Here is a 55,550-nt window from a genome sequence, read left to right on the forward strand (position 1 = left end):
ATATAGTAAGCGATAGCGCGCTAGATTATATAAAAAATAAACTGTGAAGTAGAGTCGTACGTTCTCTACTTACACAGTTTATTTTACACTCCCGTTTATTACCACTTTAACTCACATGTTTCTCTATCTTGTGAGTTTACTACCTCTTTAACTCACATCTTTCCTAATCCCAAGACTCTAACCTACACCACACCCACACTACTACTTCTCACTTTTTACCATTTCTGCATATTCGGTATCGGTTATGGCATAAATGACATCGTCTACTACTTTTTCTTTATGAATTCTATTTTTAGGCATGATCCCTATTTTTTTCATGCCGAGTCTTTTCATCACTTCGCCTGATTTAGGATTAATTATACTGTGCATTGCTTTTACTTGATTAAGTCCTAATGTTTCAAATGATAGTGATAGCAATGCTAATCCCGCTTCTGTCATATAGCCATTACCTGTATATTTTAAATTAAGGGCATAACCGAGTTCTCCTCGTTTATGTTCTTGCTCAACTCTTAAATCAATTGTACCTATTAATTTATCTTCGGATTTTAATTCGATACCGTACTTTCCTAATGGTGCTGTCATATAATGTTTTGCAATTACACTTTTAGTTTCTTCTTTAGTTAAGTGTGTTGGAAATACATGTGTTGTATTTTCAACATCAGATGCATATTCGAATAATGATTCAACATCATTTAAATTAATAGGTCTTAAAATAAGTCTTTCTGTTTCCAATATTTGATTTTCTGCTAATTCGACTAATACATCCATACTTAACACCTACTTATGATTGATATTCGTTCAACGCTAATGCTAGACAACCGATTATACCTTGGTCATCATTTAAACTTGGTGTAACAATATATTCTTCTACTGGTGGAACTGCAATATAGTTGTTATTTAATCGTTCAAATTGCTCATGCACTTTTTTTAATAAATGTGTTTGATGCATCACACCACCGCCAAAAATGATTTTTTCAGGCGACAACATTAATGCTGTATTTAGTGCTGCTTGCGCAATATAATAAGCAACGAAATCCCAGTCTTGAGCATTTTCATGAATTTCTTTGGCAGAAATACCTGCTCTTTTTTCGATTGCTGGTCCTGAAGCTAAACCTTCTAAGCAATTACCGTGGTACGGACAATTACCTTCAAAGTCTTGATCATCTTTATGAATTTTAATAGACATATGTCCCATTTCAGGATGACTTAACCCTTGTACAATTTTCCCTTTAACGATTGCACCGCCACCGATACCAGTACCTACTGTATAGTAAACCGCTGAGTCAATATTTTTGGCGATTCCTTTTTTATACTCACCGTATAAAGAGGCATTTACATCTGTCGTAAATGCTACAGGTACATCGAAATGTTCTTGAACTGCTCCTTTAAAATCAAAATTTTGCCACGCAATTTTTGGTGTCGAAGTGATATATCCATATGTATCAGAATCTTTATTGATATCTATCGGTCCAAATGATCCTATACCTATACTACTAATTTGATATTTTTTAAAAAATTCTATAACTTTAGGTAATGTTTCTGATGGCTCAGTTGTTGGTATAGAGATGCGTTCTATTACATTTAAATCTTCATCTCCAACTGCACATACAAATTTCGTTCCACCCGCTTCAATCGCTCCTAGAAGTTTCACTTATATCACACTCTTTCCCTTTTTATTTATTTTTCATAAGTCATATTCTGAATCATAACGCATACGTTCATTAGAACCATCTCTTCTTCTTGAAGACGATTAACATAATAATTGCTATAACGGCCATAATGACGAGAACAATATAATAGCCATCATGCCATTCGAGTTCTGGCATATTTGTAAAGTTCATTCCGTAAATACCTGCAATTAAAGTTAAAGGCATAAACACAACAGAATAAATGGTTAATATTTTCATTATATTGTTCATCTTGAATGAGTTCAAAGAAATATAATTATCTCGTATATCACTCGTCATTTCTCGTGATGAATCTACCATTTCCATTTGTTTCATAAGGTGGTCATTAATATGCGTAATATATAAAAATTGTTGTTCATTAAGATGCAACACTTTACCTTCACGCATTCTATATACTAAATCCTTCATAGGTTGAACAGTTCTTTTAATAATCAGCAATTCTTGTCTTAAATCAAATGTGTCATCGATTAACGTCTTAGTTGTAATATCTAAATTATGACGATCTTCGAAATTAAACACCTTATCTTCAATGTCGTAAATAAACGGAAAATAGTTATCTACTATATCATCTAGAATATGTAATAGTATATCTTTAGGTTCATTTATTTCGATTGTTTCATTAAATAACTTTCTCTTGATTGTATCGATTTCTTCATAACGTTCTCTATGGAATGTCACAATAAAATCATCACCGATAAAGATATCCACTTCTTCAGATTCTAAAGTCTTTAGATCCAATGCATGGAATACAATAAATTGATAATCATCATATTGTTTAAACTTCGGTCTTTGTTGAACTTGCGTTGCGTCTTCTACTGATAAAGGATGAAAATTAAAATAATCAACTAATATTTCAGATTCTTCTTTAGTTGGTTCATTTAAATCAACCCATATCCATTTTTTCTCTTCTGAAATATCTTTAGGTGAATTGGTTTCCTTTAGTTCGCCATTTAAATTGACATAATAAGTTTTAATCATTTTTTTCACACCATTTTTCGCTTTACTTTATTTCATATTATACAACTAAAAAAGCAGTGAGCAAATATACTCACTACTAAAAATAAATTATGAAAATACTACTGTCTTATTACCATTTACGATGACTTTATGTTCACAATGCCATTGCACCGCTCTCGCTAATACTTGAGATTCAACATGTCTACCTGTATGTTTCATATCTTGTGCAGTATATCTATGATTAACTCTTACAACATCCTGCTCAATAATTGGTCCTGCATCTAAATCTTCAGTCACATAATGACTCGTCGCCCCTATTAATTTAACACCTCTTGTATAGGCTTGTTTATAAGGGTTCGCACCAATAAATGATGGTAAGAATGAATGGTGAATGTTAATAATTTTCAAGTGATGTCTATCAACAAATGTCGGTGATAATATTTGCATGTATTTCGCAAGTACTAGTAAATCAACATTGTAGCTTTCACAAATGCTTGTAATTTCATCTTCACTTTCACGCTTTGTTTCTTTTGTTACGCTGACATGATAAAAAGGAATGCCCATATCCTCCACAAATTTGCGATTATTCTCGTGATTGCTGATGACACAACTGATTTCGATTGGAAATTCTTGTCGATTCGCACGTAACATAATTTCACTTAACGCATGGTCTTCTTTAGAAACAAGTAATGCTGTTTTCACTTTTTCTTCAGCATCAAAGATTTGAAAATTAATCTTTCTATTTGTCAGTTCATTCTCTAAAAGCGATTTAACTTCATCGTTTTTATCAAATTCTATACGTAAATATAAATGATTTTCTTCTTCTTGAATGTCTGTATAATGATCTAAATGAAATATATTTGAATTTGTATCTTTTATAATAGTGGATATTAATGATGTAATGCCAATTTCATCTTTACAATCAGCCAATAATATATAATGCTTACTCATGTGCCTCATCCTTTGATTAATTTTGGAAATATTCTTACAATATCAACTATTATAAAATTTAATTTAAAAGAAAACAATAAATTACATCATCAGATTCTAATGTAAACGTATTCATTTATTGTTTTTCCCAATACATGAATTGGTCTAGTTGTAATGATGCTAACGTTTCACGAATTAATCTTTTGCGGTCATAGTAATTAAGACCATGAGATTTAAGTTTTGTAATCTTTCCTTCTTGAACATATTCACCTTTATACAATTTTTTATCCTTTGATACTTTAATGGTCGACTTAGCACCTTCTTTAGGAGAAATAAATAAAGGATCAAATATTTTATAAACTAAGTTCCCAAATGTTTGATTATATTTTGTTTTTCCTAAATTAGTTGAAACAGCACCGGGATGCACTGCCGTAACATGTAAGCCATCTTTCGAAAATTTCTCATGTAATTCTTGCATAAAATATAAAGTCGCAAGCTTAGATCTTCCATAAGACTTAATCGGATTAAATCTTAAAGGATACTTAAAGTTTCGTCTTCCAAGATGTGCAAATAAATATGCACCAGATGATACGATAATAATTTGTTTGTCATGGCTATTCATAATTGAACCAAATAATATATGCGTTAACATAAAATGTCCTAAATAGTTCGTACCAAACATTAATTCGTAACCATCTACAGTTTTTTGTCTTGTTAAAGACATGACGCCTGCATTATTGATGAGACAGTCGACATAAGGATATCGTTCTAAAACAAGTGTCGCAGCTTTCATAACATTTGCTAAATCTGATAAATTACACTTAATAACATCTACTGTTATATGTTGATGTTCCGCTTCTAAAAGCTTTTTTAAGTCATTGCCTTTATCAACATTTCTACATAATAAAATAATAATGTCATAATCGTGTGCTAATTCAATAACTGTTGATTTCCCTATTCCTGAAGTTGGTCCAGTGATTGCTAGAATTCTATTCGACATTGTTTATCTCCTTATTTTTATTGCTTTTTCACATAATTTTGATGTACATAAATCAGTTCTTTAGCCATCTCTTTAATGACTTCAGTAGAAATAAGTTGATCTTCAGCATGAGACAATAACAAATTTAAAGGAACCGGATCACCTGAAGCTTCTGCTTGGATCAGATCCTTATGCACTTTATGTCCTTCAACTAAAAATTGATTGCCTTCAGAAACTAAGTTCTCAGCTGTTTCAAAATTGCCTTCTTTTGCTTCTTGAATTGCTTGCATATAATTACTTTTTGCCATTCCTACATTTGTAATAATTTGAAAGGCAATTTGTTCATATTTTTCCATTTCCTCACCTTATTTCATTAAGCTTTCGGCATGTTTCAATACACCTTCTCCATCCATCATGCCATATTGTTGCATATCAATTACATCTACTGGTACTTTTCCATTTGCTACTTTTTCTACTTGTGCTTTTTGAAATCTTACTTGTGGTCCTAATAGAATAACATCTACTTCATCAACTTTTGTTTCTGCTTCTGATAAGGCTAACGCCTCAACTTCGTATTCTTTACCTTCTTTATTTGCAGTATCTTGCATTTTTTTAACTAACATACTTGTAGACATACCCGCTGAGCAAACTAATAATATTTTTTTCATGTTAATCTTTCTCCTTTATATTAAATTTAAAATGTGCCCAAGGTTTTAAATAGTTGAGCAGTGGTAAATCATGTGGCTCAATTCTGCCAATCACATTGACTTTTCCAGTATTGAGCATCGGCTTTAATGCAATTTGTAATTCACCTTTATATTGACCATATTCTTCATTGTCTATTAATATGTCACCACGTTTAATGGCAACTGTATGATGTGCTGGAAATGATTCATTTTTATACTTTACACGACTTTGTGTTGAACGAATCATATACTCACTGACATCACCTCTATAAAAATGTGGCTCTTCGATTGCAATTTTCTTCTCTAAATCAGAAATTTCATCAAATAACTTTGCATCAAATGTAATAGGTTCATTTATCAAACGACTCAAAATCTCTAATTCCGCTTCTGAAGGGTAACAATTACTGATGATGACATCATCTATCAACCCAGTAGCCCATAAATGTTGAGCTTGGGTCGTTACTGGTAAACCTCTATGATCTTCTAAAGTTGGCAAACCTTCAGTAACTGGCCACGGTCCAAATTCAGCTACTTTACTTGAAACAAATGCTGCTGTTCTTAACCCGTATTTTTTGAATTTTTTACTACCTTCTAAAAAGAATGATTCGGATATTCCTGCATATCGATGAGGATAAAAATTATGGCATCCTACTAAACAAGCGCGATTCGGCTCAAAATCCATCACATTATCAATATAGTGATTCATCACACTCATATTCAGCTCAACCTTAATGCCATAAGGATTATAGGTCATATCACTTGTTTCTTTCGCACCTACCCCTTCATCAAGTCTTATACCATCTACACCTAAATCATTGAAAAAAGATAAATCATTTGGTTCGATACCGAGTACTTTGAATGTGCGAGGTGCCACATCTATAAAAATTTCAAAGTTTAAATTTTTAGCATAACGAATTGTTTTTTCAATGACTGGTAACAATGTCGCTTTATTTTCATCGGTAAGTTGCAATAAATTTGTAAATATTCTCGTAAAACCGTATTGATGGGCTTTTTCGATATATTGAATATCTTCATTTTCATTTGATTTTCCTGGATATAAAGAAATTCCTAACCGTTTCATCAAACTTCACTTCCATTCGCAATATATTTCTTTTTTTATAATTTTGAATATTTTATCTATTTAGTTTATACTATAACAAAATTGAAGCGCTTACAAACGAAGGGGGATTTTTTATGAATAACTTTGCGACATGGATAGAAGGCAAACTTTCAGGTCCAATGACAAAGCTTTCTAACCAGCGTCATTTACTCGCCATTCGTGACGGGGTTATTTCAGCACTTCCATTTATTATATTCGGCTCATTCTTCCTAATATTTGCGACACCACCGTTACCAGAGTCGTGGGCAATTACTCAGTGGGCAACAGAACACGCTGAGCAAATTTTAATTCCATATAGAATGACGATGTTTATCATGAGTTTGTATATTGTGTTTGGTATAGGTTACAATCTCGCCAAATCCTATGACTTAGATCCATTGTCAGCAGCACAACTTTCCACCGCTGCATTCTTATTAACAATCGCACCAACTATGGATAAAAAATTAGGTTTCGTGTTACCAATGACCAATTTAGGTGGTCATGGACTATTTGTTGCAATGTTTGTTGCGATATTCTCAGTAGAAATATATCGATTATGTAAAAATAAAAATATTACGATCAAGATGCCACCTCAAGTACCGCCATCAGTAAGTCGCTCATTTGAATCTTTAATCCCAGTAGTATTTGTACTCGGTGCGATGAGTATCATTACAGTAGTATTCCAACTTGATTTACATACACTCGTTGATAAAATCGTAGGTCCGCTTGTCTTTGCAGGTGATACATTACCTGGTGTACTAGTACCTGTATTCTTAACAACGTTCTTCTGGGCATTTGGTATTCATGGTATGTCAATTGTTGGGACAATCGAACGTCCACTATGGGAAGTATATTTAGCTAAAAATGCAGAAGCACATGCTGCCGGTGAACCATTACCGCATATAGCACCAGAAACATTTTTCCAATGGTTTGTTTGGATAGGTGGCGCAGGTGCTACATTAGGACTTGTCATTTGTATATTATTATTTGCAAAATCTCAGTTCTTAAAGAAATTCGGTAAAGCTGTATCAATACCATCATTATTTAATATTAATGAACCAGTAATATTTGGATTGCCAATCGTATTAAATCCAATCATGGTTATACCATTTATTATCATTCCATTAGTATTAACCGTCATAACCTACTTAGCAACATTATTTGGACTCGTAAATGCCACAAGCGTAATGGCACCATGGACATTACCAGCTCCAATAGGTGCATACTTAGCAACAGGAGGCGATTGGCGAGCAATCGTACTCGTACTATTTAATATCGCCGTATCAGTCGTCATCTATTTCCCATTCTTCAAAATGTACGACCGTAAAATGGTCTTAGAAGAAAGCGGCGAATCAAAAGAACAAATCGAACAAGATATGAAAGAAGGCAAATAGTAAGAAAATTTGTTTATTATCTATATCAAGACGACACTTTTCATCAAACTTACGTTGCCAATTGGCAATGATAATAGGATTAATAATCCTAAAGTGATTCGCAGTATCTTGATAAGACAGCATATTATCTTGTCTAAATTTTAAAACAGATAATTTAAATTCGCTAGTATAAACAGTGTTTCTACTTTTTAATTCTAAACCTTCTTCTCCGAACTCTTTATATTGATTGACCCATATCCGAAGGACAGACCAACTTGAAACCCCATATTTTAAAGCAATTGTTCTATAACTTTGATGTCCTTCTAAATATTCCTTTACAAGTTTTAGTTTGAATTTGAATTCATATTTTTTCCTCATAAAAATGCACCCCAATAATTTGATTTGTTTAGGTCAAATATTTGGGTTCACATCACTCGTGAGTTTACTACCTCTTTAACTCACATGTTTGGCGATCTTATGAGTTTATTACTTCTTTAACTCACATCTTTCCGAATCCACATCCATACTCAATACACCTTCTCTCCCCATACTCCATATTCAACAACACTCCACACCTAAATCAAACTTCCACTCCCCATATTCCTCATTCCAAAAAAAAGCCTGGTACAGCTATTGAACTGTACCAGGCCGGTCCTTCTACATTAAATAATAATATCAATAAAGAACCATATGATCATGACTACCATAATCAATGCTTTTGCTATTGAGCTTGTTAAGAATCCAAGTAATGATCCTACGCTTGCATTTGTTGCGGCTGCGATATCACCTTTTTGAATGATTTCTGTTACAAATACTAATACAAATGGAACGATTATAATTCCAAATGGAGGAAATACGAAACAACCGATGATGACACCGACTGCTGCCATTGTTTCTCCTAATTTAGAACCTCCAAATTTCTTAACGAAATAACTATTCATAATGATATCTGACAAGATCATAAATATTGTAAATACAATCATTACTACCCAAAATACCCAAGACAATTTGCTTGAATCAATTGCAAAGTGATAAATGAAATACCCTACCCATATAAATAATACGGATGGAATAATAGGTTTCACTAATCCTATAAATGCAATTACAAACATTAAGATAATTAATATCCAACTTATTGCTGTCATTTTTATATCTCCTAACTTACTTTAGTTTCGTTATGTGTCGTATGTTCTACTGTGAATATAAGTAATACAAATGCTACTGCTATTGATAAACTTGAAACAAAGAATACATTCCCTAGTCCAACGAGATCACTCATAATACCACCTAATAAATTTCCACCTAACTGACCGATTACCATAGCATTGGCAAACAATGTTGATGCGTAACCTGGAAATTCTGGTAAAATATCTTGGAAATAACTAATACCTAAGCCTAGTAAAATAGCTAAGAAGAATGCTAATGCTAGTTGTCCTATCAACATTGCTACGAAACTATCAAACACTCCGATGCTAAAGTAATATCCGAATCCAAAAATTGACCCTACCATTAATAATGTTTTTGTTTTGAACTTACTTGCAATAATACCAAGTATAATCATAAACGGAACTTCTAATCCCGCACATAAACTTGCTAAATAGCCGACATGTGATTCATTATCTTTAAGATATTCTGTTACATATAACGGCATATTCAACGTATACATCCACTGACCAACATGTAACAAAATGAATGCTAAGAATGGTATTAATAATGTCGGTTCTTTCATTAAGTTTGGTGCTTTCTTTTCTGTAAAATTACCGATAGCATTTTTAATAACTTTTTTCGGCTCTTTATAAAATATAATTAATAATACTAAAACTGTTAAAAATAGTGCCACTGTTCCACCAAACAATCCATCATATCCAAAGGCACTTAACAATACTGTCCCAATTAAAGGACCAAATAAAAATCCTAATGAAAATGTAGAACGTAGAACTGTATTAGCAAATATACTTCTATCTTTATAAGCTGATTCATTAATTGATTCACGTGCTGAGGCATACATTTGAGGCATTGCTGGTGCAGCTAAACCTTGGAACATTGCGTAAAGTGCGATAAACACCCAAATTGTATGTATGTAGAAATAAATGGAGAAACATAGTGCACCCATAATAAGTGCGGTAATGATAAGATATTTACGATTAATTTTGCCACTATCTGAAAATCTAGCAACAATAGAGTTTACTGTAAATGATGCCCCTGCTGCAAGCGCCATTAACAAACCATATTGCCCTTTCGTCATGCCTAAATGCTGTGTCGCATACAACACTAGGAATGGAACAGTAATCGCAACTGCCATACCAAGTAAACCCATATTTGCGGTAAAGAGTTTATAATTTTTTATTTGAAATAATTTCAAAAACATGAATTCACAACTTCCTATATTTTATTATATGCTTGTACTTTAAAGCTTATCCTCTGCTACGTCAATGCTTTATTGCTATAATTCACATTAACCGGTAAAATCATTATTAAATATTGTAAAAAGGAGTCATTCTCGTGGATTACAAAGTAGATTATATATCAGTCGGAAAAATTGCTAATATCACATTTAGCGATCAAAAATCAAAAAAGACTGCCATTTTCAAAGAACCTTTTAAAGATAAGATGTACTTAACACATACAGGCTTTGTTGAAGACGAACAGCAATACAAAGGACATGGTGGACCTGAAAAAGCACTCTGTTTTTACAGCAAAGATAATTATGCATATTGGGATGACATTATTGATTTGTTACCAAAGTATGCAATTTTCGGAGAGAATATAACCGTTTCAGGTTTAACAGAAGAAGATTTAAACATTGGTGACACGTACGAACTTGGTGAAGCGATCATTCAAGTTTCATGTCCAAGACAACCTTGTGCTACAATTGCACAACGTTATGGCATTAAAGATTTAGTTAAACACATGGCTGATAGTTATCGAACAGGCTGTTACTTCAGAGTATTAAAAGAAGGATACGTTTCACAGAATGACAATATGAGATTAATTAAGCAAACTGAGCCTAAACTATCGATTTATGAATTGAATGAAACACGATTTAAAGATAGTAAAAATCTACAACGTATCGACAATATTTTAAATCACGAAGCGATTAATGATGAAACTCGAGAAATATTTACGAAGTTAAGAAAGCGTCTGTCATAGAAATCAATATAACAAAAGCAGAAAAGAAATCCGTAAAGATTTCTTTTCTGCTTATTTTTTTCCTATTTCAAGCTGATTAATATAATTCTTTAAGACTTCTATGAATGATTTCACTTGTGGTAATTGTAATACGTTATGTTCATAACATATATATGTAGACCTTGTCAGCGGTTTACGCATGACATTCAATTTCTTGATTTCAAATTTATCTGTATCGATATCACCTATAACGAGTTCAGGTAAGACTGTTACACCTACACCATTTAATAGTAATGCTTTACATGTAGCAATTTGATCGACTTTAATCAGTGCATGATATTCTTGTTGTAAATAATCTGAATACCACTCTTCTATTTGTTTTAAGTAAATTGGTTCTGCTTGAAACTCGATCATTGGTAAAAGGTGTAGATCTTGTTTTCTATTTTTAGGATATATAAAGTAATGCTGCTCATTAAGTAGAAGATCATTTTGAACATTCATGACTTCGTTTCCTCTTACGACCATGATATGAAAGTCATTCTGATATTGTTTAATGTGTTCACTTGAACCGATTTGTAATTGTATATCCACATTAGGATATAAGTGCGTGTATTCCCCTAATACTTGCGGGAGAATAGTCTGTCCGATTAATGAAGATACACCTATTGAAATGCTACCATTTACTTCGCCTATTTTAGAACTGATTTTATCTAATAATAAACGTTCTTCTTTTAACATTTTTCGAGCGTGCTCAATTACAAGTGAACCTTCATTTGTTGTTATCAATTGCTTCTTTGTTCTTATAAAAATATCTATACCGAAAAAGTTTTCAATTGTTTTTAACCTTTGACTCACTGCCGGCTGAGATATATAGAGAATGTCTGCTGCTTTCCTTAATGTCTTTACGTCTTCTAATGTTACCAGTAACTTATAATCGTCTACTTTCAATTGACACACACTCCTTACTTTCATTATATTATAACACGATTTGCCTACACGACCATGCCTACAACTTTAGACCGAAATATAAATTTTTTTATTTCATAAATTGAAAGTCGATTCATAATTCGTTATAGTTGAGCATGTACATTAAATAGGAAGGATCATATCATGCTTATTATCGAAATTATTAAATATGTTTTTCTTGGGCTACTTCAAGGTGTAACTGAACCGATTCCGGTTTCTTCAAGTGGACATCTCGTTATGGCACAAGAATTTTTAGGATTACATACGGACGGTTTAACTTTTGAAATTGTTGTGAATACCGCTTCATTAATTGCCGTCCTTATCTTATTTAGAAAAGATATTATCACGCTTATTGTTGATACACTTAAATATATTAAAGGTGACCGTACCGAATCTATTAAGAAAAATTTCCAACTTGCGATGTACTTAGTCATTGCAACGATTCCTGCAGGTGTTCTAGGTATTATCTTTAAAGATATTATTGGGGATACTAAAAGTGTGATTATGGTAGGTATCATGCTTATCGTCACTGGTATCGCATTGTGGTTTATTAAGAATAAACGGGGACAAAAGCTTGAAAAAGATTTGTCTCTTAAAGATGCTATTATCGTAGGTCTATTTCAAGCAGTTGCTTTAATACCTGGACTAAGTAGAAGTGGTGCAACGATTGTTGGTGCATTAGGTGTAGGTATGAACCAAAAAACAGCATTTAAATTCTCATTCTTACTATATATTCCAGTAAGTCTAGGTACAGCTTTACTTGGTATTAAAGATATTGTTGAAACACCACCCGATACATCATTGATGATTTCATATGTATTTGCATTTATTGCATCTCTTGTAGCAAGTTATTTCTCACTTAAATGGTTACAAGGCATTATGGAACGTGGTCAATTAGGTATCTTTAGTAAATATTGTTTCATCGTAGGTCCATTAGCAATCATACTTGCGCTAATCTTCCTATAATAAAAAAACGGGGAATTCCAACTTTAAAGGGATTCCTCGTTTTTATATAGAAATATGCCATAACATTGTAGTTAAATCACTTCGCATTCATAATTTCGTGAAAACAATATCTGATTTTCTTTTCAATTCCTTTGAAATCCGTCTCTAATTTAAACATAATTTCATGAGCTGTAACATATGCCTTATGGAATTGGGCTTTGGATATTTTCTTCTCTTTGAGCATTCTTTCTAAATCATCTTCATCAACAAGTTCATATTCACCCGACTTCGGTATCACTAATACATCAAGACATAAATCTAATGTTCTAGCATTGCCAAGTTGTGTGATATTCCTCAAATTCACATCAAAATAGTATTGTACTGGTTTATTCTGTTTATCGTACATTACAGTGATACTATATGGCTTCTTTTCAGGTAAGATTTGCATCCACTTATATCCATTATCCGCAACTGTAATTTCCCTGCCGACCACATTTACTTGTAAAGGCTCTTTTACTTGTACCATTGTTACTAATCCAACTAGCCCTTTAAAATGATTGGTGTCCAATACAACTTCTTTATATTCGCGATTAAGGAGACGTCGCCAATGACGTTTGTCAATATACTTAACTTTCATAAGTTACCAACTCCTTTTTTACATTATATAAAAAACCATGTCTAATTCAAAGCATTCAATATAGAATTTCATAAATTAAATTACTATTCTAAAAAAACACTACAAGAAACTTCACTGTTTCTTGTAGTGTTTAAACAATTAAACATTAATATATAATTTAAAAATACAAAATGAATTTATATTTTTATATCTAGGAGTTCTTACTATTCTTTTGATAAATAATGAGATTTACCTTTTAAGAATAAACTTAAAATTAAAGCAATCACACTGAATAATGTTGCTATCCAGAATGCATCGTTAATACCTTGTACTGTTGCAAGTTTATTGAAGTAAGTAAATAGTGCAGTTGTACCTGCTTCTTGACCGCCAACAGAATCTGATAAAGCTTTAATTTGTTCTTGGATCATAGGATTTGTTGAATCCATATTATCTGACATATTTGCTAAATGTGATGTCGTATTTTGAGTCATTACTGTAACAAGAATGGCAGTACCGATTGACCCTGCTAATTGTCTTACCGTATTACTAATTGCATTACCATGCGGAATTAATCGTTGTGGTAATGAATTCATACCTGCTGTCATAATTGGCATCATGATGAAACTCATACCAAATGAACGGACAATATAAATAACAAGTATTGTTGTATATGGTGTATCCATATTTAACTGTGTCAATTCCCAAGTAGCGAATGTCATAATTGTTAAACCAATTAAAGCGAGTGGTTTAATACCAAATGAGTCTAACATTTTACCAGCTATAGGACCCATGAAGCCCATTATAAGTGAACCTGGTAATAGTAATAACCCTGAATCTAGTGGTGTAAAACCACGTAAGTTCTGTAGGTAGATTGGTAATAAGATCATACCACCGAATAAACTCATTGTTACGATAACGTTAATGATCGTAGTTAATGTAAAGCCTGAATATTTTAATGCTGACATATCAAGCATTGGATTTTTCATTCTCACTTCACGAATAACGAATAATGCTGTGAAGATAATACCGATAATCAATGATAATGAAACTGTTAATGAAGTCCATCCATCGTTACCCGCTTCACTAAATCCATAAAGTAATAATCCAAATCCTAAAGTACTAAAGATAATACCTTGAACGTCTGGTTTTGGATTAGAAGTTTTTTGATAAATTCTAAACCAGAAGAAACTAATAAATATTGCAACTAAACCAATTGCAAACATACCATAGAACATGACATTCCAATGATAGTTTTGTACGATCCAACCTGATAATGTTGGTCCGATTGCTGGTGCTAAAATAAATGCAATACCTAAAGTACCCATTGCCGCACCACGTTTTTCTGGTGGGAATATTGTCATAAATACGTTTGAACCTAATGGCATTAACACACCTGCACCAACTGCTTGGATAACACGACCTGTCATCATCATTGGGAAGTTAAATGATAAAGCACATATAATTGATCCAATTGTAAACAACGTCATTGCAATAAGAAATAGTCTTCTGTATGAATATTTACTTATTAGAAATGCACTGATTGGTATTAAGATACCATTCACTAACATAAATCCTGTCATTAACCATTGTCCTGTAGACGCTGAAATACTGAACTCATTGTTAATAACCGGTAAAGCAACATTTAATAATGTTTGGTTTAAAATAGCAATAAACATACCAAACATCATCGCAACTAAAATTTTGTTTCTTGAAATACCTTTGCCATATACGAAATTGACATGATGTTTCTTAATTTGTTCATTAATTGGTTCGTCTTCATTTAATTCCATACCACGATCAGATAATTCAGTATGCTCATGTGATTCACCTGATTCTTCATCATGATCTTCAGAAGACGTATTAATAGAAGTTGTTTCGTTCACCTCTGAGTTAGATGACTTATGTTCAGCTTCCATTTTTTCAATATTTGAACGTTCTGGTTGATGATTGATATTATCATCTTTTGATTTCAATTGTGTTTCTTTGTTTTCTGTTGTTTCATCAGTTACTTGCTTAGAAACTGATTTACTTTTTTTGCGTTTTAAAACAAATGCATTAATTCCAATCCATAATAGGATTGCTACAATTATATAAGCCACCGTAAAGGTTGATGTCATAATACACCCTCCTTAATTCTTGTGGATTCGAACTTCAACATTCATTCCTGGAACAACATTTGTTGATGGCTTAGAATCAAATGTGATTTTCACTGGAACAACTTGTGTCACCTTTGTATAGTTTCCATTACTATTTGATGAAGGCATCAATGAGAAACTTGATGCAGTTGCTAATCCAACTTGAGACACTTTACCTTTAACACTAGCTTCTTGTCCGTCGATATACACGTCAACAGCTTGTCCTTTTTCAACATCTTCTACATCTGTATCGTCAATGTTTGCAGTTACATATAAATCATCAAAGTTATATGCATATGCGATTGGTGATCCAGCTTGAACTAAACTGTTTTCTGTTGCAGAAGTTTTTACGATTGTACTTTTAGATGGTGCTTTAATGTCCATTTCTTGAGACTGTCCATCTTCACCTTTACCAGCTACTTCTCCGATTTTGTCGCCTTTGTCATAAGTTTTACCTTCTTTAGCGTCGAAGCTTGTTAAGTTACCTGATACTGGGCTAGCAATTTTGATTTGCTCACCGTCAACTTTTGCATTTTCTGTTTTTACATAATCTGTTGCTTCACTATAATAATGGAATCCTACTAGACCAATAGCCACTAAAATTACTATAGTGATAACATTTACAAGCACTATTTTTTTCATTACTTTATTTCCTCCAAATTTCAATGATTTATTCATTATACGGCTCTGTAATCATGATTTAAACCAACAAATTAAATAAGTTTGTCGGGTTAAAATAGCGGAAAAAATCAGATAATTATTCATAATATCTACATATTTAAATGGTATATGAATGTATCTTTGAACGGCTTTTTGTTAAAATATTAGGGATGTATTTATTCGAGGTGACCTATGAAAAAACATGCGAGACAACTAATCATAAGTAATATGGTTTACTTATTAGAACATTATCATTTTGATGAAATCACAATAAAAATGTTATGTGCAGAATGTGGCATCAATCGTTCAACATTTTACGCACATTTTAAAGATAAATATGAAACGTATGAAGAAATCAAACAGTTTCATATGACGAACTATGAAACATTAATGGATAATATAGAACAATCTATTCTTGAAAACCCCGATAAAAGAAGAAAGTATGTTAAACAGTACTTTACGAATGTCTTTTATTACATATCAAGACATCAAAGATTTTTCACAAGCGTCTTTGTCGTCCACCCAGAAAAAGAACTCATCATCAGCTTTATCAAACTCATTAAACTAAGATTTGAAAAATTGATTACACGAATAGGTACACTTCAAGACGTCAATTTCTTCCTTGACTATACAGTCGGTGGACAAATCGCTACCATTTATAGTTGGCTAAAAAACGGATGTGTAGAAAAACCAGAAAAAATGGCAGATATTATGTATCGGAATATTATTAAGATTAATAGATAAGGGTACGATATCTCAGTCTTCGTGCGTTACTCCCTGCACTTCCTACTTATCAAAAAAGACATTCACCTTCACGGTGAATGTCTTTTTTATATACTGTTAAAAGCTTGATAAACCTGTACTTTCTTGAATTCTATATAATACTTTTTTCCATAGTGCTTCGTCTTTGAATTCATCATATTGTGCAGTCATGTCATGTTCACTATTATTCCAAGATTGTTTAAAGTTATTGGATAATTTTTTAAAGGCTGCATCACTTTGTTTTCCTTTAATGATAATATCTGATTCTAAATTAAAGTCTCCGATGTTTCTTCTTGTTAAATTGGATGAACCTAATATCATCGTGGCACGATTGTTTTCATTTTGCTCAAACAACATATATTTAGAATGATATTGTTCTCCATTTGAACGAGCCCATCTTACTTTAATGCTTCCTTTTGAGCGATTGATTAATTCACTTGCAACTGGTTTATTTGGTACGCCTGGCTTTTCTTTACCAAATGCTTCTTTATTAATATCAAGTATAAGTTTGATATCCACATTTCTTTTAGAAGCTTTAATCAATTCATCAATCACATCTCTGTCTGAAAGATAAAACATACCTATTGAAATATGGTCTTTAGATTGTGCTTTTTTAATATTTTGAATGACTTGATCTTTAATTTTACCTTCAGTCGCTAGTTGCACACTATACTTGGCGTTATCATTCCAGCTATTGTTTTTAATTTTGAAATCACTTGGTGAGTATCGACCGCCACTCATATTCGCAACTGCAATTTCTGATTTAATAATTGCATTTTGGATTGGACCTGACACTCTGACACCAACATTTTGATGATAACCACTTGGATCATGTGGATTACTAGATAAGATCATGCCATGTTTTTCTGTAACTAAAGTCTTTCTATGATTTGCTTTCATATTTAAAATATTTAAATAGCCTCTAACCGTAACATCTGGTGCTTCAGGACTTAATGGATTACTTAACTTACCATTTTCACTATTACCAAACCATTGGAAAAATGTTCGATACATGCCTGAATAAATCGGATTAGAATCTCTTAATTCATTAAGATTTGTATAGTAAACATCTATATTATTGGCTTTTAGATCCTTAATATGATCTGGCGTGTATGAATCGTAGAATGAATTAAGTGGGTCAGTAATCACAATAATTCTCATATCTGGGTTTTCTTTTTTCTTATCAATTAATGATTGTGTAAGACGTTGAGATATTTTTGGATAAGTCTTGTCTCCCGTTTGATAATGATTAAATAAGAACATATCCATAATAATAAAATCATCCGCTTCTTTAATCGTCTCATTTACTTTATCAAATATTTCTTGATTGTACTGCATCTTATTCCCGTTTTTATAAGTGACATCTGTTAATAGTTCCACATGGTCTGTCATCGTTTCTGAACTCACTTTTGAAACGCCATGTGGTAAAGGTTTAAACACATGATAAATACTCATAGCTATCACAATTCCAATAATCAATAAAAGGAATCCATAAATATATTTCTTTTTATTTTTACGCTTTGATTTATCATTTTTCTTTTTTCTTTTTACAGACTGACTTTTCTTTTTGATATTTTTCTTTTTATTAGCCAAGTGTTTAATCTCCTCCTTTTTATTTATTATATCAAAACTAAATTGACATCGATGTATTACTTTGGTATTTTTAATTAATATTGAATTTTTCAGAATTTTTAGAGTATATAAACAGGAGTGAAGTAAATTGACAGAACAATTAAGACCTTTCCGTGCCGACCATGTAGGTAGTTTACTAAGAACCGAGCCTTTAAAGAAAGCTCGTCAACAATTTTCACAAGGTACGATTACACAAGAAGATTTAAAGAAAGTTGAAGATCAAGAAATCGATAAGATTATTGAAAAACAATTAGAAGTCGGACTGAAAAGTATTACAGATGGTGAATTCAGACGTTCTTATTGGCACTTTGATTTCTTAGAAAACTTAACAGGCGTAGAAGATTATGAACCAGAAATTGGTTTAACATTTAATGGCGTAGAAACTAAAAAACATGACGTAAGAGTTGTAGGAAAAGTTCAATACAACCCAGACCATCCTCACTTCGCACATTTTGATTATTTACATAAGCAAGTAAACGGAAGAGCTGTAAGTAAAGTATCTATACCAAGTCCAAACCAGTTATTCCATCCAAACATATTAAACCATGAAATCTATCCAGATATTTATGAATATGCGAAAGATGTTTCAGAAGCTTATCGTCAATCTATTCTTAAATTCTATGAATTAGGTTGTCGCTATTTACAAATTGATGATGTATATTGGGCTGGATTAGCAGCAACAAAACAATTAATTAAAAATAGAGAGCGTTCTGAAGAAGAAAAAGCAGAAGCTATCAAACTAGCAGCAAAAGTTGTCAACGATGCATTAGCTGATTTACCAGAAGACTTATTGATTACAACTCATATTTGTCGTGGTAACTATCAATCATCATGGGCAATTACGGGTGGTTATGAACCAATTGCGAAAGAACTATTTACTGAAAAGCTACAAGGCTTCTTCTTAGAATACGATGACAATCGTTCAGGAGACTTTGAACCATTAAGACACTTTGATAGAAACGATGCATATATTGTATTAGGTTTATTCACATCAAAAACTGGTGAACTTGAAGACAAACAAAATATTCTTGATCGTTTAGACGAAGCAACAAAATACGTTTCAAAAGATCAATTATGCTTAAGTCCTCAATGTGGTTTCGCTTCAACAGAAGAAGGTAACATCTTATCTGAAAATGAGCAATGGCGTAAATTATCTTATGTCATCGAAACTGCTAAAGAAGTATACGGAGAACTATAATTACGCAAAAAATCCCAATCCGACACATTCGGATTGGGATTTCTTTATATTAAACTTTAAATTGTTTCGAAAGCATATTTTTCAATTACTTCTTGATGTTGTGGATACTGTTCAATTAATTGAGCCTGCGTAAACAGTTCAAATTTTTCAAACTGGAATCCTGGTGCACACATACATCCTACAAGTGCATAGTCATTGTCACCTTCAACAGTTGAAGCAAATATCACGCCTTTTGGTACGAGGGCTTGTAATACATCTCCCTCTTCAACATTTGGACCGACTTTAACTTTTTCATAATGTCCATCCGGATAAATCATATGCACAGTCAATGTTTGCCCTGCATGATAATACCATACCTCATCAGATTCTATTCTATGAAAATGCGAAATATTATTTTTTTCTAATAGAAAATAAATACTTGTATATAACGCGTTGCCATCATTTAAAGCATGTTCTGATTTAATCGTTTCATGATAGAAACCACCTTCAGGATGTGGTATTAAATTGAGTGCACTTATCCATTTCTCTTTATTCATCTAAACACTCCATTACAAGTCAACATTGTGGAATACTTGTTGTACGTCTTCTAAATCCTCAATTGCATCGACTAATTTTTCAAACGTTTGTAAATCTTCTTCTGATAATGTTACTTCTGATTGAGCTAACATTGAAAGTTCAGCTACATCAAAATCTTCTACGCCATTTGCTTTAAGCACATTTTGAACTTGTGCAAATTGATCTGGTTCTGCGTATACAATTGTTAACTCTTCTTCTTCGATAACATCTCTTACATCTAAATCTTCTTCTAATAATAGTTCGAAAACTTCATCAGCAGATTTTCCTTTAAATGCGAATACAGCTGTATGGTTGAACATGTAAGCAACTGAGCCTGATACACCCATATTACCGCCATTTTTACCGAATGCTGCACGTACATCACTTGCTGTACGGTTTACGTTATTTGTTAATGCATCAACAATTAGCATTGAACCACTTGGACCGAAACCTTCATATCTTAATTCATCAAAGTTTTCTTCTGATCCGCCTTTAGCTTTTTCAATTGCTCTATCTATAATATGTTTAGGAACAGAATAAGTTTTAGCTTTTTCTAATACAAATTTAAGATTTTGGTTTGATTCTGGATCAGGTTCACCTGATTTAGCAGCTACATATATTTCTCTACCAAATTTAGCATAGATTCTACTTGTATTTTTGTCTTTTTGGGCTTTTTTATCCTTAATATTATTCCATTTACGTCCCATATTTCCATCTCTCTTTCAAGTGAGTTATTTAACATACTTATTATACAATAATGATTACATCTGGCAAAGTTTACAAATCAAAAAATGTCTGAGACACGATGATTGCCTCAGACTTGTTATGTTTAATCTTTTAAAATACTTGCGAGTCTTAAAATGTGCATAATGATGTTGAGTAAATTAATAAACAAATTAAAGCCCATCTCTCTTGGAGAGAAGTTCCCTAGTTTCATACGGTTAAAATCATACACAGTATAAAGTAGAAACAGTCCAATACCTATTACAGATAACACTGTATGGAAAATAGGATTATGGATGAATATACCTAATAAACTTGCGAAGATTAACGCGATTAATGTTACAAATAAATATTTTCCTAAACCTGAAGCATCATCAATCATAAAGTAACCGAGTATACCAAAAGCAGCAAATGCACCAATTGCTAAGGCAATATTGCCATAAAACGCTTGTGTACCTAATGTGCCTAAATAATACATAAAGGCCGTATATGAAATCACGCCGATAAAGAATGCATATATATTTGAAATTAAACCGCCAAATTTTCTAGACGATTTTACAAATAATGAAATCATAATGAGTACAAACAATCCAATTGTAATTGGTAAATGTAATGCAGGTGGTACGAATTGACCTACATATGTCCCAACTCCAAAGATTACCCAATAATATAAGAAGTATAGCCATGTTTTTCTAATGGCTGAACCATGAGTATCTGTATGTTGATAAGATGCATATTGGTTATCATAATTCATCTTTAATCATTCCTTTTTATAACGTAATACCAACATTTTACATACTATTTCTCTATATATCAAACGTCATGTCTTCTATAATTTGTAACATTCATCATACATACATAAATTACCATATTCCATATAGATTCGCTCACAACGGTTTTGGCGCACTTCAAACAATGTAAAAAAGCAAATATTAATTATTGTGTTTTTATTACAAAGTGATTACATCAGGTACATACAATATTATTTTTGTTACCATTACGTGTATAGAAGAAAGTTCATTTTAGTATTCTGTTTTTATATATTATATATACCTAAGGAGGATAAGCCTTTGAAAAAATTTGCATTCGCAGTAACAGCTGTTTCTGGTGTTGCAGCTATAGCAGCTCATAACGACGCCGAAGCTTCAACTCAACATACTGTAAAAAATGGTGAATCTTTATGGATGATTGCAGACCAATATGGTGTATCTGTTAATCAACTGAAATCAAGTAACAATATTTCAGGAAATATGATTTTCCCAGGGCAAGTCATTACTGTAAACGGAAGTAGTTCAACGGGAGGAAGCGGTTCTCAAGAAACAGAAACTTCAGGCTCTACATACACAGTTAAAAGTGGTGACTCATTAGCAGTAATCGCACAACAAAACGGTGTTACAGTTGACCAACTAATGAAATCAAATAATTTACAAGGTTATATTATCTATCCTGGTCAAACTTTAAAAATTGCTGGTGGAAGCGGTAGTGATACTACAACTACTCCTTCAAATAACACACAACCTACTCAAACAGGTGGCAATAAATCATTCAATGACCAAAACTTATATGACTGGGGTCAATGTACATATTACGTATTTGATCGCAGAACACAAGCTGGTAGTTCAATCAGCACATACTGGGGAGATGCTAAATATTGGGCAGGCGCAGCACAAGCTGACGGTTTCCGAGTAGACGGCACACCTGAAGTAGGTTCAATTATGCAAACTACAGCTGGACAATATGGTCACGTATCATATGTAGAATCTATTAACGCAGACGGAAGTCTATTAATTTCAGAAATGAACTATAATACGCCTCCAGGTGTTAAAGATTACAGAACAGTCCCAGCATCTCAAGTATATAACTATTCATATATTCATTAATAAAAAAACCAGTTCAGAAGACGAACTGGTTTTTTCTATGCAGAAAATTAGATTGTAGTAGTTTTTATTATCTGGGCTAACTATCATTATTCTGAATTGTGGTAGTTAGAATCGGCTAACTTCCATTATTTCGAATTCTGGTAATTAGATGAGCTCTCTCTTACGGACATTTCTCGGAATTATGTCCCTAACTCAGAACATCTCCCCACAAAAAATTCACCTATCACTAAATTTCTCCTCCCCTTCTCAATTTTCCCATACAAAAAACATCCAACCTTAAAGAGTTGGATGTTTAAATGATTGCTTATACGAATAACATACAAATGTGGTAAACGATGAAAGCTAAAAGAATTGATACTGGTAAAGTTATAATCCAAGTAATAATCATTCTTTGTGCTGTTGTCCATTTAACACCTTTAACACGTTGTGATGAACCTACACCTAAAATAGATGAAGATACTACGTGTGTTGTTGATACTGGTAAGTGAATGAATGTAGCACCGAAAATAACGAATGCTGATGATAAGTCAGCTGCTACACCGTTAGCTGGACGGATTTTCATAATGTTTCCACCAACTGTTTTGATAATTTTCCATCCACCTACTGCAGTTCCAAGACCCATTGCAGTAGCACAACTTATTTTAACCCATAATTCAATATCTGTTGTAGATTGCATATTAGCTGAAATAAGCGCCATTGTAATGATACCCATTGCTTTTTGAGCATCGTTTGTACCGTGTGAGAATGCTTGTAATGCTGCTGTACCAATTTGGATAAATCTAAAGTTTCTATTTGTTCTTGTTAAATTATTATTTTTAAATACGACTTTGAAAATAGAATATACAATGAAACCAACGATAAACGCTAAAATTGGAGATGCAATTAAAGCTAATATAATTTTTGAAAATCCTTGGTAATGTAATATTCCAAATCCTGCAGAAGCAATAGCTGCACCTGCAATTGACCCTATTAATGCATGTGAAGATGAACTTGGAATCCCGAAATACCAAGTAATAAGGTTCCACGCTATAGCAGAAATCAATGCTGCTAAAATAACGACTGAACCATTTTCTAATTTAAACGGATCGACAATATCTTTAGCAATTGTTTGTGCTACACCTGTTGCCATTAATGCCCCAACAAAGTTCATAACCGCTGCTAAAATAATCGCATGTCGTGGTTTAAGTGCTTTTGTAGATACTGCTGTAGCGATTGCATTGGCTGTATCATGGAAACCATTAATAAAGTCAAAAAGTAACGCACACACAACAATAGCTACGGTAATAATGAGTAAACTATCCATTTTTTAAAACTCCTTAGCTATTTTTCATAATAATTTGTTCTAATTTGTTTGCTACTAATTGACATTTATCTGCTACATCTTCAAGAGATTCATAAATATCTTTAATTTTTATTAATGTTACTGGATCTGTTTCACTGTTGAAAATATATTTAATTGATTGTCTTAAAATACCATCACAATTCGTTTCATATTCTTTAATGTTGATAGAATGTACACGAATGTGTGAGAATTTCTTCTCAGCTACTAACGTTACAGCAATCTCAATTTCTTTAATTGCTGCTTGTATATTTTTCACGAATTCTGCCATGTATTCATCTGAATAACTGATAGAGTACATTTCAAACATTGCTGAAGTTTCTTCCATTTCATCTAATACATCATCTAATGCATCACATAATTCTAAAATGTCTTCTCTTTCAATTGGTGTAATGAAAGTTTGATTTAAATCAGTAATCATTTGGTGCATAAGATCATCACCATTAGACTCATAGGCTTTAATTTTATCTGAATAAGCTTTTAAGTCGAAATCTGAATTAAAATCCATTTCTCCAAATTCAACTGATGCACGACTTAAATTCTCAGCTATAGCTTCTAACTGAATACCAAACTTATCCTTCTTCTTATTAAACATTAGTAATCCTCCCAAAATTTACATCATAATTTATGTAATTACTCTTTCATTGTACTCTTTCAAAATGAATTCGACCACAGTTTATTAATTTATTTTTGAAATTTTAACTTGTCTGTAAACTTTACGTAAACACAAAGTTCACATTGGTATTTTATAACACAAAAAAAGGCTAATGACAAGCACTAGCCCTTTTTTAAATTTTTTTATTTTTAAAGTACTCTTTGAATCACGCGTTTAGAGTGGATATATGCTAAGAAAGCAAACAGAATATAGATTAATGAATAAAGTGACATTACGATCAGCACTGGTGTATAGAATGATTGTCCCATAAAGAACCAAGCTGATTTAGCCGCGAAATATCCGTGACATAATCCAATGATTAGTGGTAACGCAAAGTTAAATCCAATTTTCAGTGCAATACCTTTAGACATATCTTTAGATGTATAACCTAACTTTCTTAAAATAATGTAGTTTGACGTTTCATCTTCAGTTTCATCAATTTGTTTAATGTAAATGATACATCCTGTAGATAGTAAGAATGCGATACCTAAGAACCCAAGAATAAATAGCATAACTCCGAGGCTACTTTTAGAGTCATTATAAATTTCATGATATGACATAGATGACTCGGTTTTACTTTGTACTTTACTAAAGATTTTTTCTGCTTTCTTAACATCTTTATCATTTGTTAAGTTCACACCAAATTGCTGATTCATGTCATCATTTCTAGCTTCATGTTTTTTCATTTGGTCGAATGTATGATCTGACACAACATAAACAGGTGCATTATAAGAAACCATTGAAGATAAATAATTTTCTTTACTAATAGATTTCACTTTAAGATGATGTGTTTGATTACCCATTTTGTAGGACATTTTTTCTTGATCATTAACTGTAGTCACTTTATCAAGAAGATCATTAAACCCTACAACTGCAACTTCATCGTCTTTCAATTTCAGATCTTTAAATTCAGATGCTTTAGCAACTGTTGATGGTGAATTTGGTTCTGCTCCAGTTGTCTCATTAGCACCTTTAAGCACTTTTCTATCATCAATAATATAACGTGTCACATCATAATTACGTTCTTTATATTGAATATGCTCAGCATCTAATGCTTTTTTAAATTGTTGATTTGCATCTTTATTTACAAAAATATAATCATCTGGTGATGTACTTCTTGCTGTTTCTTCGGCATTGTAGTACTGAACGTAACTCAATGCTAGTAGGCCGACTGACATAGCTGACACTATTGCGATAATTGTTAGTGATAAAGCATTTGTTTTCATTTTGTGCATAATAGACGAAGTTGAAACAACATCTGTCACGCTCAGCATACCTTTTTTATATTTACGAATGGTATTAAATATTAATGAGATTGAACATCTGAAGAGCAAGTATGCACCCACTATTGTTAAGAATAAAATGGTAAGCATTCTTATATATAATGTTGCCATTCCTGCATCGCTAAGATTATCGAACATGACACTTGATAAATAATAACCACTTATAATCATGACGATGCCAATTGCACCAAAAATCAATTCATATAGTTTAATTTTCTTAATTTTAGTATCTGTTGCATTGTATTCATGCATAAGTGCTAAAATTGTCTTTCTTTTTATAAATATTGCATTTTGAAAAGCGATAATGATATAAATCGCAATCATGAGTATAATTGTTTGAACGAAAGCTTCAATGCTAAAATTCAAATGTGCTTCTTGTTGGACGCCGATGATTTTATATAAAATCATCAATAATATTTTAGAAGAGAAAAATCCTAAAATAGATCCAATCACAGCTGTTAATGTGAATAATACAAAGTTTTCTAAAGCAAATATTTTAAAGACTTCACGCTTTGTCATACCAATTAATTGGTACAATCCCATTTCTCTCGATCTTCTCTTAATAAAGAGTTTGTTGGCATAAAGAAGAAATATAACGATGATAATCGTCAATATTGTTACGCCTACTTTAATAGCTGCGCCAACTCTAATACCTGATTGAACACTATTTAAATCTTCAGAGAACCTTAACGTGACAAATCCGAAAAAGAGCATGACACTCATCGTTATTGAAAAGACATACATACTATAATGTCGAATGTTACGTCTTAAATTCTTAATAACAATTTGATTAAAGCTCATTTACAACACCACCTAACACACTTTGTGTTTTGATGATTTCTTTGTAAAATGTCTCTCTATCATCGTCTCCTTTATAAAGTTCAGAGTAGATCTTTCCATCTTTCAAGAAGATGACTCTGTTTGAATAACTTGCTGCTGATGAATCGTGTGTAACCATAACGATTGTTGATTGTGTCATTTGATTCATTTGATTTAATTTATTCAGTAAATCTGAAGCAGATTTAGAATCTAATGCACCAGTTGGTTCATCAGCAAATATAATGGATGGTTGTGCTATAAATGCTCTTGCAGCTGATGTTCTTTGCTTTTGACCACCAGAGATTTCACTAGGATATTTATTTTGTATATCTAAAATACCTAACGCCTTACTAATTTCTTCAAATCTTACTTGCGCTTCTTTTTTAGAAATTTTTTGAATGGTTAAAGGTAACATGATATTTTCTTGCACGGTAAGTGTATTAAGCAAATTATATTCTTGGAATATAAAGCCCAGCTCTTTTTTTCTGAAATTAGACATTTGTCTATTGTTCATGTTCTGTAGTTGATGACCATTAATTTCAATTTGCCCTGTTGTCGCATAATCAATGGAACTTAATACATTTAACAGTGTCGTCTTTCCTGACCCAGATGGCCCCATAATACTAATGAATTCACCTTTTTCAACAGTCATATCTATTTGTTTCAACACTTCTTGTTGATTTTTTTTAGAACCATAAACTTTAACGAGTTGTTCAGTTTTTAATATGCTCATATTCAAAACTCCTTTGTAATTTGTTTATGATTCCATCTTATAGCCTTTTTTACAATTCTTCCTTTGATTCATCGTACATTTTCATGTTTGAAGTGACATTTTTGTCACTTGTTTGTTCTACCGTTGTTAATTCATTTGGTTGTGGGAAAATAAGCAATACTGTCGTTCCTTCACCATAAGTAGATTTCACATTAACTTTAATACTTAATCCTTCAGTAATTTCTTTAACTAAATATAGCCCCATTCCTGTGGCTGTAGACTCACGTCTATTTGTCGTTGAAGTAAAGCCTCTTTCAAAAATACGTGGTAAGTCTCGCGCTTTAATACCTCGCCCAAAATCTTGAATTTTCAAGTATGTTTGACCATTTTGTTCATAAGTTGAAATGATAATATCTTTATTCTCCGTATATTTCAGAGCATTACTTATGAGTTGTCTAATGACAGTTCGACACCATTTTTCATCTGTATAAACTTTTTCATCTTCAATTTGAATATCATACCCTATGCCTTTAGCCATGCTAATATTACGTGCATGTTGAATTTCTTTTATAACCATCTCTTTTAAAGCATAATGTCCAAAATAAAAATCATTACTTTTAGAACTTAAACGTCTAATATAAAGTTGCTGATCCAGTAAGTAGTCGATTCTGCTCCACTCATATAATAAATTCTTTTTTAAATCCTGTTCCTCGATTTGGTCTAATAATAACTTCATTGCAGTGATGGGTGTTTTGACTTCATGTATCCAATCTAGCAAATCATTTTTAGTCGCTTGTATTTCTTTATTTTGATTATGAATGGTACGTCTCGTACGCTCCTCATAAAGTTGAATATAATCAAAAACGATCTTTTCATATGTTGATTGATTCAATTCTTTATGTTCAATTTCTTTAATCGGCATATCATTTTTTAATGCACTATAAAATCTTGTTTCTCGCGTGTAAATCAACCATATAAACACGATAAAAATAATCAAATTTATACCGATTAAATACAAAGCGCTTTTAAAAGAAAAGGCCACATCTAACCAGCTCGTAAGCAGTATAGTAACTTGCATGACTATATACAGTAATATCCAAATCCATCTTTCTTTCAGAAACGATTTGATCATTTTATCCCTCCGGCTCGTGCGCAATATAGCCTTTACCTACTTTCGTTTCAATTAAATCATTGAAGCCAATTTCAGTAAGTTTCTTTCTTAAGCGATTAACATTAACAGTTAATGTATTGTCACTCACAAATTGTTCATCATCCCATAAAGCAGTGATAATCGTATCTCTACTCACGATTTCATTTTTATGATTTAGTAAAATCTCTAAAATAAACATTTCATTTTTAGTTAACGAAATTTCAATATCATTCTTTTCAATAATATGTTTACCATAATCAACGCGTGCTTTATGCCATAACTTAATTCTAGGCTCATCTTTATTATATTGATAAACCCTTCTATAAATTGCTTGAAGTTTGGCAACTAGCACTTCTGTGTGAAATGGTTTCTGTATAAAGTCATCAGCACCTAGTTCCATACTCATGACTTGGTCCATCGGGTGATCCCTTGAAGATAAAAATACAATTGGTATATTAGACTGTTTTCTTATCGCACGACACCAATAGAACCCATCATATTGAGGTAACTGTATATCTATAATAACCATGTCCGGTTGCAATGCTTTATATTCTTCAAACACGGCTCCAAAATCATTTATGCCATGTACTGACCAATCCCATTTTTCTAGTTGTTGTTTCAAAGCATTAAATAAAGTTTCATCGTCTTCAATTATTAGTAATTCCATACTATCCCTCTACTTTGTATATTTTTTAACTTCTCCTGCTATACTACGTAGTTGAAAATCTTTAATTCTACAATCAACTTCGAACCCCTTCATCGTTACATTATGAATAGGAGCTTGTGATAAATAATATATACTCCAAGGTAATCTCGGTACGTAATTAAATAAATGAACCATAAATTCATTTGTTAATCTTAACTTTCTAAATTCTAACATGCCATTATCTTCATATAAATCTACAGTAAGTGAACCACCAATAACTTTGAACTGTATAATATCTTCGTCAATATTTGGATGCACTCTTTTTAATTTTAATAATGGTTTACTGCGATGTTGGAAATAAACATAATAAATATCTCCAATTAATTCTGTTCTCACTAACGTTCCACTTGTTTCTTGTAACCATTGGAAATAGTATTTCACAACATCTTCTAAATCCCATTTATAAGGAATTGGCATTCTATCAACACTTCTAACATCATCTATTTTAGACTTCTGTAATTCTATCGATACAGCTGGTCGCTTAATAGATTGTTCTGTCACTTGAACTTCAATTCCCGTTGAACTTAATATTTCCATCGTTTCTATATCAAAAGGAGAACCTTTAATGTATATAATTTTTTTAACATTATTGACTTTACATGCTTTTGCCATATTATGACTCGCGATAATATTTAAATTACGTGCAGTACTTTGAGTTAACTTCGCTGATTTCTTGTTTGGATCTAAATAATAAATTGCAATATCTATATCTTTTAAAGCTTCAATCATATCTTTAAGTACAAAAATATCGCACTTTCTCCATGTAACTTCATCATCTAACATCATATCTGATTCATACTTTGTAATCGTATATAGATTGCCGACATCTTTTAATGTACTGATTAAATGCTTGCCTATATACCCTGATCCACCTGAGATGAGTACATTCTCTTTCATTTTAAGCACTCCTTTATATTCGGACTTTACATATGTGTTATACTATTTATAATTTATTATTTAATTACCATAAATATACCACTGATTGTAATTTATAAATAGAAATAGGAGACATTTTATGAAAGAAATCATACGCGAAATTCGAATAAATGATGTTGAAAACTTTAATAAATTGTTAGATAGTGTGATTAATCAATCCGAATATTTACTCTTTAATCCAGGAGAACATCAAATATCTATACAAAACCAAACTTTATTTCTAGAAGAAATGATTACGACAAGTAACTCTACAATCATTGTTGCAGAATTGAATGATACATTAATTGGATATGTAACGATCCAAGGTGGCAAAACCAATCGAAATCGTCATGCCGCGAAAATTGCTATGGGTCTACTTCCGACATTTAGAAATAAAGGAATTGGATTTAAACTACTTCAAGAAACTGAAGCTTGGGCAGTGAGAAGACAACTGCATAGACTCGAGTTAACAGTCGTTACGGAGAATGAACCGGCATACCGATTATACGAGAAATTTGGTTTTAAAGTAGAAGGAAAGAAAGAACAAACATTGTATTTTAATGATAAATATTACGATGAATTTATGATGGCAAAATTATTATAAAAAAAGGCAAACTCATCACGTATTTCGCGTAGTTTGCCTTTTTTATTATTTATCTTTTTTTATCACAGTTTCAGAATCTTGATTCGCATTGTTTTCATATGGAGACTGTTTCGTATTAGCCCCTAGAAACATCATGACGTTATTATAATTCTTCTTAGATTCTTTCAAGTTCATATGGAATTGGTATTGATGACGTAAGCCGTGCGTACCATCAAAGAATGTTGTAGTCGTTTGAACACCTTGCTTTTTAAGAACTTCATCAAACTCTCTATTTTGTGGATCAAATGGGTCAGCATCTCCCACTGTTAAAAATGTAGGTGGATACTCTTTTGTCACTTGATCAACGGTAGATAGTTGATTAATTCTTGCAAAGTTCTTTTCCCATTCTTTAGTACCCGTATAACTTGTCATAAATAAATCAATTCTTGGAAATTCTGTAGATCTCACAGTTTGCATATTATATAACCCACCAAAAAGAATGGCAGCTTTTAAATAATCTTTTTTAATACTTGGCTTCATACGCATTTGCTGTTGCAATTTATCATTTGTTTGTAAAGCCACATATTGACTGGCAATTTGTGCACCTGCAGAGTCTCCGCCATATATAATTTGTCTATAGTCGATATTAAATTTATTTCTATGTTTTAATGTATATTTAGTTGCTTGATCTAATTGCTGTATTGGTGTCGGATACTGGTAATCAGGTGCTAAAGCATAATTTACATTTACGATGATATATCCTTTTTCAGCAATTTGTGCTAAGTATGGATTCTTATGTCTTTTGTCTCCCGCTATAAAACCACCACCATGCGTCCAAAATATGACTGGCAGTTTCTCACCTTTTTTCATTCTTGAAGGCATAATAATATCCATTTGACTATTTGGTGCACTATGACCATAAGATACATCACGTATCAATTTTACTTTCTTATTGTTTAGTAATAATTGATTGGCTCTTTGAGCTTGTAATTGTGCTTCCCTTTCTTTATGTTCCTGATATTTGTTATAACCGTAAAACCCACTTACAACAACGATGATCGCTACAATCAATATAAACAATCGTCGTTTTTTTCTTTTCATATGTTCACTTCCTCATGTAAGAAGATAGTTTAACATATTCAATTATTTTATGCGATATGTTTTTTGTTATCACTTTTTCGTCTAATATATTTAACAACAATGGCAGCACAAATCACTAAACCTATAACACCCATAGCTGGATATAATTTATCAATCAGTGATGAGAAACCTACAAAGCTTAAGCCATAAGCGATTACCATAGATATCGTCAGTAATACAACGTATTTTTTAGAAAATGGTACAGTAAACCTTGCTGTAAATGAGTACATAAGTCCTAAAATCGTGTTGTACATAACCATAAGCATAATTACTGATAATGCAAAACCAATAATAGGTGAAATTGTTCTAGCGAGTTCTAACGTTGGTATCTCGATATCTTTAATATTAGGATATTCAACTAATAATCCAGCATTGATAAGCGCTAATAATATTAAATAAATAATACCACCAATAATGCCACCTAATCCTGAAATACGACGTTTATCAGCATCGCCACCGATGGCAACTAATGTACTAAATCCAACTGAGAACGCTAAACCACCATAAATAAATCCTTGAGCTATTCCCCAGAAAAGACTTGGTGATTCAACTGTATCATTAATTTCAGAAATACCTACTTGACCATTCACAAAAAAGTAACCTGCGATTATTAATATGACAATGATTAAAAACGGTGTGACGACACCTAATGCTTTTATAATTTTATCGAAGTCTAATAAAAGCGTGATATAAATAAAAATACACATAATTAAAGCACCTAACCAAGTTGGCACCCCAAAACTTTCATTAAATGCTGATCCAGCACCAGCTATCATCGTTACTGATATACCAAATAAGAAAAATATTAATACATAATCTATAACGATACCTGCTTTACCGAATAAATAATTAATCGTTGAGCTATGGTCATCTGCATCGAGTGCCGTACCAATCTTAGCTACTTGTCTACCAAAAAACGCCAACATTATACCAGATATAATAACTCCTATATACCCGTATAAACCATAGTGGGTAAAAAATTTCATTACCTCTTGCCCTGTCGAGAACCCTGCACCAACAACGACCCCAACATAAGCAAACCCTATTTTTGTTGCTTCTTTCAAATTTGACACAAACTTTCCTCCTCATAATTTTGTTCAACATAATGATGTATACCCACTATTCACGAAAGTATTCCAAAAATTAAGAGCAAGACTATAAAAATCCTGCTCTTTTTCAATATATTTATGAATTATCTTTAATTGATTGACTATAATTCGCTCTTGTAACTGTCAATCCGACAATGATTACTAAAGCGAGTAATACAATACCAAACCAGTATGACTGATGAATACCTTGCGTCATAGCATGATTGATTTGATCAACTGTAGGATTCTTAATACCTTCTAATGCTGCTCTTTGTCCACCGTTCATAATACTTACAAAAATCGCAATACCTAATGCGCCACCTATTGGCTGTAACATATTGGATACAGCTGTACCGTGTGGATACATTTCTTTTGGTAAAGCGTTTAATGCATTTGTATTTGCCGGCATCAATACTGCAGAAATACTAATCATTAAAATAATATATACAATAACAAATATCCATACTGAAATACCTGGATGAATCGTTGAATAAAATATTGAGACACATAATAACACAATTAATCCTGGTACAACTAGTTTTCTTGGACCAACTTTATCAAATATGGCACCCATAAATGGTGATAAGAAACCATTTAATAAAGCACCTGGTAATAAGATTAATCCAGCAACTTTAGCACTGAATCCCATTGGACCTTGTAAGTACATAGGCATTACAATTTCAGAAGCAAACATTGTCATAATCACAACAACGAAAATAATAACACCCTTTGTATAGTTATGGTATTTAAATACTTTCAAATCTAATAAAGGTTCTTCTAATTTAAGTTGTCTAAAGACAAATAGTATCATCGCAATAATACCAATGATAAGCGTGATGTAAATTGATGGACTTGAGAAGCCACCTTCAGTAGTACTTACTGATGAAACACTATATATAATAGTTGCAATACCAATTGTTGATAAAATGATTGAGAATACATCAATTTTCGGTCTTGTAATTTCACCAACATTTTGTAAATATCTATATGCGAATATAAACGTAAATAGCATGAATGGGATAACGATTAAAAATAACCATCTCCATCCTAAATAATCAACAATAACACCAGATAACGTTGGTCCTAATGCAGGTGCAAACATAATGACTAATCCGAATTGACCCATAATTTTCCCGCGTTCGCTCTCATTGTATAGCATGAGCATTGCATTCATGACAGTTGGAATCATAAGTCCCGTTCCAGCTGCTTGAATCATTCTACCTACTAATAACATTGGGAAGTTAACGGCTAACCCAGCTGTTAAAGTCCCGATAGAAAATATTGTTACTAACCCTAAAAATAACCGCCTCGTTGTAAACCATTGATTTACGACTGCAGACAATGGCGTTAGTACACCCATTACTAACATGAAACCAGTTGCCATCCATTGGACAGTTGGTGCATCTACATCAAATACTAACATTAATTCTTTTAATGCAATATTTAAGAGCGTTTCATTTAAAATCATGAAAAATGTACCAACTAAAAAGACAATCATAATTATTTTTCTTTTAAACTGATTCTCCATTTTTTTCTCCTAAATTTTATTTTGTAACTTTTCTATAATGCCATAAAAAATAAACCTAGTCAAAAGACTAGGTTTATGCATTTTGAGATTTGGATAGTTGTGAAAAATCTACCACTACTTGATCCATTCTCTTAGCTGTTTCTTTCATTATATTTCTAGCAACTTTATTTTCTGGGTCTATCTTAAGTATTTGCTTACTTATATCAAAAGCTTGTTTGTCAGAAAGTAAAGGTTCCGGTATAGCATGTAATAGAAGCATTTGTAATAAACTTTTAACTTCTTTATGATCTGTTAAAATCATCGATCTTTCAGCATGATAATATGCTGAATGAAATGCGCCATCATGTTCACTATATGGATAAACGTGTAACAAGAACGCTAAGTCATGAAGTTCACTTGTTTCTCCCTTCTTAATACAGTCTAATATAAATGTATAAAACATCGTACTTTCTTCTTCGTGAGCTGCTGAAATAAAGTGTTCTTCAAATTCTAAGAAATCCACTTCGGACATCAATCTATATGCAGTATCAAATTCGCCACTTAATATATGACCTTTAATCAAATCCTTCATTCAATGTCCTCCTTTTCTCTCTATGCAACATTCACATTCATTTCAATGATAAATTTTTAAAGTCAAAAATATTATAACATGTTTTGTAATAAATTACCTTTAAAATAGAAAACCAACTTAAATTTTAAAATATAAATGATGGTGATACTTGCATCGGTGATTAAAGCGAGCATCACAATTTGGGCATACCTCTTTTAACATATAATCATTGATGGATATCGTTTCTTTACAAACGCCACATAGTATCGCGTGTTCATCAAATTCAGACTGATCCCATCTCTTAATGTCATGCTTTTCACATTCATTATGGCACTTGTAACAAGGATAGAATTTATTACAACATTTAAATTTAATCGCGATGATATCTAGCGGCGTTTGATAATGTTCACATCTAGATTCATTATCTACAGTTAAGCCATGTATTTTCACCATAGTATCCTCCAAAAAATTTACTTTAAGTGAACATCTCACAAATATAGCTATTTTGTCAATTTATAATGATTTGACAGATACCATAAATTTTAATAAGATTAACATATGAACATATATTCATATGTTAGGAGAATAATATGACTACAAATACTATTTTAGATGATGAAACACTATTACTTGTATCACAAACTTTTAAAGCATTAAGCGATCCAACTCGCGTAAAGATATTACATTTATTATGTACCGGAAGACATTCTGTAGGTTGTATAGCTGAAACACTTTCACTCAGTCAATCTTCCGTGTCGCACCAATTAAGATTTTTAAAGAATCTTAGACTTGTTAAATTTGAACGTGAAGGTAAAAGTATTTATTACTCAATCGATGATGATCACGTTATCTTATTATTAAAACAAGCCATCGAGCATGCCAAACATTAACAATTTAGGAGGTGTTTTCATGGGACATGAACATCATGGACATGACCACAACCATGTTCATACAAATAATAAAAAAATACTACTCATTTCATTTATTATCATTGCCGTATTTATGATAGTAGAAGTGATTGGTGGATATATTACAAATAGTTTAGCTTTACTATCAGATGCTGGACATATGCTAAGCGACGCCATTTCACTCTTTATTGCATTAATGGCATTTAAATTCGGTGAACGTGTTTCCAATAAGAATAAGACATATGGCTACAAGAGATTTGAAATTTTAGCAGCTTTAATTAATGGTGTCTTGTTAATTGCTATTAGTATATATATCTTTTATGAAGCTATTTCTAGATTTATAGATCCGCCAGAAGTCGCTTCCACAGGCATGTTAATCATAAGTACAATCGGTTTACTTGTTAATATTTTCATAGCTTGGTTAATGTTTAAAGGGTCTGATACGAAAGACAACTTAAATATGCGTGGTGCATTCATTCATGTACTCGGAGATTTATTAGGTTCAGTTGGCGCAATCGTAGCAGCACTCATTATGATTGCATTCGGTTGGAAATTAGCTGACCCAATAGCAAGTGTTATTGTGGCACTATTAATTATTAGAAGCGGATATGGTGTTACGAAGTCTGCATTAAATGTACTGATGGAAGGCACTCCATCAAATATCGATGTTCATGAAATATCTGAAACGATCAAGTCGCACCCAGATATAATAGAAGTACATGATTTGCACATATGGTCCATTACAAGTGATTTAACAGCCTTAAGTTGTCATGCAGTTGTAGATAAAGATAAGACTGTGGAGGAATGCGACAGTATAATAGAAGAAATCAATCATAAACTTATTCATAAATCTATACATCACGCAACAATCCAATTAGAAACACCAGATCATCAGCATGACAGTTCCCTACTCTGTTGCATGGAACAAACAGAACACGTACATTAAAAAAACAGCCACAACATCAATGTTGTGGCTGTTTTCTTCTATATGAATGATTCAAATATTAATTGTTTGCCTGGTACTTTCTTATCATCAAATCCTTCTAAGAATGGTTGATTATCATAAGGTACTTTGACTCTTTCTACGTTTATGGCACCATCTTTAACTTCTACAATGCCATACACAGCGTATGCACCGTTATTTAACCCTACTGATCCTGGATTAAAATATATTGTTTCTATATCATCAAAGTGATGTAACACGTGATTATGTCCGAATGTAACAAAATCTGCATCTACGCCGTTAAATAATCCGTGTACATGTTCTAACGAAGGATCTACGATTGGTTCAAATGGATCTTCACTAATATGCTTATCCATATTTTCTTCGAGTATTCGATAATGTGTGAAATAAAATTTTAAACCGTCTATTTCTTTTGTAACTTCACGTTTAAGTTCATTTAAAAAGGTATAATATTTACTATCTAAATGTTCTACTATCCATTGATGATGTTCATAGAACTTACTTTTCAAACTTTCTGGATATGGTTCGTTGTTAACGACTGACATAATCGCTTCATCGTGATTACCTGCAATGTATGTCATATCTTTTCTGCTTGTAACTGCTTCAAGAACTTCGTTTGTACAATGGCCAACACCAATATTATCACCTAAGTTATAAATGTGATCTATATCCGTGCGATTATCGATATCTGAAAGTACCGCGTTTAATGCATCGATATTTCCATGTATATCTGTCAAAATTGCGAATTTAACCATCATAAGACTCCTTTATGATTATTGATTAAATTGATCAACCGCTTCTTTAATTTCAACATCTCCTGAAACGACTTGGAATTCTTGACCAATTTTCTCATCATTGTTTAATACTTCAACCAAGACAGTCGCTACATCTTTACGAGGTATTTTACCACGTTCTACTTCTTCAGCTAATGTAACTGTTCCTATAGCATCATCATTTGTTAATGCACCAGGGTGAACGATTGTATATGGTATATTAGCATTTCTTAAATGTTCATCTGCATAGTGTTTAGCTATTGTGTAAGGTTTTAAATCTCCTTCAAAAGCTGATCTTCTTGTATCAAATGAAGATACCATTACAAAATGTTTCGTACCTGCTATTTTACTTGCTTCAATAGATTTAACTGCGCCGTCTAAGTCTATAATAATTGTTTGGTCTGCACCAGTATGTCCACCTGAACCTGCTGTAAACACAACTTTATCTGCATCTTTTATTTTTTCAGAAATGTCATTGATATCGTCATATTCAAGATCTAGTGGTGCTGTTGTTGCACCTAAGTCTTCAAAGAAACTTGCTTGACTGTTTTTTCTAATACCTGCAACAACTTCATTGCCTTCTGCTACTAAATCTTTAACTAAATGTCTTCCTATTTGTCCATTAGCACCTATTACGAAAATCTTCATTATAAAACACTCCTTTAAATTTTTTCATGTATAAAACGATAGTTGTGTAATCTATCTGGCGTGATTAACCTTGAAGTCACTTCATATGGCTTTTTATAGTTCATATCAGAAACAACAATTGAACCATCATTTTTTACTTCTTCAACTATTGCGACGTGCCCTAGTTCACCATAATCTGTTTGTAAGATTGAGCCTTCACTAGGTTGTCCGTTTACTTTATAGCCTTCTTCTTTTGCACGGTCATCCCAATGTTTAGCGTCACCCCATGATGAACTAATTTTTTTATCAATTTTCAATCTTTCTTCAAATACATAAAATGTACATTGACCTTCTTGATAGTAATTACCAAGTGAACGGTCATCTGTTTTATCATTCTTTTTAATTTGTTCCGTACGAATCGCTACTTCTTTTTCTTTCATCTGCTTCTTTACGTCTTCAACATAATGATTTAATAAATCGAATCCACCTTGGCTTTTAAAAAGCATAACCATGGTAATAATAGCGACCCATGTTGCAAGGTAAACGATGAAGCGGAATAACTTTTTCATAGCTCACTCCTATAACTAATGTACCTCAAATATATGAGTTAAAACGTAGGATATCAAATAAAGTGCTTATAACTTTTTTGAAAAATTCACAAATGCAAGAAAGTTTTTGACAATTAAATGACATTTACATAGTTTTTTATGGTACCCTAATGATACAAAAAGACAAGAGGTGAATCATATGTTCAAGTTCCAATTGGATTACTTTAGAAATGGACAGGGATTCCATTTAAAAACTATTCTATTTTCTATTTTAGCATCAATCGTTATGGTTCTCATAATGTTAATACCGGGTGTATTATTCTTAATCGGTGGTGTCTCACTCGCTTCATCACAAGACTTCTCAGGTGAACCTTCTGGCGGAGGATTAGCAATATTCTTTGTCACTATGGTACTCGGCTTTTTATTAACACTTGGTTTATATATCTTTGTTTTAATTCCTTTAGCTTATGGCATGATTAAATACTATAAAGATACAGACTTAGGTATTGGGCCAAACTTTAGTGATTTATTTATGTTCTTACGAAAAGGAAACTACGTTAAAACATTAAAACTTACAGTTATTATAGGTGTTATCAGTGTTGCAATGTACATAGCGATTTATATTGTCGTATTAGTTGTTGAACTAATCTTCTTTGCAATATTCGGAACATCTATGGCTATTATGCAACCAAGCGGTTCAAGTGAAGCTTTCGGCGCAATGTCTATATCATTTGTAATTATCATGTTATTTATGATTTTAGTTCTATTCGCAGTGTTTATTCCATTATATTATGTAGTGATATTTATTATGAACACAGTACTTGTTCATATTGATCAAAGATCGTTACCAACATTCACTAAATTCTCAATTGGTTGGAATATTACAAGTAAAGGTCCTAATAATGCTTGGAAATTATTATTCAGTAACTTACTTTATGTTGTTGTTGCATATATTGTTTTAGCTATTATTGGTATCGTTGTTGCAGTTGTTGTTTCATTTATGCCAGCAGTATTACAAGTTATATTCGCGGTACTTGGATATATTGTGTACTTTATCTTTATGTTTATTGTTTCATACTTCATTTACGGAAGTGTAATGAACTTCTATCATAAAAATAAAAATGCACTTTACCCTCCAAATAACCAGTAATCCTAATTGATTACATATAAAGCGCTCAATCTAGATTCAATAGATTGAGCGCTTTTTTTATATTAAATCTTTAATACTATATAAAGATTGTAATTCAAAGTCGGGTTTAACCTCTATATATTCAAAATCACTAAAGTTACGATTAACCCATGCCGTTTGAAATCCAAACTTTTGTGCGCCAACAATATCCCATTTATTTGATGATACAAATAGTACTTCATCTTTATTATATGGAATATTTTCTTCTAACAAAGCGTATCCATTAGAATCTGGTTTATACACCCCAAACTCTTCAAGAGACAAGATAAACTTAAAGTAACTCTTGATATTTGAATAATCTAATACTTGTTCTATCATTTCTTTATTACCATTACTAAATATGATTTGATCAACTTCTGATAATTCTTTTAATGTGTGCGCAACTTCTGGAAATGGCGTTAATTGATTATATGCTGCCATACATTCGTTAATTTCTTTCAATGAGTAATCAAAATCATTTCTGCTGAGTACGTACTCAAGTGAATCACGAATCACTTTACTAAATGGTTTATATTCATCCACTAATTGTCTCACGTGTGTGTACTCAATTAGTTTATATCGCCATGCTTTAGCAATTCTATCTCCATTTCCCGGGAATAACTTTTCACATTTTTCTCTCACACTATCTATATCAAAAAGCGTGCCATATAAGTCATAAACTACTGTTTTAATCATTTCATCACCCCTTTAAAACATCACTCATTGTATTATATCCAAATGTATATAAAACAATCACATAAAATATATTGCTAACAACCTTATTGTTCATAAAATAAAACCATGCTCCTTTATATCGGACATGGTTTCATATATTGATTTAATTAATTAAAAACTTTTGACTTAAAAAGTCAGCGACACCATTTTCTACATTTGTACGTCTCGTAACTTCACTACCTAACGCTTTAATATGATCAGGTGCATTTTTCATCACAATTGGATTATCTACAAATTCGAGCATTTGTCTATCATTATCACTATCACCAATCGCAAACGTTTCAGTATCATCTGCAATTCCTAAATAGTCTAAAGTAGCTTGAATAGCTGTTGCTTTGTTAACGCCTGTAGGCATCGTTTCTAAATTACAAGTTGTTGAATGAGAGATTGAAATATCTAATTCTTCTTTCATAGGTACGATAAGTTCTTCCCATTTTTTAATTTCTGACTCGTATTTTTTGAAGAAATAAAATTTAGAATAAGCATCTTCAGGTATTTCATCAACCCAATTGATTTTTTCACTTAAAGCTTCTTGTCGAGATTTCCATTCGTTACGTTCTACATCTCCCAATTCATCTGTTTGGATTTCAGAAAGTAATAACGTTTTATCACGTTTTAAGGCGATACGATTTTTATAGTATGGAAATAGCTCATAATAAATTTGATGTTGTTCTGCTAAATCTACAAGTTTACGCACTGTTTCCATAGGCAGTTGGTGTTTAAATATTTCTTCTCCATTAATATATCCTACTGCACCATTTGAAGATAAAATACCATCAACTTCAAAATTCTCTGGTACTAAATATGGAATTTCATCATATGCTCTTCCTGTCGCAATAAATACTTTAATGCCTTTTTGTCTAACTTCTTGAATAACATCATTTGTATGATTCGTTACTCTGTTGTCTTCATTTAAAATTGTCCCATCCATATCTAAAAAAACTGCTTGAATCGTCATGTTGAATCCTCCATATCATTTATCAATGTCTATTATTTCATGCTCACAACATAAAGGCAATTTTTTAAAATGCATATTACTTTTTAGATAAAATTGGTCTATCATTTTTAAATGTAACATCCACATCAATTCCAAATAAGTTACTCATATTATCACTATTTAATAGCGAATGAATATCACCTGATTGGAATACTTCTCCATTTTTCAATAAAAGTATGTTTTTAAAGATTGGTAAGACTTCTTCTAAATGATGTGTCACATAAATAATCGTTGGTCTATTACTATCTTGACCGATATACTCAATTCTTTCTAACAGATCTTCACGTGCTACAAAGTCTAATCCATTAGTTGGTTCATCAAGAATAAGCAACCTCGGTTCTGACATTAACGCTCTACCTATCAATACGCGCGTTTGTTCTCCTTGAGATAGCGTTTCAAACCTTCTATTTATATAATGTGTAATACCTAGCGTTTCACAAATATGTTTCGCTTTTTCTTTAATTTCTTCAGTAGGTTCTTCATAAACACCAATTGACGCATAAGCACCACTAATAACAGTTGTATAAGCATTGTCCTGTTGTCTCATTTTCTTAAATAAAGATGATGAAACATAACCAATTTGCCTTCTAATAGCATCAGCAGAATAACCTGGTCTTCCTTGTTTCATGTCTAGTATTTCAAATTCACCAGATGATGGTGCTGTATATGCGTTAATAATATCGAGAATGGTAGATTTACCAGCACCATTTAATCCGTACAAGACCCAGTGTTCTCCATCTACTATTTCCCAAGAAATATCTTTTAATATGTATTTGCCTTCTCTAATCCAATTAATATGTTTCAAATCAAGAAGCATACTTACATCCCCTTTAATATAAGAATTTAGAATATTCACTTATTGTACATGAAACATCTCTTATATTAAAGATGATAGGATAGGAAGGCTTAATTTTATAATGATTATTCTGGATTAATATCGAATCTTAATCCATCTGGTGAAATCAATACTTCAGATGCTCTGTTCGGTATTTGCATATCAATATTGGCAAGTCCGTAACTATGATCTAAATCTTCGCGTTTTTTATTAGATTGCCAAGTATTAATTGCAATATGGTGATGGTAATCTTTCGTTGACATGAATAATGCATTAGGGAAGTTACCTACAACAATTTTTAATCCTAATGTATCAATATAAAAATCTTTGCTTTCATTGATGTTGCTTGTTTTTAAATGTAAGTGTCCAATCTTAGCACCTTCAGGCATACCGTTCCAACCTTCAGTTGATGCATGTTTGACTAAAGCTTCTGCGTCTACCTCATGTGTATCCATATTGACATTGCCATCATTCCATACCCAAGTTTCTGGATCTCTATCTCTATAAATTTCTAAACCATTGCCTTCTGGATCATTTAAATACAATGCTTCTGACACGATATGGTCCCCAGCACCTAATCTTACATTTAATCTTGAAGCATGTAATAAAAAGTCTGCTAAATCAGCAGTTGTTGGTAATAATATTGCTAGATGGAATAATCCAGCTTCTCTCATACTTGGTTCTCTACCATCTACTAATAAATTTAATGTAATAGTATGACCTGAGTTACCAATCTCAAATACTGTTTGTTTGTCATCTTTACTTTTTATATTTAATCCTAGAATACTGTCGTAAAATACTGTCATTTTTTCTAAATCTTTAACATTTAATGTAATGCCTTTAACTAAATTTGCATCTTTACCATGAAACATAACTTGCACCTCTTCTTATTTATTAGTTAACTATAGTATATTTTATATACTATAAAAAGTATACTACTTTGTTTTGAAAAGTAAAAAAACCTATACGATACAATTTTACATTGAATCCGTATAGGCCATTTTATTATAATTCCATCTCTAATCTCACCATATCTTTGCATTGTATACCATTCTCAAAGATATGTTCTTCGTAATACTTTACAAAATAATCAATATCTATTGATTTCATTCTAAATCCAGCTTGTTGATAAAGTTTCAATTGCCCAATACCTGAGTTACCTGTTCCAACAGTTATTGTATGACAATGTAATTTTCTCGCTTCATTAATCAAATGGTCAATTAATAATTTCCCTATACCTTGATTTTGAAATTGAGGATCAACTGCTAAATTAACTAACTCATATGTATTGGGTCTCGTTAATAACCCAACTGCAATTCCGATATCTTGATGATCTTGTTGATAAACATATACTTGACCTCTAGAAGCATAATCACTAACAGCATGTTGATTGTCATCTGCTAAAGCTAATAATTCATAATGTCTATCATTTAACTGCTCACATAAAGTTATCATTGTATCACCTTCATTGTTTAAGTTATGAAACTTTCTTCTTCCTAATAAACCAAATGCCAAATACAATTATACCAATTGCAATAACTGCGTACATAAAGTTAGAATAAACATCCATATAATTGACGATTTGATGCCAATTATCTCCTACTTTAGCACCTACCAGTACTAATACTAAATTCCATATCAATGTACCAATTGTCGTTAATACTAAAAATAACCATTGATTCATACCGCTCATACCAGCCGGAACGGATATTAAACTTCGAATAAGTGGAATAAATCTACAGAAGAATACAGTCCATGGTCCATATTTATCGAACCAAGCATCCGCTTTTCTTACATCTTCTTTCGTTAACCTAAGATATTTACCCCATTTCTCGATAATTCTTTCGATTCTTTCAACATTTAGAATACGACCAATCCAATATAATATGACCGCACCGCCTACAGAACCTATTGTAGATGCAACGACTACACCTAAGACTGTTAGATCTGACTTCGTTGTCATGAAACCTCCAAATGTTAAAATAACCTCTGATGGTATGGGTGGGAAAACATTTTCCAATAATATCAATAAGGCAATACCAAAATAGCCAAATTGTTCCATTACACTTGTAATCCAACTCTCCATTAATTTGCTCCTTTAAGTTGATATCTTTCTCATTTTATTGCTTTGTAAATAAAAACTCTCAATAATAATAAATAAAACATAATGATGAAACTTAATTATATAATATATAACGCTGAATAAGTGTAAGACTTAAGTATGAACATGACAATTTTTATTTATATGCATTGTCATTACTTTTTATTTTACAATAAAATGATTCATAAAAAAATTCACACCCATTTATATATGAGTGTGAATGAAGTATTTATAATTTAACTTTTTTTAATCTTAATGCATTTGTTACGACACTTACAGAGCTTAATGCCATTGCAGCACCTGCAACCCAAGGCGCTAGAATACCTATTGCAGCAATTGGTATGCCTGCTGTATTATAGCCGAATGCCCAGAATAAGTTTTGTTTAATATTTTTAATTGTTGCATGACTTATTTTAATTGCTTTTGGGATAAGTAATAATTCTCCACCAAGAATTGTTACATCTGCCGCTTCAATCGCAACTTCAGTGCCAGTCCCAATTGCGATACCAATATCTGATATTGCTAACGCTGGCGCATCATTAACTCCATCACCGACCATTGCAACCTTTTTGCCAGTACTTTGAATTTCTTTAATTTTATCAGCTTTTTCATTTGGTAATACTTCAGAAATGACTTTTTGAATACCTACTTGATTTGCGATAGCCTGAGCTGTTCTTTCGTTATCACCAGTAAGCATCACGACTTCTAAGCCTTCATCTTGAAGCAGTTTAATCGCTTCTGGTGCACTTTCTTTAATTGTATCCGCAACTGCGACAATACCTTTAAATGTACGATCAACAGCAACTAACATAGCTGTTTTACCTTCTTGTTCTAAATTAGACATGTCTTGTTCAAATGATGTCGTTTCGATACCATGTCTTGTCATTAATTTTCGATTGCCGACTAATATTTCTTTATTCTGTATAGTTGCTTGAATACCATATCCAGGTATTGCATTAAAATCGTCTACATCATTTAATGCGACTTCTTGTTCTGTAGCGTATGCAACAATTGCTTCAGCAAGAGGGTGTTCTGAACCTTTTTCTGCACTTGCTAATAGACTGAGTGTTTCTACGTCACCAGTATAATCCGTAACTTCAGGTTTACCTTTTGTAATTGTACCAGTCTTATCTAGCACGATTGTATTTAATTGGTGTGTACGTTCTAAATGTTCGCCACCTTTGAATAATATGCCATTCTCGGCAGCTTTACCCGTACCAACCATAATGGATGTTGGTGTAGCTAATCCAAGCGCACATGGACAAGCAATGACAATCACAGCAATTGCTGCTACTAATGCACGTTCAAACTGACCTGGATCTACTAATGTTAGCCATATGATAAATGTTAAGATTGATAACCCAACAACAATCGGAACGAAATAACCAGAAATAACATCTGCTAGTCTTTGGATAGGTGCTTTAGATCCTTGCGCTTCTTCTACAATTTTAACAATAGAAGCATGTGCCGTATCTTCACCTACTTTTGTTGCTTTTACATGAATTAAACCATTCTTATTAATCGTTGAACCAATGACTTCTTCATTTATCGTTTTTTCAACAGGAATAGATTCACCTGTAATCATAGATTCATCTATTGATGTACGCCCTTTTTCAATAATACCGTCCACCGGTATCTTTTCACCTGGTTTGATGTTCAATATATCACCGACAACGACATCATCAATAGGTATCATGATCTCTTTATTATCACGAATAACTCTTGCTTCTTTAGCTTGTAAATTTAATAAAGATGATAAAGAATTCGTTGTTTGACTTTTAGCGCGTTTTTCTAAATATTTCCCAAACAAGATTAAAGTAATTAACACTGCACTTGTTTCAAAATATAAATGCGGCATATAAGATGGATTACCAATTGTTTTGATAGCTTCATATAAACTATAAAAATATGCTGCACTTGTTCCTAATGCCACTAATACATCCATATTAGCACCACCATTTTTCAAGTTCTTATAAGCGCCAACATAGAACTGCCAGCCAATGATAAATTGAACAGGTGTTGCTAGTATAAATTGAAACCAAGGATTCATTAAGATATGAGGCATAGGCATATTAAATAAATGCACAAACATCGTCAATAAAAGTGGCAACGATAAAATAGCAGAAATAATCAGTTTAGTTTTCATTTTTTGTACTTCTTGTTCTTTATGCGTTGTTTGATTTTGAACATCACTTTTAGTAGCAGCGTCATAGCCTAAATTTTTAATTTTATTAATAATACTTTTAACATCTATAATTTCAGGATTGTATTCGACATTAGCTTGTTCAGTCGTTAAATTAACTGTTGCTTGTGTGATACCTTCTTGTCGATTGAGTACTTTCTCAATACGGTTAGAACATGCTGCACACGTCATACCATAGACATCTAATTCAGCCTTTTCAGTTAAGACACCGTATCCGAGATTTTCAATTTTATTTGTAACATCCGATAAATTTGTAGCGTCATTATTGAAAGTGATGGATGCTTTCTCAGTTGATAAATTCACTTGAGCATCAACGCCATCCATTCTGTTTAACACTTTTTCAATACGATTGGAACATGCTGCACATGTCATACCCGTTACACCAACAGTAACATGTTTAGATTCACTCATTTCGTTTACCTCCTTACTTAGAAAATTGTTTAAGTACACTCATTAATTCATCTATTGTTTCTTCGCCTTCACCATTTTGAATAGCATCCGTCACACAATGTTTAATATGTCTTTCCGTTACCGCAAATCCAACATTTTTTAAAGCAGACTGTATCGCACTAATTTGAACTAATATATCCACACAATATCTATCTTCCTCAACCATACTTTGAATACCACGCACTTGACCCTCAATACGTTTTAGTCTATTGATCACTTTATCTTTTTCCTCTTTAGTTCTAGGTGTTACAGTATGTTCATGTAAATATTCACTCATACAATCACTTCCTCTCTTCAATTAATACTATACCCCCCTATAGTATATTTTTCAATATAAAAGCTCAACAAAAATTATATGCGCTGTTGAATAGAGAAAGTTTGTTAATATGTTATGGGCCACCTTAGTTACATTTCCACGGGCTTTTGTTACTATGGGCTGCCTTAGTTACAATTCCCCAGACTTTTGTTACTATAGACCCCCTTAGTTACAATTCTCCAGACTTTTGTTACTATGGACATGGACCTCCTTAGTTACAATTCCTCCGACTTTTGTTACTACTGCCATCATACACGCCTAACCATATATAATATATTCAAAATTTACAAAAAAACACCTGAGCGAGTAGCTCAGGTGTTCAACATCAATCTATTCAACTGTAACTGATTTAGCTAAGTTACGTGGTTTATCTACGTCACAACCTCTGTGTAATGCAGCGTAGTAAGAGATTAATTGTAATGTGATTACTGATACAAGTGGTGATAACATTTCATGAACGTGTGGTATTACATACGTATCTTGATCGTGTTCTAAACCTTCCATAGAAATAATACATGGATTAGCACCACGTGCTACAACTTCTTTAACGTTACCACGAATTGATAAGTTAACTTTTTCTTGTGTAGCTAATGCAATGATTGGTGTACCTTCTTCAATTAATGCAATTGTACCGTGTTTTAATTCTCCTCCAGCAAATCCTTCTGCTTGGATATAAGAAATTTCTTTAAGTTTCAATGCACCTTCAAGACCTACGTAGTAATCCATTGTACGTCCAATAAAGAATGCGTTACGTGTTGTTTCTAAGAAATCTTTAGCGATTTGTTCCATTTTAGGCGCATCGTCAACAATTGCAGTGATTGCAGTTGTTACTTTCGCTAATTCAGGAATAATATCTACGCCAGTATTTTTGTTATGTGCATTCGCAACTACTTGAGAAAGAATTGCTAATACTGCGATTTGTGCTGTATATGCTTTAGTTGATGCAACAGCGATTTCAGGTCCAGCGTGTAAAATTAATGTATGATCCGCTTCACGAGATAAAGTTGATCCTGGTACATTTGTAATTGTTAATGCTTTGTGACCTAAACGTTTAGCTTCTACTAATACTGCACGGCTATCTGCTGTTTCACCTGATTGTGAAATAAAGATGAATAATGGTTTTTCAGATAATAAAGGCATGTTGTAAACAAACTCTGAAGCTACATGTACTTCAGTAGGAACGCCTGCCCATTTTTCAATGTATTCTTTACCTACTAAACCAGCATGGTAACTTGTACCACATGCAACGATATAAATTCTATCTGCTTGTGCAACATCTTCAATAATTTCTTTATCGATTTTAAGGTTACCCTCTTCATCTTGGTAATTTTGAATAATGTTACGCATAACACCTGGTTGTTCGTGAATTTCTTTTAACATGTAGTGATCGTAAGTACCTTTTTCAACGTCTGAAGCATCGATTTCAGCTTTATAGCTATCTCTTTCGATTACGTTACCTTCTTGGTCTTTGATGATCACTTTATCGCGTTTTACGATAACAATTTCGTTGTCGACTAATTCTTTATAAGTATCTGTTACAGCTAACATAGCAATTGCATCTGAAGCAATTACGTTAAATCCATCACCGATACCAACTAATAATGGTGATTTGTTTTTAGCTACATAGATTGTGTCAGCATCTTGTTCATCTAATAAACCTAATGCATATGAACCGTGTAATAATGATAATACTTTATTGAAAGCATCTTCTGTAGTTAAACCTTCGTTTGAGAAGTGTTCAATTAATTCAACAATAACTTCAGTATCAGTATCTGATTTAAAAGTGATACCTGATAAAAATTCATTTTTAAGTTGTTCATAGTTTTCAATAACACCGTTGTGTACTAATGTGAAACGACCTGATGTTGATTGATGAGGGTGAGCGTTCTCATAGTTTGGCACACCGTGAGTTGCCCAACGTGTATGTCCAATACCAATATTTCCATCAAAGTCATCAGAAGCTGCTTTACGTAATTCAGCAATTCTTCCTTTTTCTTTAAATACTTTAATTTCTTCTTCATTTCTTACAGCAATACCAGCTGAATCATAACCTCTATATTCTAATTTTTCTAATCCTCTAAGTAATAATTCTTTAGCATTTGCTGTACCTATATATCCTACTATTCCACACATAATCAAAATTCCTCCAATTTTAAATAAGCGGTCAGACTTTTAAAATTTTAGTCTAGTCGCTTTCAATACTCTGTTCAATTTATGGCTATTTCAATGGCTTTGGACATACAGTCACCTATATGCTTTAAACATTGAACTTCGAATGAGCCACATCCGGGATAGCATCCGCCGATAATTCGATAACTATCCTCCTCGTCAACAAAGTTCATAACACTCATTCAGCATGTATCTGATTATACATGCCTCTTCAATCGCGTATGTTCTTTGTTCAGGCGCTATAAGTTTCCTTATTTCGATAAACCTCACAATCCTCCTTAAGAAAGCTCTCTTCATTCTACAATGAAATTGTATGTTGTGCAATTATAATACTATATTTAGTGCAATTTTCTCATAAAAATATAATAATAACAGTTGTAATAAATAAAATAAAAAATCTGAGACACATAAAAGTTGTCTCAGATTAATAATATATTTATTCAATTCCCATCTCTTGTTCTACTACTTCTGCAATGCTGTTAACAAATCTTTCAGCATCTTCTTCTGTTTTAGCTTCAACCATTACACGAACAAGTGGTTCAGTACCTGATGGTCTTACTAATATACGACCTTCGCCATTCATTTCAACTTCAACTTTAGTCATAATCTCAGAAACTTTGGCATTTTCTTCAACACCATATTTATCAGAAACTCTAACGTTTACTAATTTTTGTGGATATTTTTTCATTTTGCTTGTTAAGTCACTTAAACTTTTGCCTGATCTTTTAACGATACTTGCAAGATGCGCACCAGTCAGTAACCCATCACCAGTCGTATTATAATCCATCATAACGATATGACCTGATTGCTCTCCACCAAGGCTGTAAGAACCACGTCGCATTTCTTCTACAACATATCTATCTCCAACTTTAGTTTTGTTAGATTTAATACCTTTTTCTTCTAGTGCTTTATAGAAACCTAAATTACTCATTACTGTTGAAACGACCATATTATCTTTTAATTCACCATTTTGTGCCATATCTTCAGCTAACACATACATGATTTGGTCACCATCAACGATTTGTCCTTTATCATCTACAGCAATGATTCTATCCCCATCACCATCAAAAGCTAAACCAAGGTCTGCACCATGTTCAATAACAGCTTTAGCTAATTCTTCTGGGTGTGTAGAACCAACATTTAAGTTAATATTATAACCATCTGGCTTACAACCGATTGTTTCGCTAGTTGCTTCTAAATCACCGAATAAATATGGCGCAAGAGAATAAGTAGCACCATGTGCACCATCTAGGACAATTTTCAATCCATCTAAATCTCCATCAACAGTTGATTTAATATAGCTTATATATTTTTGAGCACCTTCAAAGTAATCAGAAATATGATTTAATTGGTTACCTGTTGGTCTTGGTAAATTGTCTTCTGTAGAATCTAATAACTTTTCAATTTCTAATTCTTCATCATCCGTTAATTTGAAACCATCTGGACCAAAGAATTTAATTCCATTATCTGCTACCGGATTGTGTGACGCACTGATCATAACACCTAAATCTGCATCCACTTCTCTCGTTAAATAAGCTACACCTGGAGTTGAAATAACACCTAATCTCATGACTTCTGCACCAATTGATGAAAGACCAGCGATTAGAGCTGCTTCTAACATTTCGCCAGAAACACGTGTATCTCTACCTACTAATACTTTAGGATTTTCACTACCATGTTTCTTTGATAATACATAACCACCAAATCTACCTAATCTAAATGCGATTTCTGGTGTTAACTCAGAATTAGCTACACCTCTAACACCATCTGTACCAAAATATTTGCCCATTATAATTCTCCTTTAATTCCATTAGTTTTTAGAAGTTTCTATTTTTGCTTCGACATTTTTAAATTCTGCTTCGTCCACACCATCAGGCAAGCTAAGACTTACTTTTTTAGATGTATCACCGTCAACATTTGAAATATCGACAGGTACATCTATTGATCCTATACCATCAAGAACGTTTCTCGAACCATATATTTTAACTTCGGTTTTATCTAAAGTAATATCATCAATATTTATATTTTTAGATGCACTACCTTTTGTAACAGGATTTAATGTCACAGTTTTACTAGATCTTGCAACTTTAATATTGACGTTAACAGTATCTGGTCTAATCTGTACGTCTAGTTTATTTAAATTGCTATCGAGTACACTGATACCCGCTTTTTCAGTCGTATCATCTGTTAATTGCTTCGTTTCATCTAAAGTAGCTTTAACATAAGCAATTTTATTAAGTTCTTCTTGTCCACCTGTAATCGTTACTTGTGATGGATTAACAGTTTCTCCTACTAGCTCATATCCAGAAGCAATTCTGTTTTGGTTAATCTCTGCTTCAATTGGATATTTTTTAGAAACTTTGTCTTGTAACGTTACATTTGCGCTTTTAGGCACAACTGTCGCTTTAAGTTCATCACTAAGTCCTTTAATTTTAAAGTTTTCTTTATATTGTCCTACTGATTTGTTTTTCAAATCCAATTCTACTTTAAAATTCAATAATTTTTCAGCTTGTAATATTGTAGATTGTGGACCAGAAACTTTTACATCCACAGTTTTAGGTGCTCCTGATAAATATAATTCTTTCGTATTATAAATTGTATCTACCGGAACATCTTCTATTACATGATCTGAACTTTTCAAAGCATTTTCCGAAAACAAACTACCGAACACATTATTTACTGATAAGAACATGAGTAGCGCTAAAATTAAAGCTACAAATCGTAAACCCCATTTAGATTCTAGCATCTACTTCACATCCTTTCTGTTTTGAACAGAACCAAACCAATGCTCAACTAGTAACTCTCTAAAGGCTTCACTTGATATTTCTTTTCTTAATCGACCATCAATTGTTACAGATATTGAACCTGTTTCTTCTGATACTACAACTGTAAATGCATCTGATACTTCTGAAATCCCTACAGCTGCTCTATGACGCGTTCCTAAACTTTTAGAAATTTTTTGACTGTCAGATAACGGCAAATAACTTGCTGCTGTAGCAATTTTTTGTTCACGTATGATCATCGCACCATCATGTAATGGTGTATTTGGAATAAAAATATTTGTGAGTAATTCTTGAGAAATATCAGCATTAATAGGTATACCTGTTTCTATGTAGTCTTGAAGACCTGTTTCTTTCTCGAATACAATTAATGCACCTATTCTTCTTTTAGCCATATACTGAACAGCTTTATCAACACTATCAGTTAACCTTTCTTGTTCTGCTGATGTCGCTACATTTACTCGTTTAAATAGACTTCCTCGCCCTAATTGTTCCAACGCTCTTCTAAACTCTGGTTGGAATATTACAATGATTGCTAAAAATCCCCATTGCAATACAAAATCAAATAAAAGCGTAGTAGTCGTCAAATTCAAAAAATTACTTACTGTTCTACCAATTATGATGAAAAATATACCTTTTAATAGTTGTATCGCTTTTGTACCTTTAACGACAGTTATAATTAAGTACAATACATACCATACAATAATTAAATCAAGTATACCTGTTATAACTTTTAAGGCACTTAATTCACCAAAAATGTCAGGTAACTGCATAGTATCTCCTCCGTGTTTCATTTACCTAGTGCTTATTATAACAATTTTTGAGATATATTGTTAATTTAATTATATATAAAACAAAAAAAGCCTCTATAAAAGAGACTTCTTTATTAAAGTATATTTTATCTATGATTGTCAATTATAATAATTTCTCTCCAAAGAATGATCCCATTAACCCAATTGCTTGGTGAGCCGTTTTATTATATTCATCGATTAGAGGATTTACTTCGACTAAATCAGCAGATACGATTAAATTTGACTCATGGAGTAACTCCATAGCTAAATGACTTTCTCTATATGTTGCGCCTCCTGGTACTGTTGTGCCCGTACCAGGCGTTTCGACTGGATCTAATGCATCAACATCCAATGAAAGATGTACACCATCCGTTTTATCCTTTAAGTAATCTATCGTTTCAGATATAACTTGATTCATGCCAAGTTTATCTATATCTGCCATTGTATATGTACGTATACCTGATTTTTTAATATATTCCTTTTCACCATCATCTAAATCTCTCATGCCAATTAGAACGATATTTTCAGGTTTTACTTTGTTCTTATATCCACCGATATTCATTAATTCTTCATTACCTTCACCTATTAAGACTCTTAATGGCATTCCATGAATATTACCACTTGGTGAAGAATCTAATGTATTTAAATCTCCATGTGCATCATACCAAATAACACCGAGATTACTATAGTGTTTACTGATACCAGCGATTGATCCAATTGATAATGAATGATCCCCACCTAAAATTAATGGAAAGTTACCATTATTCATCGTTTCATTTACGGATTCATATAAGTTATTTGAAAATGAAATTACTTCATCTAAATTTCTTAAACCTTCTTGTTCGCTTTTATATTTTTTCATATCAATATTAGGTGATTCTACATTACCTTTATCTATGACATGGTGACCTATATTTTCTATTCTTTCAATCAAACCAGCATATCTCAATGCATCTGGTCCAAAATTAACGCCTAATTTTCTTTGACCAAAAGCAGTTGGTGCACCGATTATTTCAATGCTCTTTTTCATAATTTCAAATCCCCCTTAATTTGCATTACTATTATATTCTAGTATATGTAAGCACTTACATCAAGCTATATAAGGGTTTGTGGATAATATTAATATATTCCAAATATTTATACGTATATACATCGTTTTATGCATATTTTCATCAATAAAAAAGAGACATTAGATTAACTAATGTCTCTTACTTATGAGCCATAGAGGATTCGAACCTCTGACCCTCTGATTAAAAGTCAGATGCTCTACCAACTGAGCTAATGGCTCTTAATGGCTGGGCTAGCTGGATTCGAACCAGCGAGTGACGGAGTCAAAGTCCGTTGCCTTACCGCTTGGCTATAGCCCAAAAATGGTGGAGGGGGGCAGATTCGAACTGCCGAACCCGAAGGAGCGGATTTACAGTCCGCCGCGTTTAGCCACTTCGCTACCCCTCCAGCTTATTAAATTAAATGGTGGAGAATGACGGGTTCGAACCGCCGACCCTCTGCTTGTAAGGCAGATGCTCTCCCAGCTGAGCTAATTCTCCATAAAAAATGACCCCTACGGGATTCGAACCCGTGTTACCGCCGTGAAAGGGCGGTGTCTTAACCGCTTGACCAAGGGGCCATGGCTCCACAGGTAGGACTCGAACCTACGACCGATCGGTTAACAGCCGATAGCTCTACCACTGAGCTACTGTGGAATAATAAAATTAAATATTTGCCCGGCAACGTCCTACTCTCGCGGAACGTAAGCCCAACTACCATCGGCGCTAAAGAGCTTAACTTCTGTGTTCGGCATGGG

General features: G+C 32.5%; 57 protein-coding genes, 6 tRNA genes and 1 rRNA gene. 10 read left to right on the forward strand and 54 right to left on the reverse strand.

Annotated elements, in window-relative coordinates; translation table 11 throughout:
- Positions 1 to 201: 201 nt before the first annotated feature.
- From LQ611_RS10295 to LQ611_RS10330, 8 genes are all read right to left on the reverse strand, one after another.
- Entirely contained in the window at positions 202 to 768 is a 567-nt protein-coding gene (locus LQ611_RS10295; RefSeq protein ID WP_204172993.1) for a GNAT family N-acetyltransferase, read from the reverse strand.
- A 13-nt stretch (positions 769 to 781) separates the two neighbouring features.
- The gene (locus LQ611_RS10300; RefSeq protein ID WP_025904333.1) at positions 782 to 1,651 is read right to left on the reverse strand and encodes an ROK family protein; all 870 of its coding nucleotides are present in this window, start codon (positions 1,649 to 1,651) and stop codon (positions 782 to 784) included.
- Positions 1,652 to 1,721: 70 nt separating this feature from the next.
- Positions 1,722 to 2,666 carry a magnesium/cobalt transporter CorA gene (corA, locus tag LQ611_RS10305; protein ID WP_025904332.1) on the reverse strand — a complete coding sequence of 315 codons (945 nt, stop codon included), beginning with the start codon at positions 2,664 to 2,666 and terminating at the stop codon, positions 1,722 to 1,724.
- Between the two features lie 87 nt (positions 2,667 to 2,753).
- The gene (gene purU, locus LQ611_RS10310) at positions 2,754 to 3,596 is read right to left on the reverse strand and encodes a formyltetrahydrofolate deformylase (RefSeq protein ID WP_025904331.1); all 843 of its coding nucleotides are present in this window, start codon (positions 3,594 to 3,596) and stop codon (positions 2,754 to 2,756) included.
- A 115-nt stretch (positions 3,597 to 3,711) separates the two neighbouring features.
- The gene (locus LQ611_RS10315; RefSeq protein ID WP_025904330.1) at positions 3,712 to 4,575 is read right to left on the reverse strand and encodes an SDR family NAD(P)-dependent oxidoreductase; all 864 of its coding nucleotides are present in this window, start codon (positions 4,573 to 4,575) and stop codon (positions 3,712 to 3,714) included.
- Between the two features lie 17 nt (positions 4,576 to 4,592).
- A complete protein-coding gene (locus tag LQ611_RS10320; protein ID WP_107634108.1) occupies positions 4,593 to 4,910 on the reverse strand; it encodes a PTS sugar transporter subunit IIA in 318 nt (105 codons plus the stop codon).
- Between the two features lie 9 nt (positions 4,911 to 4,919).
- Entirely contained in the window at positions 4,920 to 5,222 is a 303-nt protein-coding gene (locus LQ611_RS10325; RefSeq protein ID WP_025904328.1) for a PTS sugar transporter subunit IIB, read from the reverse strand.
- Position 5,223: 1 nt separating this feature from the next.
- The gene (locus LQ611_RS10330; protein WP_025904327.1) at positions 5,224 to 6,321 is read right to left on the reverse strand and encodes a DUF871 domain-containing protein; all 1,098 of its coding nucleotides are present in this window, start codon (positions 6,319 to 6,321) and stop codon (positions 5,224 to 5,226) included.
- 113 nt (positions 6,322 to 6,434) lie between these two features.
- Between LQ611_RS10330 and LQ611_RS10335 the strand changes: the two genes are divergently transcribed.
- A complete protein-coding gene (locus tag LQ611_RS10335; protein ID WP_107577108.1) occupies positions 6,435 to 7,733 on the forward strand; it encodes a PTS sugar transporter subunit IIC in 1,299 nt (432 codons plus the stop codon).
- Here LQ611_RS10335 and LQ611_RS10340 read toward each other — a convergent pair.
- From LQ611_RS10340 to LQ611_RS10350, 3 genes are all read right to left on the reverse strand, one after another.
- The gene (locus tag LQ611_RS10340; protein WP_107565407.1) at positions 7,692 to 8,090 is read right to left on the reverse strand and encodes a helix-turn-helix domain-containing protein; all 399 of its coding nucleotides are present in this window, start codon (positions 8,088 to 8,090) and stop codon (positions 7,692 to 7,694) included. The genes LQ611_RS10335 and LQ611_RS10340 overlap by 42 nt on opposite strands.
- A 284-nt stretch (positions 8,091 to 8,374) precedes the next feature.
- Entirely contained in the window at positions 8,375 to 8,857 is a 483-nt protein-coding gene (locus LQ611_RS10345) for a DUF456 domain-containing protein (RefSeq protein WP_025907349.1), read from the reverse strand.
- Between the two features lie 11 nt (positions 8,858 to 8,868).
- Positions 8,869 to 10,080, reverse strand: a complete 1,212-nt coding sequence (locus tag LQ611_RS10350; RefSeq protein ID WP_025907351.1) for a sugar efflux transporter — start codon at positions 10,078 to 10,080, stop codon at positions 8,869 to 8,871.
- A 134-nt stretch (positions 10,081 to 10,214) separates the two neighbouring features.
- On the opposite strand from LQ611_RS10350, the gene LQ611_RS10355 reads away from it, so the two are divergent.
- Positions 10,215 to 10,862, forward strand: coding sequence for an MOSC domain-containing protein (locus LQ611_RS10355; RefSeq protein ID WP_107565406.1), 648 nt, complete (start codon positions 10,215 to 10,217; stop codon positions 10,860 to 10,862).
- A 51-nt stretch (positions 10,863 to 10,913) separates the two neighbouring features.
- Here LQ611_RS10355 and LQ611_RS10360 read toward each other — a convergent pair whose 3' ends face one another.
- On the reverse strand, positions 10,914 to 11,789 hold the full coding sequence (locus tag LQ611_RS10360; protein ID WP_025907355.1) for a LysR family transcriptional regulator: 876 nt from the start codon (positions 11,787 to 11,789) through the stop codon (positions 10,914 to 10,916).
- Positions 11,790 to 11,951: 162 nt separating this feature from the next.
- On the opposite strand from LQ611_RS10360, the gene LQ611_RS10365 reads away from it, so the two are divergent.
- Complete coding sequence (locus LQ611_RS10365; protein WP_025907358.1) at positions 11,952 to 12,773, forward strand: undecaprenyl-diphosphate phosphatase; 822 nt, start codon at positions 11,952 to 11,954, stop codon at positions 12,771 to 12,773.
- A gap of 76 nt (positions 12,774 to 12,849) precedes the next feature.
- On the opposite strand, the gene LQ611_RS10370 is transcribed toward LQ611_RS10365, so the two are convergent.
- From LQ611_RS10370 to LQ611_RS10380, 3 genes are all read right to left on the reverse strand, one after another.
- On the reverse strand, positions 12,850 to 13,389 hold the full coding sequence (locus tag LQ611_RS10370) for a ribonuclease FAU-1 family protein (RefSeq protein WP_025907360.1): 540 nt from the start codon (positions 13,387 to 13,389) through the stop codon (positions 12,850 to 12,852).
- Between the two features lie 203 nt (positions 13,390 to 13,592).
- A complete protein-coding gene (locus LQ611_RS10375) occupies positions 13,593 to 15,485 on the reverse strand; it encodes a DHA2 family efflux MFS transporter permease subunit (protein ID WP_025907362.1) in 1,893 nt (630 codons plus the stop codon).
- A gap of 12 nt (positions 15,486 to 15,497) precedes the next feature.
- Positions 15,498 to 16,145, reverse strand: coding sequence for an HlyD family secretion protein (locus tag LQ611_RS10380; RefSeq protein WP_025907364.1), 648 nt, complete (start codon positions 16,143 to 16,145; stop codon positions 15,498 to 15,500).
- Between the two features lie 210 nt (positions 16,146 to 16,355).
- Here LQ611_RS10380 and LQ611_RS10385 point away from each other — a divergent pair, with 210 nt between their 5' ends.
- The gene (locus tag LQ611_RS10385) at positions 16,356 to 16,907 is read left to right on the forward strand and encodes a TetR/AcrR family transcriptional regulator (RefSeq protein ID WP_025907366.1); all 552 of its coding nucleotides are present in this window, start codon (positions 16,356 to 16,358) and stop codon (positions 16,905 to 16,907) included.
- A gap of 96 nt (positions 16,908 to 17,003) precedes the next feature.
- On the opposite strand, the gene LQ611_RS10390 is transcribed toward LQ611_RS10385, so the two are convergent.
- A complete protein-coding gene (locus LQ611_RS10390) occupies positions 17,004 to 18,518 on the reverse strand; it encodes a phospholipase D-like domain-containing protein (RefSeq protein ID WP_107565405.1) in 1,515 nt (504 codons plus the stop codon).
- Positions 18,519 to 18,645: 127 nt separating this feature from the next.
- Here LQ611_RS10390 and LQ611_RS10395 point away from each other — a divergent pair, with 127 nt between their 5' ends.
- Positions 18,646 to 19,755 carry a 5-methyltetrahydropteroyltriglutamate--homocysteine S-methyltransferase gene (locus LQ611_RS10395; protein ID WP_025907369.1) on the forward strand — a complete coding sequence of 370 codons (1,110 nt, stop codon included), beginning with the start codon at positions 18,646 to 18,648 and terminating at the stop codon, positions 19,753 to 19,755.
- A 56-nt stretch (positions 19,756 to 19,811) separates the two neighbouring features.
- Here LQ611_RS10395 and LQ611_RS10400 read toward each other — a convergent pair whose 3' ends face one another.
- The 3 genes from LQ611_RS10400 to LQ611_RS10410 form a co-directional block, all read right to left on the reverse strand.
- Complete coding sequence (locus LQ611_RS10400) at positions 19,812 to 20,291, reverse strand: cupin domain-containing protein (RefSeq protein ID WP_025907371.1); 480 nt, start codon at positions 20,289 to 20,291, stop codon at positions 19,812 to 19,814.
- Positions 20,292 to 20,303: 12 nt separating this feature from the next.
- On the reverse strand, positions 20,304 to 21,017 hold the full coding sequence (locus tag LQ611_RS10405) for a YebC/PmpR family DNA-binding transcriptional regulator (protein ID WP_025907373.1): 714 nt from the start codon (positions 21,015 to 21,017) through the stop codon (positions 20,304 to 20,306).
- Between the two features lie 122 nt (positions 21,018 to 21,139).
- The gene (locus tag LQ611_RS10410; protein WP_037589997.1) at positions 21,140 to 21,787 is read right to left on the reverse strand and encodes a Bax inhibitor-1/YccA family protein; all 648 of its coding nucleotides are present in this window, start codon (positions 21,785 to 21,787) and stop codon (positions 21,140 to 21,142) included.
- Between the two features lie 316 nt (positions 21,788 to 22,103).
- Here LQ611_RS10410 and LQ611_RS10415 point away from each other — a divergent pair, with 316 nt between their 5' ends.
- Positions 22,104 to 22,913: a LysM peptidoglycan-binding domain-containing protein gene (locus LQ611_RS10415; protein ID WP_107565404.1), complete on the forward strand. Its 810-nt coding sequence runs from the start codon at positions 22,104 to 22,106 to the stop codon at positions 22,911 to 22,913.
- A gap of 304 nt (positions 22,914 to 23,217) precedes the next feature.
- Here the strand turns inward: LQ611_RS10415 and LQ611_RS10420 are convergent, their stop codons facing one another.
- The 7 genes from LQ611_RS10420 to LQ611_RS10450 all read right to left on the reverse strand — a co-directional run bounded on the left by LQ611_RS10420 (position 23,218) and on the right by LQ611_RS10450 (position 30,474).
- Positions 23,218 to 24,216 (reverse strand): inorganic phosphate transporter, encoded by a 999-nt coding sequence (locus LQ611_RS10420; RefSeq protein WP_025907379.1) that lies wholly within the window; start codon positions 24,214 to 24,216, stop codon positions 23,218 to 23,220.
- A gap of 13 nt (positions 24,217 to 24,229) precedes the next feature.
- Positions 24,230 to 24,847: a DUF47 domain-containing protein gene (locus LQ611_RS10425; protein WP_107565403.1), complete on the reverse strand. Its 618-nt coding sequence runs from the start codon at positions 24,845 to 24,847 to the stop codon at positions 24,230 to 24,232.
- Between the two features lie 209 nt (positions 24,848 to 25,056).
- Positions 25,057 to 26,991, reverse strand: coding sequence for an ABC transporter permease (locus tag LQ611_RS10430; protein ID WP_107565402.1), 1,935 nt, complete (start codon positions 26,989 to 26,991; stop codon positions 25,057 to 25,059).
- Positions 26,981 to 27,742 carry an ABC transporter ATP-binding protein gene (locus tag LQ611_RS10435; protein WP_025907385.1) on the reverse strand — a complete coding sequence of 254 codons (762 nt, stop codon included), beginning with the start codon at positions 27,740 to 27,742 and terminating at the stop codon, positions 26,981 to 26,983. Before LQ611_RS10435 ends, LQ611_RS10430 begins: the two co-directional genes overlap by 11 nt.
- Positions 27,743 to 27,791: 49 nt before the next feature.
- Positions 27,792 to 28,853, reverse strand: coding sequence for a sensor histidine kinase (locus tag LQ611_RS10440; RefSeq protein ID WP_107565401.1), 1,062 nt, complete (start codon positions 28,851 to 28,853; stop codon positions 27,792 to 27,794).
- Position 28,854: 1 nt separating this feature from the next.
- Positions 28,855 to 29,538, reverse strand: a complete 684-nt coding sequence (locus tag LQ611_RS10445) for a response regulator transcription factor (RefSeq protein WP_107565400.1) — start codon at positions 29,536 to 29,538, stop codon at positions 28,855 to 28,857.
- Positions 29,539 to 29,547: 9 nt separating this feature from the next.
- The gene (locus LQ611_RS10450) at positions 29,548 to 30,474 is read right to left on the reverse strand and encodes an NAD-dependent epimerase/dehydratase family protein (protein ID WP_107565399.1); all 927 of its coding nucleotides are present in this window, start codon (positions 30,472 to 30,474) and stop codon (positions 29,548 to 29,550) included.
- A gap of 118 nt (positions 30,475 to 30,592) precedes the next feature.
- Here LQ611_RS10450 and LQ611_RS10455 point away from each other — a divergent pair, with 118 nt between their 5' ends.
- Positions 30,593 to 31,096, forward strand: coding sequence for a GNAT family N-acetyltransferase (locus LQ611_RS10455; protein WP_025907393.1), 504 nt, complete (start codon positions 30,593 to 30,595; stop codon positions 31,094 to 31,096).
- A 45-nt stretch (positions 31,097 to 31,141) separates the two neighbouring features.
- Here the strand turns inward: LQ611_RS10455 and LQ611_RS10460 are convergent, their stop codons facing one another.
- The 5 genes from LQ611_RS10460 to LQ611_RS10480 all read right to left on the reverse strand — a co-directional run bounded on the left by LQ611_RS10460 (position 31,142) and on the right by LQ611_RS10480 (position 35,834).
- On the reverse strand, positions 31,142 to 32,176 hold the full coding sequence (locus tag LQ611_RS10460; protein ID WP_107565398.1) for an alpha/beta hydrolase: 1,035 nt from the start codon (positions 32,174 to 32,176) through the stop codon (positions 31,142 to 31,144).
- Positions 32,177 to 32,223: 47 nt separating this feature from the next.
- Positions 32,224 to 33,288, reverse strand: coding sequence for a YkvI family membrane protein (locus tag LQ611_RS10465; protein WP_025907397.1), 1,065 nt, complete (start codon positions 33,286 to 33,288; stop codon positions 32,224 to 32,226).
- A 112-nt stretch (positions 33,289 to 33,400) separates the two neighbouring features.
- On the reverse strand, positions 33,401 to 34,831 hold the full coding sequence (locus tag LQ611_RS10470; protein ID WP_107565397.1) for an MDR family MFS transporter: 1,431 nt from the start codon (positions 34,829 to 34,831) through the stop codon (positions 33,401 to 33,403).
- Positions 34,832 to 34,904: 73 nt separating this feature from the next.
- Positions 34,905 to 35,402: a hypothetical protein gene (locus LQ611_RS10475; protein ID WP_107565396.1), complete on the reverse strand. Its 498-nt coding sequence runs from the start codon at positions 35,400 to 35,402 to the stop codon at positions 34,905 to 34,907.
- Positions 35,403 to 35,519: 117 nt separating this feature from the next.
- Complete coding sequence (locus tag LQ611_RS10480; protein WP_107565395.1) at positions 35,520 to 35,834, reverse strand: CHY zinc finger protein; 315 nt, start codon at positions 35,832 to 35,834, stop codon at positions 35,520 to 35,522.
- Positions 35,835 to 35,971: 137 nt separating this feature from the next.
- On the opposite strand from LQ611_RS10480, the gene LQ611_RS10485 reads away from it, so the two are divergent.
- Together LQ611_RS10485 and LQ611_RS10490 are read left to right on the forward strand one after the other, a co-directional pair.
- Positions 35,972 to 36,271, forward strand: a complete 300-nt coding sequence (locus tag LQ611_RS10485; protein ID WP_025907403.1) for an ArsR/SmtB family transcription factor — start codon at positions 35,972 to 35,974, stop codon at positions 36,269 to 36,271.
- 19 nt (positions 36,272 to 36,290) lie between these two features.
- Positions 36,291 to 37,235: a cation diffusion facilitator family transporter gene (locus LQ611_RS10490; RefSeq protein WP_025907406.1), complete on the forward strand. Its 945-nt coding sequence runs from the start codon at positions 36,291 to 36,293 to the stop codon at positions 37,233 to 37,235.
- 38 nt (positions 37,236 to 37,273) lie between these two features.
- Here the strand turns inward: LQ611_RS10490 and LQ611_RS10495 are convergent, their stop codons facing one another.
- The 3 genes from LQ611_RS10495 to LQ611_RS10505 are packed head-to-tail and all read right to left on the reverse strand — an operon-like array spanning position 37,274 to position 39,222.
- Positions 37,274 to 38,008 carry a metallophosphoesterase family protein gene (locus LQ611_RS10495; protein ID WP_107565394.1) on the reverse strand — a complete coding sequence of 245 codons (735 nt, stop codon included), beginning with the start codon at positions 38,006 to 38,008 and terminating at the stop codon, positions 37,274 to 37,276.
- 18 nt (positions 38,009 to 38,026) lie between these two features.
- Positions 38,027 to 38,674, reverse strand: a complete 648-nt coding sequence (locus tag LQ611_RS10500; RefSeq protein WP_025907410.1) for an SDR family oxidoreductase — start codon at positions 38,672 to 38,674, stop codon at positions 38,027 to 38,029.
- Positions 38,675 to 38,688: 14 nt separating this feature from the next.
- Complete coding sequence (locus LQ611_RS10505) at positions 38,689 to 39,222, reverse strand: CHAP domain-containing protein (RefSeq protein ID WP_025907412.1); 534 nt, start codon at positions 39,220 to 39,222, stop codon at positions 38,689 to 38,691.
- A 178-nt stretch (positions 39,223 to 39,400) separates the two neighbouring features.
- Between LQ611_RS10505 and LQ611_RS10510 the strand changes: the two genes are divergently transcribed.
- Positions 39,401 to 40,351 (forward strand): hypothetical protein, encoded by a 951-nt coding sequence (locus LQ611_RS10510; protein WP_025907415.1) that lies wholly within the window; start codon positions 39,401 to 39,403, stop codon positions 40,349 to 40,351.
- A 57-nt stretch (positions 40,352 to 40,408) separates the two neighbouring features.
- Here the strand turns inward: LQ611_RS10510 and LQ611_RS10515 are convergent, their stop codons facing one another.
- The 20 genes from LQ611_RS10515 to rrf all read right to left on the reverse strand — a co-directional run.
- On the reverse strand, positions 40,409 to 41,065 hold the full coding sequence (locus LQ611_RS10515) for a haloacid dehalogenase type II (protein WP_025907416.1): 657 nt from the start codon (positions 41,063 to 41,065) through the stop codon (positions 40,409 to 40,411).
- Between the two features lie 142 nt (positions 41,066 to 41,207).
- Positions 41,208 to 42,062, reverse strand: a complete 855-nt coding sequence (locus LQ611_RS10520) for a Cof-type HAD-IIB family hydrolase (RefSeq protein ID WP_107565393.1) — start codon at positions 42,060 to 42,062, stop codon at positions 41,208 to 41,210.
- Between the two features lie 76 nt (positions 42,063 to 42,138).
- A complete protein-coding gene (locus LQ611_RS10525) occupies positions 42,139 to 42,918 on the reverse strand; it encodes an ABC transporter ATP-binding protein (protein WP_107565392.1) in 780 nt (259 codons plus the stop codon).
- Between the two features lie 104 nt (positions 42,919 to 43,022).
- On the reverse strand, positions 43,023 to 43,808 hold the full coding sequence (locus tag LQ611_RS10530) for a VOC family protein (RefSeq protein WP_037560313.1): 786 nt from the start codon (positions 43,806 to 43,808) through the stop codon (positions 43,023 to 43,025).
- A gap of 133 nt (positions 43,809 to 43,941) precedes the next feature.
- Positions 43,942 to 44,391 carry a GNAT family N-acetyltransferase gene (locus tag LQ611_RS10535; RefSeq protein WP_025907422.1) on the reverse strand — a complete coding sequence of 150 codons (450 nt, stop codon included), beginning with the start codon at positions 44,389 to 44,391 and terminating at the stop codon, positions 43,942 to 43,944.
- Positions 44,392 to 44,413: 22 nt separating this feature from the next.
- Entirely contained in the window at positions 44,414 to 45,022 is a 609-nt protein-coding gene (locus LQ611_RS10540) for a DedA family protein (RefSeq protein ID WP_025907425.1), read from the reverse strand.
- A 244-nt stretch (positions 45,023 to 45,266) separates the two neighbouring features.
- Positions 45,267 to 47,651, reverse strand: coding sequence for a heavy metal translocating P-type ATPase (locus LQ611_RS10545; protein ID WP_239709560.1), 2,385 nt, complete (start codon positions 47,649 to 47,651; stop codon positions 45,267 to 45,269).
- Between the two features lie 13 nt (positions 47,652 to 47,664).
- Positions 47,665 to 47,967, reverse strand: a complete 303-nt coding sequence (locus LQ611_RS10550) for a metal-sensing transcriptional repressor (RefSeq protein WP_025907429.1) — start codon at positions 47,965 to 47,967, stop codon at positions 47,665 to 47,667.
- 369 nt (positions 47,968 to 48,336) lie between these two features.
- Positions 48,337 to 50,139 (reverse strand): glutamine--fructose-6-phosphate transaminase (isomerizing), encoded by a 1,803-nt coding sequence (glmS, locus tag LQ611_RS10555; protein ID WP_239709562.1) that lies wholly within the window; start codon positions 50,137 to 50,139, stop codon positions 48,337 to 48,339.
- A 472-nt stretch (positions 50,140 to 50,611) separates the two neighbouring features.
- A complete protein-coding gene (gene glmM, locus LQ611_RS10560; protein ID WP_025907433.1) occupies positions 50,612 to 51,964 on the reverse strand; it encodes a phosphoglucosamine mutase in 1,353 nt (450 codons plus the stop codon).
- A gap of 21 nt (positions 51,965 to 51,985) precedes the next feature.
- Positions 51,986 to 52,921 (reverse strand): CdaR family protein, encoded by a 936-nt coding sequence (locus LQ611_RS10565; RefSeq protein WP_025907435.1) that lies wholly within the window; start codon positions 52,919 to 52,921, stop codon positions 51,986 to 51,988.
- Entirely contained in the window at positions 52,922 to 53,728 is an 807-nt protein-coding gene (gene cdaA, locus LQ611_RS10570; protein ID WP_025907437.1) for a diadenylate cyclase CdaA, read from the reverse strand.
- 142 nt (positions 53,729 to 53,870) lie between these two features.
- On the reverse strand, positions 53,871 to 54,776 hold the full coding sequence (gene rocF, locus LQ611_RS10575) for an arginase (RefSeq protein WP_107565389.1): 906 nt from the start codon (positions 54,774 to 54,776) through the stop codon (positions 53,871 to 53,873).
- Between the two features lie 185 nt (positions 54,777 to 54,961).
- A tRNA-Lys gene (locus LQ611_RS10580) sits at positions 54,962 to 55,034 on the reverse strand.
- Between the two features lie 4 nt (positions 55,035 to 55,038).
- Positions 55,039 to 55,113 (reverse strand) — tRNA-Gln (locus tag LQ611_RS10585).
- A 4-nt stretch (positions 55,114 to 55,117) separates the two neighbouring features.
- A tRNA-Tyr gene (locus tag LQ611_RS10590) sits at positions 55,118 to 55,201 on the reverse strand.
- A gap of 16 nt (positions 55,202 to 55,217) precedes the next feature.
- Positions 55,218 to 55,293 (reverse strand) — tRNA-Val (locus tag LQ611_RS10595).
- 8 nt (positions 55,294 to 55,301) lie between these two features.
- Positions 55,302 to 55,373: transfer RNA gene (locus LQ611_RS10600), tRNA-Glu, on the reverse strand.
- Between the two features lies 1 nt (position 55,374).
- Positions 55,375 to 55,449 (reverse strand) — tRNA-Asn (locus LQ611_RS10605).
- Between the two features lie 19 nt (positions 55,450 to 55,468).
- A 5S ribosomal RNA gene (gene rrf, locus LQ611_RS14290) occupies positions 55,469 to 55,550 on the reverse strand; the annotation flags it as partial.

The sequence above is a fragment of the Mammaliicoccus sp. L-M44 genome (genome assembly GCF_022386355.1).
In the GTDB taxonomy this organism is placed as follows: domain Bacteria; phylum Bacillota; class Bacilli; order Staphylococcales; family Staphylococcaceae; genus Mammaliicoccus; species Mammaliicoccus sciuri_A.

Excerpts from the sequence above, each read along its gene's own strand:
- corA (WP_025904332.1), bottom strand. The coding sequence starts at position 2,666 with ATGATTAAAACTTATTATGTCAATTTAAATGGCGAACTAAAGGAAACC.
- LQ611_RS10430 (WP_107565402.1), bottom strand. The coding sequence starts at position 26,991 with ATGAGCTTTAATCAAATTGTTATTAAGAATTTAAGACGTAACATTCGA.
- LQ611_RS10550 (WP_025907429.1), bottom strand. The coding sequence starts at position 47,967 with ATGAGTGAATATTTACATGAACATACTGTAACACCTAGAACTAAAGAG.
- LQ611_RS10495 (WP_107565394.1), bottom strand. The coding sequence starts at position 38,008 with ATGGTTAAATTCGCAATTTTGACAGATATACATGGAAATATCGATGCA.
- LQ611_RS10365 (WP_025907358.1), top strand. The coding sequence starts at position 11,952 with ATGCTTATTATCGAAATTATTAAATATGTTTTTCTTGGGCTACTTCAA.
- glmM (WP_025907433.1), bottom strand. The coding sequence starts at position 51,964 with ATGGGCAAATATTTTGGTACAGATGGTGTTAGAGGTGTAGCTAATTCT.
- LQ611_RS10410 (WP_037589997.1), bottom strand. The coding sequence starts at position 21,787 with ATGAATTATGATAACCAATATGCATCTTATCAACATACAGATACTCAT.
- LQ611_RS10545 (WP_239709560.1), bottom strand. The coding sequence starts at position 47,651 with ATGAGTGAATCTAAACATGTTACTGTTGGTGTAACGGGTATGACATGT.
- LQ611_RS10540 (WP_025907425.1), bottom strand. The coding sequence starts at position 45,022 with ATGGAGAGTTGGATTACAAGTGTAATGGAACAATTTGGCTATTTTGGT.
- purU (WP_025904331.1), bottom strand. The coding sequence starts at position 3,596 with ATGAGTAAGCATTATATATTATTGGCTGATTGTAAAGATGAAATTGGC.
- LQ611_RS10475 (WP_107565396.1), bottom strand. The coding sequence starts at position 35,402 with ATGAAGGATTTGATTAAAGGTCATATATTAAGTGGCGAATTTGATACT.
- LQ611_RS10515 (WP_025907416.1), bottom strand. The coding sequence starts at position 41,065 with ATGATTAAAACAGTAGTTTATGACTTATATGGCACGCTTTTTGATATA.
- LQ611_RS10460 (WP_107565398.1), bottom strand. The coding sequence starts at position 32,176 with ATGAAAAGAAAAAAACGACGATTGTTTATATTGATTGTAGCGATCATC.
- LQ611_RS10445 (WP_107565400.1), bottom strand. The coding sequence starts at position 29,538 with ATGGAATTACTAATAATTGAAGACGATGAAACTTTATTTAATGCTTTG.
- LQ611_RS10345 (WP_025907349.1), bottom strand. The coding sequence starts at position 8,857 with ATGACAGCAATAAGTTGGATATTAATTATCTTAATGTTTGTAATTGCA.
- LQ611_RS10450 (WP_107565399.1), bottom strand. The coding sequence starts at position 30,474 with ATGAAAGAGAATGTACTCATCTCAGGTGGATCAGGGTATATAGGCAAG.
- LQ611_RS10435 (WP_025907385.1), bottom strand. The coding sequence starts at position 27,742 with ATGAGCATATTAAAAACTGAACAACTCGTTAAAGTTTATGGTTCTAAA.
- LQ611_RS10325 (WP_025904328.1), bottom strand. The coding sequence starts at position 5,222 with ATGAAAAAAATATTATTAGTTTGCTCAGCGGGTATGTCTACAAGTATG.
- LQ611_RS10330 (WP_025904327.1), bottom strand. The coding sequence starts at position 6,321 with ATGAAACGGTTAGGAATTTCTTTATATCCAGGAAAATCAAATGAAAAT.
- LQ611_RS10530 (WP_037560313.1), bottom strand. The coding sequence starts at position 43,808 with ATGTTTCATGGTAAAGATGCAAATTTAGTTAAAGGCATTACATTAAAT.
- cdaA (WP_025907437.1), bottom strand. The coding sequence starts at position 53,728 with ATGCAGTTACCTGACATTTTTGGTGAATTAAGTGCCTTAAAAGTTATA.
- LQ611_RS10370 (WP_025907360.1), bottom strand. The coding sequence starts at position 13,389 with ATGAAAGTTAAGTATATTGACAAACGTCATTGGCGACGTCTCCTTAAT.
- LQ611_RS10535 (WP_025907422.1), bottom strand. The coding sequence starts at position 44,391 with ATGATAACTTTATGTGAGCAGTTAAATGATAGACATTATGAATTATTA.
- LQ611_RS10375 (WP_025907362.1), bottom strand. The coding sequence starts at position 15,485 with ATGACATCAACCTTTACGGTGGCTTATATAATTGTAGCAATCCTATTA.
- LQ611_RS10520 (WP_107565393.1), bottom strand. The coding sequence starts at position 42,062 with ATGACGATTCAAGCAGTTTTTTTAGATATGGATGGGACAATTTTAAAT.
- LQ611_RS10525 (WP_107565392.1), bottom strand. The coding sequence starts at position 42,918 with ATGCTTCTTGATTTGAAACATATTAATTGGATTAGAGAAGGCAAATAC.
- LQ611_RS10400 (WP_025907371.1), bottom strand. The coding sequence starts at position 20,291 with ATGAATAAAGAGAAATGGATAAGTGCACTCAATTTAATACCACATCCT.
- LQ611_RS10440 (WP_107565401.1), bottom strand. The coding sequence starts at position 28,853 with ATGATCAAATCGTTTCTGAAAGAAAGATGGATTTGGATATTACTGTAT.
- LQ611_RS10565 (WP_025907435.1), bottom strand. The coding sequence starts at position 52,921 with ATGCTAGAATCTAAATGGGGTTTACGATTTGTAGCTTTAATTTTAGCG.
- LQ611_RS10425 (WP_107565403.1), bottom strand. The coding sequence starts at position 24,847 with ATGTTTAATAAGAAGAAGGATAAGTTTGGTATTCAGTTAGAAGCTATA.
- LQ611_RS10320 (WP_107634108.1), bottom strand. The coding sequence starts at position 4,910 with ATGGAAAAATATGAACAAATTGCCTTTCAAATTATTACAAATGTAGGA.
- LQ611_RS10340 (WP_107565407.1), bottom strand. The coding sequence starts at position 8,090 with ATGAGGAAAAAATATGAATTCAAATTCAAACTAAAACTTGTAAAGGAA.
- LQ611_RS10420 (WP_025907379.1), bottom strand. The coding sequence starts at position 24,216 with ATGGATAGTTTACTCATTATTACCGTAGCTATTGTTGTGTGTGCGTTA.
- LQ611_RS10315 (WP_025904330.1), bottom strand. The coding sequence starts at position 4,575 with ATGTCGAATAGAATTCTAGCAATCACTGGACCAACTTCAGGAATAGGG.
- glmS (WP_239709562.1), bottom strand. The coding sequence starts at position 50,139 with ATGTGTGGAATAGTAGGATATATAGGTACAGCAAATGCTAAAGAATTA.
- rocF (WP_107565389.1), bottom strand. The coding sequence starts at position 54,776 with ATGAAAAAGAGCATTGAAATAATCGGTGCACCAACTGCTTTTGGTCAA.
- LQ611_RS10380 (WP_025907364.1), bottom strand. The coding sequence starts at position 16,145 with ATGAAAAAAATAGTGCTTGTAAATGTTATCACTATAGTAATTTTAGTG.
- LQ611_RS10480 (WP_107565395.1), bottom strand. The coding sequence starts at position 35,834 with ATGGTGAAAATACATGGCTTAACTGTAGATAATGAATCTAGATGTGAA.
- LQ611_RS10505 (WP_025907412.1), bottom strand. The coding sequence starts at position 39,222 with ATGAAAAAGTTATTCCGCTTCATCGTTTACCTTGCAACATGGGTCGCT.
- LQ611_RS10485 (WP_025907403.1), top strand. The coding sequence starts at position 35,972 with ATGACTACAAATACTATTTTAGATGATGAAACACTATTACTTGTATCA.
- LQ611_RS10405 (WP_025907373.1), bottom strand. The coding sequence starts at position 21,017 with ATGGGACGTAAATGGAATAATATTAAGGATAAAAAAGCCCAAAAAGAC.
- LQ611_RS10295 (WP_204172993.1), bottom strand. The coding sequence starts at position 768 with ATGGATGTATTAGTCGAATTAGCAGAAAATCAAATATTGGAAACAGAA.
- LQ611_RS10490 (WP_025907406.1), top strand. The coding sequence starts at position 36,291 with ATGGGACATGAACATCATGGACATGACCACAACCATGTTCATACAAAT.
- LQ611_RS10470 (WP_107565397.1), bottom strand. The coding sequence starts at position 34,831 with ATGGAGAATCAGTTTAAAAGAAAAATAATTATGATTGTCTTTTTAGTT.
- LQ611_RS10500 (WP_025907410.1), bottom strand. The coding sequence starts at position 38,674 with ATGAAGATTTTCGTAATAGGTGCTAATGGACAAATAGGAAGACATTTA.
- LQ611_RS10455 (WP_025907393.1), top strand. The coding sequence starts at position 30,593 with ATGAAAGAAATCATACGCGAAATTCGAATAAATGATGTTGAAAACTTT.
- LQ611_RS10335 (WP_107577108.1), top strand. The coding sequence starts at position 6,435 with ATGAATAACTTTGCGACATGGATAGAAGGCAAACTTTCAGGTCCAATG.
- LQ611_RS10385 (WP_025907366.1), top strand. The coding sequence starts at position 16,356 with ATGAAAAAACATGCGAGACAACTAATCATAAGTAATATGGTTTACTTA.
- LQ611_RS10510 (WP_025907415.1), top strand. The coding sequence starts at position 39,401 with ATGTTCAAGTTCCAATTGGATTACTTTAGAAATGGACAGGGATTCCAT.
- LQ611_RS10350 (WP_025907351.1), bottom strand. The coding sequence starts at position 10,080 with ATGTTTTTGAAATTATTTCAAATAAAAAATTATAAACTCTTTACCGCA.